Annotated in this window: 46 protein-coding genes, 1 tRNA gene and 1 pseudogene (1 of these 48 running past the window's edge); 30 read left to right on the top strand and 18 right to left on the bottom strand. The window is 71.9% G+C overall.

The window, feature by feature from the left end; translation table 11 throughout:
• The 4 genes from pstC to ACH0A8_RS13550 form a co-directional block, all read right to left on the bottom strand.
• Positions 1-764 carry the 5' portion of a phosphate ABC transporter permease subunit PstC gene (gene pstC / locus ACH0A8_RS13565; protein WP_066656736.1) on the bottom strand. The gene continues 187 nt to the left of window position 1, outside the view, so 764 of the gene's 951 nt are visible here — the first part of the coding sequence; it begins with the start codon at positions 762-764; its stop codon lies off the left edge, out of view.
• Positions 765-941: 177 nt separating this feature from the next.
• Positions 942-2,048: a phosphate ABC transporter substrate-binding protein PstS gene (locus tag ACH0A8_RS13560; RefSeq protein WP_066656735.1), complete on the bottom strand. Its 1,107-nt coding sequence runs from the start codon at positions 2,046-2,048 to the stop codon at positions 942-944.
• A 409-nt stretch (positions 2,049-2,457) separates the two neighbouring features.
• The gene (locus ACH0A8_RS13555) at positions 2,458-3,405 is read right to left on the bottom strand and encodes an NUDIX domain-containing protein (RefSeq protein WP_066656734.1); all 948 of its coding nucleotides are present in this window, start codon (positions 3,403-3,405) and stop codon (positions 2,458-2,460) included.
• A complete protein-coding gene (locus ACH0A8_RS13550) occupies positions 3,402-5,567 on the bottom strand; it encodes an RNA degradosome polyphosphate kinase (RefSeq protein WP_406907365.1) in 2,166 nt (721 codons plus the stop codon). Before ACH0A8_RS13550 ends, ACH0A8_RS13555 begins: the two co-directional genes overlap by 4 nt.
• A gap of 252 nt (positions 5,568-5,819) precedes the next feature.
• Between ACH0A8_RS13550 and ACH0A8_RS13545 the strand changes: the two genes are divergently transcribed.
• From ACH0A8_RS13545 to ACH0A8_RS13525, 5 genes are all read left to right on the top strand, one after another.
• Positions 5,820-6,101 carry a hypothetical protein gene (locus ACH0A8_RS13545; RefSeq protein ID WP_058740961.1) on the top strand — a complete coding sequence of 94 codons (282 nt, stop codon included), beginning with the start codon at positions 5,820-5,822 and terminating at the stop codon, positions 6,099-6,101.
• Between the two features lie 179 nt (positions 6,102-6,280).
• Positions 6,281-11,701, top strand: a complete 5,421-nt coding sequence (locus tag ACH0A8_RS13540; RefSeq protein WP_406907364.1) for a DUF6531 domain-containing protein — start codon at positions 6,281-6,283, stop codon at positions 11,699-11,701.
• A 428-nt stretch (positions 11,702-12,129) separates the two neighbouring features.
• Positions 12,130-12,600 (top strand): hypothetical protein, encoded by a 471-nt coding sequence (locus tag ACH0A8_RS13535; protein ID WP_311206369.1) that lies wholly within the window; start codon positions 12,130-12,132, stop codon positions 12,598-12,600.
• A 160-nt stretch (positions 12,601-12,760) separates the two neighbouring features.
• Positions 12,761-13,435: a hypothetical protein gene (locus tag ACH0A8_RS13530; RefSeq protein ID WP_406907363.1), complete on the top strand. Its 675-nt coding sequence runs from the start codon at positions 12,761-12,763 to the stop codon at positions 13,433-13,435.
• Positions 13,436-13,461: 26 nt separating this feature from the next.
• On the top strand, positions 13,462-14,490 hold the full coding sequence (locus ACH0A8_RS13525) for a DUF3592 domain-containing protein (RefSeq protein ID WP_406907362.1): 1,029 nt from the start codon (positions 13,462-13,464) through the stop codon (positions 14,488-14,490).
• A 152-nt stretch (positions 14,491-14,642) separates the two neighbouring features.
• On the opposite strand, the gene ACH0A8_RS13520 is transcribed toward ACH0A8_RS13525, so the two are convergent.
• Positions 14,643-15,608 (bottom strand): hypothetical protein, encoded by a 966-nt coding sequence (locus ACH0A8_RS13520; RefSeq protein ID WP_406907361.1) that lies wholly within the window; start codon positions 15,606-15,608, stop codon positions 14,643-14,645.
• 276 nt (positions 15,609-15,884) lie between these two features.
• On the opposite strand from ACH0A8_RS13520, the gene ACH0A8_RS13515 reads away from it, so the two are divergent.
• Genes ACH0A8_RS13515 through ACH0A8_RS13505 form a run of 3 tightly spaced genes read left to right on the top strand, consistent with a single transcriptional unit; the run spans position 15,885 to position 24,497 of the window.
• Positions 15,885-18,692, top strand: a complete 2,808-nt coding sequence (locus ACH0A8_RS13515; RefSeq protein ID WP_406907360.1) for a hypothetical protein — start codon at positions 15,885-15,887, stop codon at positions 18,690-18,692.
• Positions 18,689-20,131, top strand: coding sequence for a hypothetical protein (locus ACH0A8_RS13510; protein WP_251160953.1), 1,443 nt, complete (start codon positions 18,689-18,691; stop codon positions 20,129-20,131). Before ACH0A8_RS13515 ends, ACH0A8_RS13510 begins: the two co-directional genes overlap by 4 nt.
• A 55-nt stretch (positions 20,132-20,186) precedes the next feature.
• Positions 20,187-24,497: an FtsK/SpoIIIE domain-containing protein gene (locus ACH0A8_RS13505; RefSeq protein WP_406907359.1), complete on the top strand. Its 4,311-nt coding sequence runs from the start codon at positions 20,187-20,189 to the stop codon at positions 24,495-24,497.
• 197 nt (positions 24,498-24,694) lie between these two features.
• Here the strand turns inward: ACH0A8_RS13505 and ACH0A8_RS13500 are convergent, their stop codons facing one another.
• Genes ACH0A8_RS13500 through ACH0A8_RS13490 form a run of 3 tightly spaced genes read right to left on the bottom strand, consistent with a single transcriptional unit; the run spans position 24,695 to position 28,305 of the window.
• Positions 24,695-26,731, bottom strand: coding sequence for a serine/threonine-protein kinase (locus ACH0A8_RS13500; RefSeq protein WP_406907358.1), 2,037 nt, complete (start codon positions 26,729-26,731; stop codon positions 24,695-24,697).
• 48 nt (positions 26,732-26,779) lie between these two features.
• Positions 26,780-27,622: a mycothiol synthase gene (mshD, locus tag ACH0A8_RS13495; protein WP_326497015.1), complete on the bottom strand. Its 843-nt coding sequence runs from the start codon at positions 27,620-27,622 to the stop codon at positions 26,780-26,782.
• The gene (locus tag ACH0A8_RS13490; protein ID WP_066656694.1) at positions 27,622-28,305 is read right to left on the bottom strand and encodes a response regulator transcription factor; all 684 of its coding nucleotides are present in this window, start codon (positions 28,303-28,305) and stop codon (positions 27,622-27,624) included. The genes mshD and ACH0A8_RS13490 overlap by 1 nt, the downstream gene beginning before the upstream one ends.
• 118 nt (positions 28,306-28,423) lie before the next feature.
• Between ACH0A8_RS13490 and ACH0A8_RS13485 the strand changes: the two genes are divergently transcribed.
• The 3 genes from ACH0A8_RS13485 to ACH0A8_RS13475 all read left to right on the top strand — a co-directional run bounded on the left by ACH0A8_RS13485 (position 28,424) and on the right by ACH0A8_RS13475 (position 30,555).
• A complete protein-coding gene (locus ACH0A8_RS13485) occupies positions 28,424-28,705 on the top strand; it encodes a hypothetical protein (protein ID WP_137768304.1) in 282 nt (93 codons plus the stop codon).
• Between the two features lie 180 nt (positions 28,706-28,885).
• Positions 28,886-29,488, top strand: a complete 603-nt coding sequence (locus ACH0A8_RS13480) for an FABP family protein (RefSeq protein ID WP_066656691.1) — start codon at positions 28,886-28,888, stop codon at positions 29,486-29,488.
• Positions 29,488-30,555 carry a folate-binding protein YgfZ gene (locus ACH0A8_RS13475; protein ID WP_066656689.1) on the top strand — a complete coding sequence of 356 codons (1,068 nt, stop codon included), beginning with the start codon at positions 29,488-29,490 and terminating at the stop codon, positions 30,553-30,555. Before ACH0A8_RS13480 ends, ACH0A8_RS13475 begins: the two co-directional genes overlap by 1 nt.
• Before the next feature lie 104 nt (positions 30,556-30,659).
• Here ACH0A8_RS13475 and ACH0A8_RS13470 read toward each other — a convergent pair whose 3' ends face one another.
• Entirely contained in the window at positions 30,660-31,433 is a 774-nt protein-coding gene (locus ACH0A8_RS13470; protein ID WP_209685415.1) for a class I SAM-dependent methyltransferase, read from the bottom strand.
• Between the two features lie 45 nt (positions 31,434-31,478).
• Here ACH0A8_RS13470 and ACH0A8_RS13465 point away from each other — a divergent pair, with 45 nt between their 5' ends.
• Positions 31,479-32,225 (top strand): phosphoglyceromutase, encoded by a 747-nt coding sequence (locus ACH0A8_RS13465; protein ID WP_406907357.1) that lies wholly within the window; start codon positions 31,479-31,481, stop codon positions 32,223-32,225.
• A gap of 61 nt (positions 32,226-32,286) precedes the next feature.
• Here ACH0A8_RS13465 and ACH0A8_RS13460 read toward each other — a convergent pair whose 3' ends face one another.
• Together ACH0A8_RS13460 and phoU are read right to left on the bottom strand one after the other, a co-directional pair.
• Positions 32,287-32,835, bottom strand: coding sequence for an AAA family ATPase (locus ACH0A8_RS13460; protein ID WP_251160948.1), 549 nt, complete (start codon positions 32,833-32,835; stop codon positions 32,287-32,289).
• 22 nt (positions 32,836-32,857) lie between these two features.
• On the bottom strand, positions 32,858-33,529 hold the full coding sequence (gene phoU / locus ACH0A8_RS13455) for a phosphate signaling complex protein PhoU (RefSeq protein ID WP_066656682.1): 672 nt from the start codon (positions 33,527-33,529) through the stop codon (positions 32,858-32,860).
• 158 nt (positions 33,530-33,687) lie between these two features.
• Between phoU and ACH0A8_RS13450 the strand changes: the two genes are divergently transcribed.
• Positions 33,688-34,854, top strand: coding sequence for a cell wall metabolism sensor histidine kinase WalK (locus ACH0A8_RS13450; RefSeq protein ID WP_066656668.1), 1,167 nt, complete (start codon positions 33,688-33,690; stop codon positions 34,852-34,854).
• The gene (locus ACH0A8_RS13445) at positions 34,851-35,531 is read left to right on the top strand and encodes a response regulator transcription factor (RefSeq protein ID WP_066656662.1); all 681 of its coding nucleotides are present in this window, start codon (positions 34,851-34,853) and stop codon (positions 35,529-35,531) included. Before ACH0A8_RS13450 ends, ACH0A8_RS13445 begins: the two co-directional genes overlap by 4 nt.
• Before the next feature lie 97 nt (positions 35,532-35,628).
• On the opposite strand, the gene ACH0A8_RS13440 is transcribed toward ACH0A8_RS13445, so the two are convergent.
• A complete protein-coding gene (locus tag ACH0A8_RS13440; RefSeq protein WP_209685419.1) occupies positions 35,629-36,345 on the bottom strand; it encodes a hypothetical protein in 717 nt (238 codons plus the stop codon).
• A gap of 91 nt (positions 36,346-36,436) precedes the next feature.
• Here ACH0A8_RS13440 and ACH0A8_RS13435 point away from each other — a divergent pair, with 91 nt between their 5' ends.
• From ACH0A8_RS13435 to rlmB, 4 genes are read left to right on the top strand one after another with little or no spacing between them, the layout of a single operon-like run.
• Positions 36,437-36,919: a CarD family transcriptional regulator gene (locus ACH0A8_RS13435; RefSeq protein WP_017888066.1), complete on the top strand. Its 483-nt coding sequence runs from the start codon at positions 36,437-36,439 to the stop codon at positions 36,917-36,919.
• Positions 36,920-36,970: 51 nt separating this feature from the next.
• Positions 36,971-38,140: a 2-C-methyl-D-erythritol 4-phosphate cytidylyltransferase gene (gene ispD / locus ACH0A8_RS13430; RefSeq protein ID WP_209685420.1), complete on the top strand. Its 1,170-nt coding sequence runs from the start codon at positions 36,971-36,973 to the stop codon at positions 38,138-38,140.
• A gap of 53 nt (positions 38,141-38,193) precedes the next feature.
• Positions 38,194-39,603, top strand: coding sequence for a cysteine--tRNA ligase (gene cysS, locus ACH0A8_RS13425; protein ID WP_209685422.1), 1,410 nt, complete (start codon positions 38,194-38,196; stop codon positions 39,601-39,603).
• A 28-nt stretch (positions 39,604-39,631) separates the two neighbouring features.
• The gene (gene rlmB, locus ACH0A8_RS13420; protein WP_066656632.1) at positions 39,632-40,642 is read left to right on the top strand and encodes a 23S rRNA (guanosine(2251)-2'-O)-methyltransferase RlmB; all 1,011 of its coding nucleotides are present in this window, start codon (positions 39,632-39,634) and stop codon (positions 40,640-40,642) included.
• A 96-nt stretch (positions 40,643-40,738) separates the two neighbouring features.
• Here the strand turns inward: rlmB and ACH0A8_RS13415 are convergent, their stop codons facing one another.
• Together ACH0A8_RS13415 and ACH0A8_RS13410 are read right to left on the bottom strand one after the other, a co-directional pair.
• Positions 40,739-42,043 carry a DUF4032 domain-containing protein gene (locus tag ACH0A8_RS13415; RefSeq protein WP_209685424.1) on the bottom strand — a complete coding sequence of 435 codons (1,305 nt, stop codon included), beginning with the start codon at positions 42,041-42,043 and terminating at the stop codon, positions 40,739-40,741.
• 140 nt (positions 42,044-42,183) lie between these two features.
• A complete protein-coding gene (locus tag ACH0A8_RS13410; RefSeq protein WP_066656626.1) occupies positions 42,184-43,284 on the bottom strand; it encodes an ABC transporter ATP-binding protein in 1,101 nt (366 codons plus the stop codon).
• Between the two features lie 254 nt (positions 43,285-43,538).
• Between ACH0A8_RS13410 and ACH0A8_RS13405 the strand changes: the two genes are divergently transcribed.
• Positions 43,539-44,456, top strand: coding sequence for a thioredoxin domain-containing protein (locus ACH0A8_RS13405; protein ID WP_311206354.1), 918 nt, complete (start codon positions 43,539-43,541; stop codon positions 44,454-44,456).
• A 114-nt stretch (positions 44,457-44,570) separates the two neighbouring features.
• Here the strand turns inward: ACH0A8_RS13405 and ACH0A8_RS13400 are convergent, their stop codons facing one another.
• A complete protein-coding gene (locus ACH0A8_RS13400; protein ID WP_406907356.1) occupies positions 44,571-45,464 on the bottom strand; it encodes a neutral zinc metallopeptidase in 894 nt (297 codons plus the stop codon).
• A 102-nt stretch (positions 45,465-45,566) separates the two neighbouring features.
• On the opposite strand from ACH0A8_RS13400, the gene ACH0A8_RS13395 reads away from it, so the two are divergent.
• Positions 45,567-46,709, top strand: a complete 1,143-nt coding sequence (locus tag ACH0A8_RS13395; protein WP_066656610.1) for a glycerol dehydrogenase — start codon at positions 45,567-45,569, stop codon at positions 46,707-46,709.
• A pseudogene (locus ACH0A8_RS13390) lies at positions 46,624-47,595 on the top strand (2-deoxy-5-keto-D-gluconate 6-phosphate aldolase domain-containing protein); the annotation flags it as partial. The gene ACH0A8_RS13395 and the pseudogene ACH0A8_RS13390, both read left to right, overlap by 86 nt.
• 134 nt (positions 47,596-47,729) lie before the next feature.
• On the opposite strand, the gene ACH0A8_RS13385 reads toward ACH0A8_RS13390, so the two are convergent.
• Positions 47,730-48,584 (bottom strand): NAD(P)H-hydrate epimerase, encoded by an 855-nt coding sequence (locus tag ACH0A8_RS13385; RefSeq protein ID WP_209685431.1) that lies wholly within the window; start codon positions 48,582-48,584, stop codon positions 47,730-47,732.
• Here ACH0A8_RS13385 and ACH0A8_RS13380 point away from each other — a divergent pair.
• From ACH0A8_RS13380 to ACH0A8_RS13370, 3 genes are all read left to right on the top strand, one after another.
• Positions 48,583-49,368 carry an alpha/beta fold hydrolase gene (locus ACH0A8_RS13380; RefSeq protein ID WP_209685433.1) on the top strand — a complete coding sequence of 262 codons (786 nt, stop codon included), beginning with the start codon at positions 48,583-48,585 and terminating at the stop codon, positions 49,366-49,368. The genes ACH0A8_RS13385 and ACH0A8_RS13380 overlap by 2 nt on opposite strands.
• Before the next feature lie 74 nt (positions 49,369-49,442).
• Complete coding sequence (locus tag ACH0A8_RS13375; protein WP_066656578.1) at positions 49,443-50,474, top strand: aldo/keto reductase; 1,032 nt, start codon at positions 49,443-49,445, stop codon at positions 50,472-50,474.
• Positions 50,475-50,793: 319 nt separating this feature from the next.
• A complete protein-coding gene (locus tag ACH0A8_RS13370) occupies positions 50,794-52,236 on the top strand; it encodes a glycosyltransferase family 39 protein (protein WP_251160906.1) in 1,443 nt (480 codons plus the stop codon).
• Positions 52,237-52,271: 35 nt separating this feature from the next.
• Here ACH0A8_RS13370 and ACH0A8_RS13365 read toward each other — a convergent pair.
• A tRNA-Thr gene (locus tag ACH0A8_RS13365) sits at positions 52,272-52,347 on the bottom strand.
• Between the two features lie 36 nt (positions 52,348-52,383).
• Positions 52,384-52,788, bottom strand: coding sequence for a peptide-methionine (R)-S-oxide reductase MsrB (msrB, locus tag ACH0A8_RS13360; RefSeq protein WP_066656573.1), 405 nt, complete (start codon positions 52,786-52,788; stop codon positions 52,384-52,386).
• 65 nt (positions 52,789-52,853) lie between these two features.
• On the opposite strand from msrB, the gene ACH0A8_RS13355 reads away from it, so the two are divergent.
• The 6 genes from ACH0A8_RS13355 (at position 52,854) to groL (ending at position 57,535) form a co-directional block, all read left to right on the top strand.
• Positions 52,854-53,321, top strand: a complete 468-nt coding sequence (locus tag ACH0A8_RS13355; RefSeq protein WP_251160905.1) for a GNAT family N-acetyltransferase — start codon at positions 52,854-52,856, stop codon at positions 53,319-53,321.
• Positions 53,318-54,316: a DUF2332 family protein gene (locus ACH0A8_RS13350; protein ID WP_251160904.1), complete on the top strand. Its 999-nt coding sequence runs from the start codon at positions 53,318-53,320 to the stop codon at positions 54,314-54,316. The genes ACH0A8_RS13355 and ACH0A8_RS13350 overlap by 4 nt, the downstream gene beginning before the upstream one ends.
• A 97-nt stretch (positions 54,317-54,413) precedes the next feature.
• On the top strand, positions 54,414-54,707 hold the full coding sequence (locus tag ACH0A8_RS13345) for a DUF3263 domain-containing protein (protein WP_235426381.1): 294 nt from the start codon (positions 54,414-54,416) through the stop codon (positions 54,705-54,707).
• Positions 54,704-55,294: a LytR C-terminal domain-containing protein gene (locus ACH0A8_RS13340; protein WP_066656550.1), complete on the top strand. Its 591-nt coding sequence runs from the start codon at positions 54,704-54,706 to the stop codon at positions 55,292-55,294. Before ACH0A8_RS13345 ends, ACH0A8_RS13340 begins: the two co-directional genes overlap by 4 nt.
• Positions 55,295-55,453: 159 nt before the next feature.
• Positions 55,454-55,657: a cold-shock protein gene (locus ACH0A8_RS13335; RefSeq protein WP_066656547.1), complete on the top strand. Its 204-nt coding sequence runs from the start codon at positions 55,454-55,456 to the stop codon at positions 55,655-55,657.
• 258 nt (positions 55,658-55,915) lie between these two features.
• Positions 55,916-57,535: a chaperonin GroEL gene (gene groL / locus ACH0A8_RS13330; protein ID WP_066656544.1), complete on the top strand. Its 1,620-nt coding sequence runs from the start codon at positions 55,916-55,918 to the stop codon at positions 57,533-57,535.
• The last annotated feature ends 136 nt before the right edge of the window (positions 57,536-57,671 follow it).

Below are 57,671 nucleotides of genomic sequence, written 5' to 3'. Positions count from 1 at the left end.
GTCGAGACCGACAGCACGAGGGCGATCGCCATCGTCTCGCCGAGCGCACGACCGAGGCCGAGCATGATCGCCGACACGATGCCGGACTTCGCGAACGGCAGGACGGACAGGCGGATCATCTCCCAGCGCGTGGCGCCGAGGGCGAGCGCGGCCTCCTCGTTGAGGGTCGGCGCCTGCAGGAAGATCTCGCGCATGACCGCGGTCATGATCGGGATCGCCATCACCGCGAGGACGATCGACGCGGTCAGGATCGTGCGGCCGGTACCGGACACCTGGCCGGAGAACAGCGGGAACCAGCCGAGGTACTCGTTGAGGAAGCCGTAGAACGGCTTGAGGAGCGGCGCGAGGACCACGATGCCCCAGAGGCCGTAGACGACCGACGGCACCGCGGCCAGCAGGTCGATGACGTACCCGAGCACCGGCGCGATGCGGCGCGGTGCGTAGTGCGAGATGAAGAGCGCGATGCCGAGGGAGAGCGGGACGGCGATCACGAGCGCGATGAGTGCCGAGTAGACGGTGCCGAAGACGAGCGGACCGACGTAGACCCAGAAGTTCGAGGCGTTGTTCGGCAGCTCACCGACCTTCGCCGAGAAGGCCGGGAGGCTCTGCCACACCAGGAAGGCGGCGACGAGCACGAGCACGAAGAGGATCAGGCTGCCGGCGACCACCGAGGCGGTCGAGAACACCCGGTCGCCGACGCGGACGACGGCCTTCGGCTTGGCGGGGGAGACGGTGGCCCCTGGCTGGGCCGGTGCGGTCGTCATGGGACTCCTGTCGGAGGGGAGGCCGGGCTCGTGGAGGAGCGGCCGGGGGAGGCGACGGGGTGGTGCTGGTGAGGCCGGGCGTACCCGGTGGTGCTGGTGCTGCGTCCGGGCCGGACGGGCGAGAACCCGGACGCCGGTCAGGGTGGGTGGGACCGGCGTCCGGGTGCTCAGCGGGCCTTACTTGATGGAGGCGACGGCCTTCGCGGCCTTCTCCGACAGGTCGGAGGAGAGGGCGGCCGACTTGGCCTCCTTCGCGGCGGCCTCCTGCGCGTCCTGCGTGACGACGTAGTCGAGGTAGCCCTTCACGAGCGCACCCTTGTCGGCGTCCTTGTACTCCTGGCAGGCGATCGCGTAGGAGACGAGGACCAGCGGCCACGCACCCTCGGCGGTGTCCTTGCGGTTGATGTCGATCGCGAGGTCGTTCTCCTCACGGCCCGAGACCGTCTCGGAGTCCGCGACGACCTTGGCAGCACCCTCGGCCGAGATCTCGGTGGCCTTGTCGCCGACCATGAGCTTCGCCTTGTCGAGGTCACCGGCGCCCGAGTCGTCGATGTAGGTGATGGCGTTCGAGGCGCTGGCCATCGCCGAGGCGACGCCCGAGGTGCCCTTGGCCGAGTCGCCGACCTGGTAGGGGAAGGTCTGGCTGGGCTCTTCGGTCCAGACGTCCGACGCGTTCGCCGAGACGTACTCGGAGAAGTTCTGCGTGGTGCCCGAGTCGTCCGAGCGGTGGATCACGGTGATGTTCGAGTCCGGCAGGTCGACGCCCTTGTTCAGGTCGGCGATCTCCGAGGCGTTCCACTTGGTGATCTTGCCCGAGAAGATGCCCGCGATGGTCTTCGCGTCGAGCGTCAGGTCGGAGACGCCGTCCACCTTGTAGGCGATGGCGATCGGGGAGATGTAGACCGGGATGTCGATGGCCTTGTCCGTGCACAGGTCGAACGAGCCCGAGAGCTCCTCGTCCTTCAGTGCAGCGTCGGAGCCGGCGAAGTCCGCGGCACCCGAGATGAAGTTCTTGCGACCGGCGCCGGAGCCGTCCGGCGAGTAGTTGACCGTCACGCCGGAGGCGACGTTCTGGAAGTTCGCAGCCCAGGTGGCCTCAGCGGTCTGCTGCGCCGACGAGCCGGAGCCGGTCAGCGTGCCCGAGAGCTTCGAGTAGTCGGTGCCCGAGCTCGAGGTCGGCGCTGCGGTGTCGCCGCTGCCGCTCTCGTTCGCCGCGCAGGAGGACAGCACGACGGCGCCGGCGATCGCGATCGCTGCGATCGAACCGATTCGCTTGATGTTCAACAGGGGTCCCTTCGGGAATGTCAGTGCAGGCGGGACCGCTGCTGGTCCCTCGGGCCGGTGCTGACCCGGGAGCGACTGTAGGGACGCGAGGTGACGGGGATGACGCTCCTCGGTGAACGGGAGGTGAACGAGGGGTTGTCCCGGCTCGGGTGCCGGACGACCGAGCCGTGGTGGGTGCAGGATCGGGTCACCGTGCGTGGGTGAGACCCATGCAGGTGCATCGGTTCACGCGGCGGCGGCGCGGGTCGGATCGCCGCGCCGAGCGCTGGTCCGAAGGGTCTTCGTCGTGGACTGTCCGGAGGCGCGGCTCACGACCGTCGCGGAGCCCGGCCTGGAGGCGCGGCTCACCACCGCCTCGGTTCTCGGCCTGGTGTTCACCGAGCGGACGGTCGTCTCCGCCCCGGTCGACTCAGGCCGGGACGGTGTTGCGGTGCGTCTCGACGGCGACGAGCTTCTCGCCCGCGATGTGGAGCACGGCGAAGTCCCCCACCGAGAGCATCGCGGCGCGGCGCAGGTCGAAGCGACGACGGTCGTCCGCGGTCGCGGAGGCGATGCGGGCGATGATGTCCGGCAGCACCGGACCGTGGGAGCAGAGCACCGCGGACTTGGCCTTCGCGATCCGCTTCTGCACGACGCCCTTGACGTCTGCGGCTCCGCGGTCGTGGGCGTCCTGGCTGATGTCCGTCGTGCTGGAGACACCGACCTTCGTGCGCGCGGAGAGCGGCTCGACGGTCGCGAGGCACCGCGCCGCCGTACTGCTGACGATCTTCTTCGGACCGAACGCCGCGACGGGTGCTGCGACGGCCTTGGCCTGGGACCGTCCGACCGGCAGCAGCGGGCGGGTGGCGTCGGGGCCGTCCCAGTCCGAACCGGGCACGGTCTTCGCGTGCCGGAGGGCGATCAGCGCGAAGGTCCGGTGCTCACCGGCGGCGACGCGGTCGGCGAACCGGTCGAGGATCGCAACGTCGCGCTCGTACGTGAGCCGTGCCCGTGCCTGGTCGACGGTCACCCACTCGATCGCGGCGACCTCGTCGTTCGGACGGAACTTGCCCGCGCGGTCGTACTCCTTCGAGCCGACGCGGGCGGCCCAGTAGTGCACGACCTTGTCGCGACCGCTCGGGAGCACGTACTCCGCCGTGCCGAGCGGCGCCCCGAGGTGCACGCGGTAGCCGGTCTCCTCGTCGATCTCCCGGACGGCGGTCGTCGGGATGCTCTCGCCGGGGTCGACCTTGCCCTTGGGCAGGGAGACGTCCTGGTGGTGGTCCCGGTGGACGAGGAGCACCAGCGGTACTCCGTCCCGTTCACGCCAGACGACCGCGCCCGCCGCGACGACGGGCCCCGTGGGGCCGCCGCTCACCGAGCCGAACGCTTCCGGGCCGAGATCTTCCGCATGAGCACATTCTGCACGTCGTCGAGCGGGCGGCCGTCCGGGTCGGTGGAGCGGCGCGTCCACTCGCCGTCGGACTCGAGGTGCCACGAGCTCGTCGTCTCCGCCATCGCCAGGTCGAACATCTCCTCGACCTCGGCCACGTGTGCCGGGTCGGTGAGCCGGACCAGAGCCTCGACGCGACGGTCGAGGTTGCGGTGCATCATGTCCGCCGAGCCGATGAACACCAGCGGGTCGCCGTCGTTGTGGAACGTGAAGGCCCGCGAGTGCTCGAGGTACCGGCCGACGACGCTCCGGACGCGGATCGTCTCGCTGACGCCTTCGATGCCCGGCTTCAGCGAGCAGATGCCGCGCACCCACACGTCGACGGGCACACCGGCCTGGCTCGCCAGGTAGAGGGCGTCGATGATCTGCTCGTCGACCATCGAGTTGACCTTGATCCGGATGCCGGACGCCTTGCCGGCGCGGGCGTTCGCGGCTTCGGTCTGGATGCGCTTCACCAGCCCCTTGCGCAGGTGCAGCGGCGCGACGAGCAGGCGCTTGAACTTCTTCTCGATCGCGTAGCCCGACAGCTCGTTGAACAAGCGGGTGAGGTCCTTGCCCACCGTGTCGTCCGCGGTGAACAGCCCCATGTCCTCGTAGATGCGGGACGTCTTCGGGTTGTAGTTGCCGGTACCGATGTGGCTGTAGTGCTTGAGCGTGCCACCCTCCTGCCGGATGACGAGCACGAGCTTCGAGTGCGTCTTCAGTCCGACCAGGCCGTAGACGACGTGCACACCGGCCTTCTCGAGCTTGCGCGCCCAGGTGATGTTGTTCTGCTCGTCGAACCGCGCCTTGATCTCGACCAGGGCCAGGACCTGCTTGCCCGCGGCGGCGGCGTCGATCAGGGCCTCGACGATCGGGCTGTCGCCGGACGTGCGGTACAGCGTCTGCTTGATCGCCAGGACGTTCGGGTCGGCGGCGGCCTGCTCGAGGAACGCCTGAACGCTCGTCGCGAAGGACTCGTACGGGTGGTGCACGAGCACGTCGCGCGTGGCGATGGCGCGGAACAGGTCGGGCTTCGTGTTCGGCTCGCCGGGCTGGAACTGCACCGGCGTCGTGGGGACGTGGCGCGGGTAGTGGAGGTCCGGGCGCGCGATCTTCGCGATCTCGAACAGCCCGCCGAGGTCGAGCGGCGACGGCAGCCGGAAGACCTCCTGCTCGGTGATGTCGAGCTCGCGCACGAGCAGGTCGAGGGTCACCGGGTCCATGTCCTCGGTGATCTCGAGACGGATCGGCGGGCCGAAGCGGCGACGGAGCAGCTCGCGCTCGAGCGCCTGGATGAGGTTCTCGGCCTCGTCCTCCTCGATCTCGACGTCCTCGTTGCGGGTGACGCGGAAGACGTGGTGCTCGAGGACCTCCATCCCCGGGAACAGGTCGTCGAGGTGGTTCGCGATGAGGTCCTCGAGCGGGATGAAGCGCATGCGCCCGGATCCGTCGTCGGGCAGCGCGATGAAGCGGGAGAAGTTCTGCGGCACCTTGAGGCGCGCGAACTCCTGCCGCTGGGACTTGGGGTTGCGGACCCGGACGGCGAGGTTCAGCGACAGCCCGGAGATGTAGGGGAAGGGGTGCGCCGGGTCGACCGCGAGCGGCATGAGCACCGGGAAGATCCGCTCGTTGAAGTACTCACGCATGCGCAGCCGGTCGGCCTCGTCGAGGTCGGACCAGTGCTCGACGTGGATGCCCGCGGCGTCGAGGTCGGGCTTCAACGACTCGATGAAGGCGGCGGCGTGCCGGTCCTGGAGCTCGTGCGCCTTCGCCGCGATGTCGCGCAGCACGTCGCTCGGTGCTCGCCCGACGTTGGTCGGGACCGCGATCCCGGTGTCGATGCGACGCTTGAGGCCCGCGACGCGCACCATGAAGAACTCGTCGAGGTTGGACGCGAAGATCGCCAGGAAGTTGGCGCGCTCGAGGAGTGGCTGCGTGCGGTCCTCACCCAGCTCGAGCACGCGCTGGTTGAAGCGGAGCCAGCTCAGCTCGCGGTCGAAGTAGCGGTCCGAGGGCAGCGACTCGTGCTCGATCTCGACGACCTCGTCGAAGTCGTCGAGGTCGGGAGCGACGGATTCGCCGTCGAGCTGCGGTTCGGTGTCCATGCCGACATCCTGCCACCAGCCCCCGCTGCCCGGAGGAGCACAGGTGGCCGCTGTGGAAACCGAGCGTGAACGACCCGCCTGTGCAGGGGCGTCTGCCTGTCGCGCCGGTCGTACCCCTCGAAGTGGGGGAGGAAACGTCACGATATACGGACGGTGACATTGCCGGGCTTCGCGGGTATGGTGGGCGGCGTTCAGGCCTCCGGGGGGATTCCACTGCGCGGGGGTGCAGGTACGAAGAGAATGAGGTTGACCATGTCGCGTGTCCTTTCCACCGAGCAGGCGAAGTCCGCCATCCGACAGATCCAGTCCATCGTGAACGGCGGCTTCACGGACCAGATCTCGCAGCTCGACGCCCAGGGGCGCATCCTGTCCGACTCGAACGTGTGGGACGGCCCGCTCGCCTCGACGTTCCGTGGGTCGACCTGGCCCGAGACCAAGGCTGCCCTCGACAAGGCGAAGACCGAGCTCGAGCAGCTCCGCACGCAGCTCGACAAGATCTCGCAGGACATCTTCACCGCGGGTGGCGGCGCGTAAGCACCCACCCCACGCCCGGTCCGCCGTCTCGGTGGGCCGGGCGTTCGCGGTCGGGGGGGGGCGACCGCACCACGGCACGTCGAGCACGACGGGCACGACCAGAAGGCCCAGCAGAGCCGGCGCGACCGGTTCGACCAGCACGACCAGTACGTCCAGCACCAGCTCCGGGGGGAACGACCATGGCCCAGATCCACGCCAACATGGATCCGATCGAGTTCGACGATGCGACGGCCGATGCGCTGCAGAGCGCGATGAAGTCGGCGGCGGGGGCGATCAACGGCCAGCGCGGCTCACGTCGCTCCTACGTCTCCACCGCGTCGCAGGAGTTCCGTGGCCGCTTCGCCCAGCTGTTCTCGTCGAACGCCGACGTGGCCGACTCGGACGCCGACCGGATCGCGACGGCGCTGGAGAAGGTCGCCGGTTGGGTCGGCCAGATGAAGGAAGCCGCGGCGAAGGAGCGGGACAACCGCAGGCGCGCTCGCGAGTGGCAGGAGCGCGAGGACGAGCGGAACGGCTTCCAGGACCTCTGGAACGACACCTTCCACTACGACCCGATGCCGGACATCAAGAACGACGCGCCGCCGACCTTCGAGCAACCGGACGTGCGCGCGCGGCCTCGTGAGACGCCGAACCCGGGTTCCGGTGGGGGCGGAGGCGGCGGGACGTCGTCGGCGCGACCGAGCGACCTCCGCTCCTTCGCGACCGGTTCGGTGTCGCTGGACAGTGCCCTCGAGGGACGACCCGCCGCACTGCGGGGGAAGCTCACCGAATTCGCCGCCAAGTGCTCGTGGGGCCACATCGACGCTGACAGCGTCGTCACCGCCTTCGAGCAGTGGCTCGGCGCAAACGCCCAGGACGCGAAGTGGGCCACCACCATCGCGGATGCCTTCACCGCGGCCGGCGGCGAGGGCAACGTCTCGACGGTCGCGGACTCCGCGCTCGCCGCGGCGCTCGCAGCCGCCGGGGTCTCCGAGACCCGCCAGGACCTGCAGTTCGAACCGCCGTCGGCGTACGGTGCGCAGCCCACGACGGGGTTCTCGATGGACCCGGTCAACACCTCGACCGGCAACTTCCTCGAACCGGAGCTCGACCTCGGGTTCACCGGCGCCTCGGCCTCGCTCGAGGTCACCCGCATGTACAACTCGCTCGACGAGCACGTCGGGATCTTCGGCCCGGGCTGGTCCTCGATCCTCGAGACGCGCCTGCTCCTCGACGACGAGGGTGCGACGTTCGTCGGCGCCGACGGCCGTCAGATCCGCTTCCCGCGTTCCGGCGAGGGCTGGGACCGCGGGGTCGGCGAGAACCGCTGGCTCGCCGCCGAGGGCGACCTGCTCGTCGTGCGCGACAACGCCGGGGTCCGGATCGACTTCACCCCGTCCGGTCTCTGGACCGGGCAGCGCGGCGGAGTCGGGACGGCGGTCCGGGTCGTCCGCGACGCCGACGACCTCGTCGTCCGTCTCGAGCACGAACGCGGTTGCTGGGTCGAGATCGAGCACGTCGACGGACGCGTCGCGGTCCTCCGGGCCTCCGACGGTCGGCGGGTTGAGTACGGGTACGACGACCGCGGGCGACTCGTCAGTGTGACCGACCCCGTCGGTACCCGCCGCTACGGGTGGAACGACGACGACCTCGTCGTCACCGTGACATCGGCTGCCGGGGTCGTCGAGGTCGACAACACCTACGACGACCAGCGCCGTGTGGTCGAACAGGTCAGTCCGCACGGCCGAGCGGTGCGCTTCGCCTACCTGCCCGGCCGCGTCACGGTCGTGTCCGACCACGACGGCTCGCGCGCGAACTCCTACATCGCCGATGCCAAGGGCCGGCTCGTCGGGGTCATCGACTCCGACGACCGGCGACAGTCGATGAGCTACGACCGACACGGCAACCTGGTGTCGGCGACCGAACGCGACGGCTCCGTCACCGTGCACGCCTACGACGACCGCGGTCGGAAGACCCGGACGGTGACCCCCTCCGGCGGTGACGTCACCTACGGCTACGACGACCAGGACCGGGTGACCACCGTCGTCACCGAGGCCGGTGCGGTCGTGTCCTACGAGTACCGCGGCGACGACCGCGACCCGTCCGTCATCGTCGATCCGGTCGGCGGCCGCACCGAGCTCACGTGGACGGACGGGGTCCTCACCCACGTGGTCGACCCGACCGGGGTCGTCCTCGACCTCGCGCACGACGAGTTCGGCGAGCTGGTGGCGACCACGAACGCGGTCGGGGACACCGCCCGGATCGAGCGTGACGCGGCCGGTCGTCCGGTCGCCGCGGTCAGCCCGTCCGGCGCCCGGACCGAGTACCGCTGGGACGCCGCGGGGCTCCTCGTCGAGCGCCGCGACGCCGACGGAGCGGTCTGGCGGTACGAGCACACGGCCGGTGGGCGCGTCGCATCGATCACCGATCCACTCGGTGCCCGCACCACCTCCGAGTACGCGGCGAGCGGCGAGCTGGCCACCACCGTCGACCCCCTGGGTCGGCGGGTCACGCGGACGTTCGACGACCAGGGGAACGTCGCCGCGCTCGCCCTGCCGGGTGACGCGGTCTGGACGTTCGCGCACGACGGGTTGTCGCGCCTCCAGGCCGTCACCGACCCGACGGGCGCGACGTGGCGGCGCGAGTACGACGTCAACGGCGGCCTCGCCGCGACCGTCGACCCGACCGGCGTCCGGCAGGAGGTCGCACGGGACGTCGCAACCGGCGTCGCGACCCTGCGTGATGCGTTCTCCGCGACCACTGTCCGCTTCGATGAGTTCGGGCGGCCCGTCGAGCAGACGAGTGACGAGACCGGTTCCGAGCTGGTGACGTACGACGCAGCTGGTCGGCCCGTCGAACTCGTCGACGGCGAAGGCGGCCTGACGCGCATCGAGCGCGACCTGGGCGGGCGGGTGACGGCGATCGTCAGTCCGTCCGGCGCCCGCTCGACCTACGAGTACGACGCCTGCGGGCGCCCGTCCGCAGCGGTGGACGCCACAGGAGCGCGGACGACGCTCACGTACGACGCGGACTCCCGCGTCGTCGCCCGCACGTTGCCCACCGGCGAGGTCGAGGAGACCACCTACGACGCTGTCGGCCGCGTGGTTGCGCAGACGACGGCGGGGTCCGGTACGAGCCGGTACCGCTACGACCGGGCCGGGAGGCTCGTCTCCAGCCACGACGCACGCTTCGGGCAGCGACGATTCCGCTACGACGCTGCAGGGCAGCTGGTCGAGGCCGTCGACGGGCTCGGGGGCACCACCCGCTTCGGCTACGACGAGCGGGGCCGGCTGATCGAGGTCACGGACCCCGCCGGCGGTGTCACGCGGCGCCGGTACGACGGAGCGGACCGCGTGGTCGCGGTCGTCGACCCGCTCGGTCGCAAGACGACGGCTCGGTACGACGCCGCCGGTCGCCAGGTGGAGCAGATCGACCCAGAGGGGCGGACCACCAGCTGGACCTTCGACGCCGCCGGCCGCTCGACGAAGGTCCTGGTCGACGGTCAGCTGGTGAGCGAGACCAGACGCGACGCCGTCGACCGCACTGTCGTCGTCACCGACCACACCCGTGGAGCGGGTCGGACGGTCGACCACGAGCTCGAGTACGACCGCCGCGGGCTCCTCGTCCGACGGAGCCGCGGCGGGCGATCCGTGCGGTGGGAGTACGACGCCGACGGCAACCGGACGGCGCGGATCGACCCGACGGGCGCACGGGTCGAGTGGCGCCGTGATCCAGTGGGCCGCGCCGTCGCCGTCGAACGACAAGGGCTCGCCGCGGCGACCTTCGCCTACGACGCAGCCGGGCGGATCGTCCAGGCGTCGACCGGCGACATCGTCCAGTCGTGGTCGTACGAGCGGGGTGCGCTGGTCGCCCACACGACGACGACGCCCGATGGCGCGATGGTCACGCGCGTCGAGCGCGACGACCAGGGCCGGATCACGGCGATCGACGGTCCGGACGGTCGTGTCGAGTACGCGTACGACGAGGCCGGGCAGCTCGTCCGCGCGGGCGACTCCGCGTGGGAGTACGGCGACGGTGGGCGGCTGCTGCGCGAGGTCGTCGACGGTGCCGCGACGACGTTCGAGTACGACGCCGCCGGGCAGCTCACGGCCTGCGTCCGAGGCGAGGAGCGGACGGAGTACCTGTACGACGGGCTCGGTCGACGGATCCGTCGCACCCACCCCGACGGGTCGACCGATGAGTACGCCTGGTCCGACCTCGGGTCGCTGACCGCCGTCGTGTCGCGGGACCGTTCGTACGGCGAGACCGGTCGAGCCGAGGTGTGGACCGACGTGCTCGGAGAGCTCGCCGACGTCGGCGGCGCCGAGGTGTGGTGGGACTCCGCCGTGCCGCTGCCCGCCATGGTGTCGATCGGCGGGGAGAGCGTGCTCGACCTGCCGGGCGGCGCGGTCGCGCTGGGGGACGCCTGGGCCACCGCCGGCTGGCGGAGCGCCCGTTCGACGGATGCTTCGGACCCATGGGCGGTGCTCGCATCGGTCGAGGGAACGGCGCTGCCCACTGGCGTCTCGCTCACCGCTGACGGCGGGCTGTCGATCGCGGGGCTGGAGTGGCTCGGGGCGCGCGTCTACGACCCGGCGGCGCGGGGCTTCCTGTCGACGGACCCGTTGGCGCCCGTACTCGGCGCAGCGTGGTCGGGGAACCCGTACTCGTACGCCGGGAACGACCCGATGCACGCGATCGACCCCCTGGGGCTTCGACCGGCGACGGATGAGGACCTGGCGGCGTACCGGGATGCGAACCAGAGCTTCCTGTCGCGGGCTGCGAACTGGGTCGGGGACAACTGGGAGTACATCGCCGCCGGAGTCGCCATCGTGGGCGGGATTGCGCTCATGGCAACGGGGATCGGAGGCCCTGCCGGGATTGCGGCGATGGCACTGGCAGGCGGACTGATGAGCGGCGGGATCTCGGTGGCTTCGCAGAAAGCCACAACTGGGCAAGTCGATTGGGGCACCGTCGGGAAGGACGCTCTCATCGGGACCGCAACGGGGGCGCTCGGAGCGGGAACGGGTGCCGCACTCGCCGCGAAGATGGGAACGGGACTCGCGGCCCGTGCCGCGACTGGGGCGGCAAGCGGCATGGTGGAAGGCGGTGGTACGGGAGCGCTCAACTACGCGACCTCGCCCGGGCCCCACACCGTCAACGGCTTTGTTCAGGCCACCGCGACGCAGGCCACAATCGGAGCCTTGAGTGGCGGTTCCACTGCGTACCGACCGAAGTGGCTCTCGCGCGCGGATGCGTCGACCTTCGCCGGGGGACTGTACCGGTCGACTTACGTGAAGGAAGGAACGACGATGTTCCGTTCAGGAGATGTGAACGGGTTCCATTCGGGAAATTTCTGGTCCACGGACATGCCCAAAAGCGTCAGCCAGGTGCGCGAAGACAAGGCGCTTCCATACAGGTGGGCGAGTAGCGGTCAGGATTCGATTCAGAACGCTGGTTTCGCTGCAGAGTTCACGAAGAAGATGCCTGCTTACAAGGGTTTGACTGCTCCACAGACTGGCGCTGATGGCGACTACTGGCGGGGTGGCACGAATCAGACGTACGTGCCCGGCGGCTACGCTGCCACGGACGTGAAGGGATACTGGTCGCTGGTGCCGTGATCGGAGGACCGATGAGTACGAACTACGAGGAAGCGTCCCGGCTTTGCGCAGAGGTCAGCGGTTACCTACGCGGGGCGCACCATGAACAGGCCGCTCGCTGGTACGAGCAACAGGCGGCGGCGCTCAGGAGCGACGAAGGGGTTGAACGGGTCGCGCTGATCCGGGCAATACACGAGTCCGTTTCGGCTGGGGCTGGAGGCCCACTCGGCGTTGTGTTGACCGATGCCACAGGAAAACCGGATGTCGAGGCGACAACCAGGTACAAGGAATCTCTTGACCGTCTGTATCGATTGACTTCGCAGTCGCGATGGCGTGATTGGCTGCGAACCTTCACGGGATGACGCCGAGTGACTACCGAGGAGAACCGGTGCATCTGCGGCGCGGGCGATGGCTGCCCCTGAGCCGCCGCTCGAGGAAGGCTGAGAACAATGGACAGGCGCGTGTTGCGCGGGCGCGTCGTCGCCGCGCTGCTGCTCGTGGTGTTCCTGGTCGTCCCGGCCCTGTTCCTTTACGTCGGACCGATCACGCTGAAGAGCTACGACGCTGGGCATCAGATCAAGATTGTCTGCTCGGTCTCGTCGGCGGAGTCGAGCACCGACTCCTCGTATTCGTCGCGAGGCGTCGGAGCCTCGACGCTGGGGATCGCCATCAAGACGGAGGACTGCGGGCCGCTCGCGCTCCGCTGGGGCGTGACGGGCGCCAACATCGAGCAGACGACCCGACGTCCCGACGCTGGTGGAAGGTGGTGCTTCACGGTCGGTCGCGGTTCCTACGAGCTGAGGGATCTGCTCCACCGCGTGCGACAGGCCGTCTTCGTACGCGAAGCGACCCGATGCGGCGATGCTGCCGCGGTTGACCGTGTCGGGGGCGGGAGCCGGATCGGAGCCATCCCCACCTGATACGTTGGATGCAGGTGCTGGCCCTGCCGGCGCCCGAGATCGAGTACCGCGCACAGGGGGCGCCGGCGCTCGAGGGGGCGTGTACTACCGGCCGCGGGGCGGCCGGAGCACGGAACTTCGGGGACGTCCGGCGCGCGAGTGCTGACCGCGAAGGACCATCATGACGACGCCGAACAACGGGCAGCCCGGCGACTGGCAGCCGAACAACGTGCAGCCGGACCAGCAAACGCCCGGGTTCCAGCAGCCGAGCCAGCAGCCGAACCAGCAGGCGCCCGGCGACTGGCAGCCGAACCAGCAGCAGGCACCCGGCTTCGGGCAGCCGGACCAGCAGACGCCCGGGTACCAGCAGCAGCCCTACGCCGGTACCGGCGCGGGTGTCCCCGCTTGGCAGCCGCCGACCCCGGAGAAGAAGGGGAAGAGCGTCGCGCTCCGCATCCTCATCCCGGTCGTGTCCGTCCTCGCCGCTGTCGGTGCCTCCGTGGGCGTCCGCGCGCTCTTCAACGCCAACGCCGAGCCGTCGCCGTCGGCGCTCGCGACCGAAGCGGCGAAGCAGGTCAACGAGAACTACACGTTCCCGCTCGAACTCGACGAGGTCACGCGGTGGGACGGCGTGACGGCGGACGGCGCGGAGCTCGACTACGCCTACACGATCGACTCCTCGGTCGATCCGGCGAGCCTGACCGCGGCGGACCTCAAGTCGTCGGTCGTGTCGAACGTCTGCCAGAAGAAGGAGTCGCGCGACCTGCTGTCGAAGGCGATCGTGATGCGCTACTCGTACGTCTTCGAGGGCACCGACCGCACGATCGACTTCGCGGTCACCGCCGCCGATTGCTGACACCCGAGCGGCAGGACTGACGCGCGGTGACCCCAGCACGCCGGGTCTTCCACGCGCTGCTCGTGGCGGTGGCCCTGACCAGCAGTGCGTGGATCGAGGTCGCGCACTTCGACGTCCCGGTCTGGGCGTTCGCGATCGTCTCCGTCTTCGGGCTCGCCTACGGCGCGGCGCTCGTCCGCGTCGGGGCGGCGGGCTGCCTCGTGCCGACGGTGCTGTTCCTCGGGAGCTTCGTGGTGCTCGGCGTCCTCGTCGAGCATGCGTCGGACTGGGGGCCGCTGCAGTACGGGTGGCTGCCCGCGGTGCTCGCCGGCGCGTTCCTCGCCAGGGTGCTGTTCCCGGACGTCGGGCCTCGGCGGCGCAAGGAGACGGCGGGCCGCGGGCTGCGCACGGCCGGCGGGGAGTGGCTGCGCGAGCTCGGCCCGATCATGCTGTGCATGGGGGCGTTCTGCGTCGCCGCGATGGGGGCGCTCCTGCACAGCGAGGGCGATGAAGCGCTGCGCTACGACGATGCACTCCGGCGGTCCGGTGTGGTCGTCACCGGCGAGGTCGTCCACGTCGAGCGTGCACACTTCACGGGCTACAAGGGTCGCGGTCGGACTGAGTACACGCCGGTCACGCGGCAGTCGTTCGAGGGTGTCGAGTACGAGACGGCGCTCGACGAGTACACGGTGACGAACGACCAGGACTACTACCGCGTCGGGCAGCGCCTGCGGATCATGGTGGATCCGAACGACCCGACGACCGCAGGCATCCGATCCGCGGAACTCCGCGAGATGTTCGTCGGCAGGGTCGACCGCGGCCGCGGCTTCGCGTTCACGGCCCTGCCGCTGCTGGCCGCGGGGGCGCCGCTCCTCGCGGTGCAGACGGTCGAGGGCGTCACGCGGAGGATCCGGACCAGGCGCACCCGGCGGTGGGGGAAGGCCCGACGACAGGTGCTCGCCGCTCGGCGGCGGGCTCGACGGCGGGCCGACGGTGTCGCAGCAGCCCACCGCGCCGGAGCTCACCCGCCGAGCGTCGCGCGGTCGCCCCGGGAGCCGCGCACGCCGGCCGAGTGATCACGTAACCCCGACAGGAGCAGTCGGCGACAGAGCGAGACGATCACCCGTCGGAGCCGGTCGTCCGTCGGAGCCGGTCGTCCGTCGGAGCCGGTCGTCCGTCGGAGCCGCACCGCGCCTCCAGGCCGGATCGTGGGACCAGCCGCCGGCGGTCAGCGCGGGAGCCCGCTCACCCACGCGCGGAACGTGACGGCATCGCTGTCACGGAGGACGACTGCTGGTGCGTCCTGCGCCTCGTACAGGAGCGCGAGGCTCTCCGGCGGCAGACCGGCCAACTGCCGACCCCCGAGCGACGTCGGGGCGACGAGCGCAGGGCTGCCGAGGAACGCGAGGGGCTGCGAGTCGGATTCGACGACCCCTGTCCTGCCGTCGATGAGAGCGCGGACCTCTCCGGGGTGCAGCGCGACGACGTCGCCACCGACGAACAGTCGGATCACCGGACGCAGGCGACCGCCGGGACCGAGCGGGGCGGTGGTCCAGTCGGCGCTGCACGCGATACCGCGCCAGGGTGGGATGGGGACGCCGTTCGGTCGGAGCGCTGCTTGGGCCGTCGCGCGGGGACGGACGACGCGCTCCTGCAGGTACGCCTCGAGCTCTGCGTAGCCGCGGGCCAGGCCCATGACGGAGAAGAGGCGCTTCCCGGTCGCGTCACGTGCCTGCAGGCCGCCGTACTGGTTCGCGATCGGTAGCACCGCCGCAATCTCGGCCAGGTCGACGCGACGCTCCTGGTGGAGGCCCTGGCGGACCAGCAGGTGGTCCTCCATCGCGAGCACCCGAGTCCGGCGCATCGAGCGGGAGAGCACGATGCCTCCGATGCCTGCCAGCAGGAGGACGATCGCCATGACGACGAGGCTGGGTTCGACACCGGTCGAGATCGTCGTGGCGGCGCCGAGCGCCAGCAGGGCTCCGCCCAGGAGGAAGATGATGGCGACCACGCGGATGAGCACCCACTGGAAGGTCCGCAGGCGCACGGTGACGAGCGCGCCGCCCTCGTTCGGCAGCGGCTCCCCACGCTCGCGCCGGCGTCGGTCGCTGTGCTTGGTCGCCGCCGTCACGGATCTCGTGATGACGAACGCCGCCACCATCGCGATCCCCGCGGACGTGATCGTGATCCACATGTGTCGTCCCCCTCGTGCTGCGGCCCCTGGACCGAGTGGTCGACCGCCACGTTCGGGACGGTCGACCACTCGATCATGCATCCCCGACCACCGGATGGTGTTCGGTGATCCCCCCAGGGTGCGTTGTGCAGAGTATCAATTCCAGCAGGCCCCGCAAGTTCGCATGTCGCCGTGCTGTGGCTCGAACGGGGGTGGTCTCCTCCTGTGGAGGACGGAACCTCACGGTATTTCAGCGGCTAGGATCGACCACGCAGTCGATTCTTGAGGGGGACGATCGTGATGTTGACGCGCGCCGGGGGAACCGGGAACCGGCAGGGGAGCCGCATCGCGGGAGTGGTGGCCGTCACGGGCGCACTCGCGCTGGTGCTCGCCGGGTGCACCGCCGACCAGGACCAGGTGACGGATCCGTCACGCGTGCTGCAGACGGTGGACACGACGCTCACGACGAACGGCGCCGTGAACGCGATCTCGGACACGACGATCTCGGTCGCCGGAGAGCGCTCGTCCTCGAAGGCCGTCGACCACGACGTGCAGGACGCGGCGGGGGACCTGCCGCTCCGGATCACCACGCAGTACACGACCGACAAGCGCTCCGGGACCGACCTCGCCGACCTCGACGGGTACTCGGGTCGCGTCGAGATCGACGTCACCGTCGAGAACCTCACGGTCCGGTCGCAGAACCTGTCGTACGACGTCGCAGGGGCCTCCCGTTCCACGCCGGCGCTGGTCGGCGCACCGTTCAGCGTCGCCGCGTCGACCGTCCTCGACGGGGTCGCACCGGACCGCATCGTGACCGAGTCCGTCGACGGCGGCGCGTCCACCGACGGCGTCGTGAGCACCAACGCCTCCGGTGACGCAGTCGTGCAGTGGGGCCGGCTGCTGGCGCCGCCGACGTCGGGAGCGAGCAGCACGCTGCACCTCGTCGCCGACGTCCGTGACTTCTCGACGCCCGCCATCGACGTCGCGGCGCAGCCCGGGCTGACGACCGACCTGTCGACCAGCGGCGTGATGAACGGGGCGTTCGGGTCCGAGACGGACTCCGAGCTCGCCCTGCAGCGTCGGACGATCGACCTCATCGCGCAGGTCAACGAGGTCCTCGCCCGTGCCGGCGGGACCATCACCGAGGTCCGCACGAACCTCGAGTCGACGTCCGAGACCCTCGGTGTGCGGACGGCGGAGCGGCTGCAGGAGAGCAGCGCGTCGCTCGCGAGCACGATGCAGTCGCTGTCGGGTGAGCTCGGTTCGCTGAACGGTGACCTCGGCTCGACCGTGCAGGCGACGCAGTCGACGGTGCTGCAGCAGCTGCAGCAGACGACGGGCAGCCTCGACGCGCTGCTCGGGGACACGTCGGCGACGGCACCGAAGGCGGTGCTCGACGGTGAGGGATGCAACGCGGTCCCGCAGACCGGTGCAGCGGGCTCGAGCGTCTACGGGAACCTGCTGCGCGTGTCCGCGCAGCTCGAGGGCTACGCCGACGCGAGCGAGGCGTGCAAGCAGCAGGCGACGAGCGACCTGGCAGCATCGATCGGTCCGGCTGAACCGACGGACGCTACGTGCCCTGCAGAGTCGACTTCGTTCACGTGCGTACTCTTCCTGTCCTCGAAGGACATCACCGCCAGCGCCGTCCGACTCGCGGACACCGGAAAGGCGCTCGCAGATTCGCTCCAGACAGACAAGGCAGATGCTGCCGTCGCCAAGGTCGCAGCGCTGCAGAAAGCGCTCGCGGGCCTCGCTTCCCAGGCTGGTTCCGCATCGGGGTCGCTGAACGGTTCTCTTGGCGAACTCGACAAGAGCATCGGGGCCGTCGAGCAGAGCATCGGTGTCCTCGGCGACGACGTCGATGCGGTGCACGTGAAGGCTGCCGCAGCTCGGGACGTCATCGGAGTTACGGAGGACTCGTTCCCCTCGAGGTCGATGCAGGCGCAGAACGCGGCACTCGCTGATGCCATCTGTGCGCTGGTCACGAAGCGAGAGGACGAGGACGGCCCCGACCTCGACCTCGACCTCGACCTCCCGATCATCGACGGCCCGACTTCTGGTCTCACCGAGGAGCAGGCGGACGATCTTCGGGCGTACTTGACGGCAACCCCCTGTGATGAGTCCGAGGACGGCCCGGGGCCGCAGAAGCCACCGGCCCCCTTCTCCGCGCCCATGGACCAGCGCCTCGCCGAGCAGGCGGCAGCATGGGGCGAGATCGAGCAGTCCACCGACGTGTCCAACCCCGACAGTGCATTCGGTCGAGCCTTCGTCGAACTGCGGAACCGCATCGCCGCAGTGCGCTCGGCTGTGGAGGCCGTTCGACGGGCTGGATCCGACGACGCCGGCGCCGCGGCTCAGCTCGACCAGTTGAAGACCAACATTGAAGCCGCAGTCGCACAGTCGGACGCTGTCGGCGCCGACCTCGGCGCGCTCAAGGAACAGCAGGACAAGGTCAAGGACGAGCTCCGCAAGACGGCGGACGACCAACAGAAGGGCGTCGAATCGAGTGTCCGGGCGCTGCTCGACGAGCGTGTGACGGATGTGTCGAAGTCGGCGTCGTCGAACGCGTCAGAAGTCCGCGACGCGTTCGACAAGTCCATCGCCGGGCTCCGGTCCACGGCTGACGACGTGACGAAGCAGTCGAAGGGCACCATCGACGAGCAGAAGGGCTCGCTGCAGGAGCAGAGCAGCAGCCTCGCCTCGTCCGTGGACGAGCAGACCGCGGCGAGCCTCCAGCGCATCGACGCGAGCACCAGCGCCTCGGTCCGCGACGTCGAGGGCGCCAGCACGCTGCTCACCGGCGACCTCAACCGCGTGATGCTCGACCTCGGCGACCGCGAGGTCAACGGCTCCGGCATCCTCGGCGCGATGGCCACGAGCGCGGCGAAGTCCGACTCCGCCGACTACCAGCTCGCCCTCGCGTCGCAGAACGCCTCCGGCTACGCCAACGTCCGTGCCGAGGACGTCGCGGGCATCCTCCTGCAGCAGCAGCAGTTCCGCGCCTCGCTCGACCGGGCGGCGAAGCTCCCCGCCTTCCGTCTCGACGTTCCGTCCAGCGCGACGTCGACGACGCTCTACGCCTTCCGGATCGGAGCCGAGCGATGAGCCACGTGCAGGACCACTCGACCGAGGCGGCCGCAGCGGAGCCCGCGGAGACCGCAGCGCCCGACGCCGCCCGGACCCGGAAACGCCGCCGCACTGCGATCATCGTCGCGGTGGCCGTCCTCGTCGTCGCCGCCGTCGTCACCGCGCTGCTCGCGGTACGTGTCTCGGCATCGACCACGGCCGAGGCGGTCTCCGCGACGGCCCCGGTGCCGATCAGCGTCGCCCACGTCCCCGACGGCACGAAGATCGGCGTCGTGGTCACGCTCGGTGACGGCGAGGGTGCGCAGTGGGACGACGCCGCGCAGGGTGCCCTGGTGGCGCAGCGCCGCCTGGAGCTCGGCGGCACGGACGTGCAACTCGTGACGAAGAACGACGGCGGGTCGATCGACGGTGCCCGGAAGGCCGTCGAAGCGCTCGCTGCCGACGGTGTCTCGGGCATCGTGGTGGCGACGTCCGGCGACCACGTCCGTGGTGCCTTCGCTGCAGCGGCCGACGCCGGCATCCCGGTCGTCGCACCGTACGCGGCCGGCGCGGACGACGCCTGGTCGACCGCGCCGTCGACGGAGTCCGTCGCGACGGCGCTGCAGGACGCGCTCGGCGACGCCGCGTCGCCGCTGCTCGTCGACCTGGGCGGCGGAGCGCCGTCCGGAGTGCGGTTCGCCCACGTCGTCGACGCGACGAGCGCACCCGACCTCGGCGCTCTCGCCACCACCGTCGCGCAGCGCACCGGCGCGGCGGCGGGCTCCACCGACGCCACGACGGCCGACGACCAGGCTGCAGCCGAGCAGGCCGGAGCCGAGCAGGACGGGGACGAGCAGGCGGCACCCGACTCCGACGCCGTGGTCGTCAGCGGTCCGGCCGGACGACAGGGAGCGCTCGTCGCCGCCCTCCAGGAGGCCAACGTCACCGCTCCGGTCGTCCTGACCCCCGAGGCCACCAGCCCCGCCTTCGCGGCTGCGCTCGCCCAGGCGGGCGGCAGCCTCAGCGGCGCCTTCCGCACCGTCGGGGTCGAGACCGACGACGCCCGTGCCCTGTCCTCGGACGCCGAGGGCCGCGCCATGTCGGCGTTCCTCGGCGGCGTGCGGGTCCTCGCCGACGACGCGGACGCGAAGAACCTCACGGGCGACCGGTCGTTCGCCTCGGTGGCGACCGTGGCCGACGCCCGCAGCCACGACGCCGTCGTGGCGCTCGTGACGGCCGTCGGGACGGCCCGGAGCACGGACGCCGCCGCGGTGTCGGACGCGTTGGCCCGGCTCGACCTCGGGGCCGGAGACGGCCTCGCAGGCCCGGCACTCGACTTCGGCTCGCGACAGGCCCTCGGCGATCCCGCCGGCGTGCTCGCCGCCTCCGCGCAGGACCTCGGGCTCCGCCCCGCCGCTGCGACCGAGGACGACGGGGCCACGCCCGCGCTCGTCTGGTTCTCCGACTCGACCGACTGACCCCGTCCCACCTGCACCACCCGCACCGCCGCACCACGCCCAGGGAGGACCGCCCATGCGCCTGCTGATCGAGCTCGACGACCGCCGCGAGACGATCGAGGCCGACGGGTGGGCGGATTCCTCCACGCTGGGGGACCTCGTCGCGGCGTCGCTCGGCACCCCGCTCGACCCCGGCACACCCCTGGCGGTCGACGGTCACCGGACGAGCTCCGACACCCCGTTGCGCGACCTGGTGCTCCTCGAAGGGTCCCGGGTCGCCCGCACCACCGAGGAGCCACCGCGCGCCGTCGACGGGTGGAGCGTGACCCTGGCGGGCGGCCTCGGGGCGGGCGTCGTCGTCTCGGTGCCGCGCAGCCGTCGGCTCGTCGTCGGACGCGCTCCGCAGGCGGACGTCGTGCTCCCCACCGAGAGCGCGTCCTGGGAACACTGCACCGTGGAGCGCGAGGACGACGGTGTCCGGGTGCGCGACTCCGGGTCGACGAACGGCACGGTCATCGCGGGGGAGCGCATCGACGACGAGGGCGTCCTGCTGACCGGGACCACGAGCGTCATCGTGGGCGGCGCGGTCCTGCTGCTCCGTCCGGAGCTGCCGGAGACGACCGTGCCGGCAGCGGGCACGTTGCCCAACCTCACGCCGGCCGCCACGGCGCCGTTCAATCGACCGCCCCGGCCGGGACGGCTCACCGACACCGAGCCGGTGTCCCCGCCGACGCGCAGGGACGTCGCCCCGGCGTCGAAGTTCAGCTGGATCACGGTGGCGGCTCCGCTCGTGCTCGCCGGGGCGATGGTGCTCCTGCTCGGGGACGCCCGCTTCGCACTGTTCGCGCTGCTCAGCCCCGTGACCGCGATCGGCATGTGGTTCGAGCAGAAGCACCGCCGGGCGAAGAACCTGAAGGAGGAGGAGACGCGCTTCACCGAGGCGGTCGAGACCTTCCGCGGCGAGATCGCCGCGGCCGCGGCCGTCGAGGCGGCCCGCCGGCAGGACCTCGTGCCCGACCCGGCGACCGTCGTTCGTCGAGCGCTCGTCCCCACCACCGACCTGTGGCAGCGTCGGTCGGACGACGACGACTTCCTCAGCCTGCACGCCGGCACCGGTGACGCGCCGTGGCGTCCCGAGGTCGACCAGCGGGCGGCGTCGTCGAAGCTCGAGGACGAGGCGAAGGCCGCGATCGCGGACAGCCGGCTCACGGCGGCGCCGGTCGTCGCCGACCTGTCGGACGCCGGCGTCGTCGGCATCGTCGGTGACCGCGACGGTGCGCTCGCCCTGGCCCGCAGCCTGCTGGCGCAGGCGACCGTGCACTGCGGACCCGCGGACCTGACGGTCGGGGTGTTCTGCGACGCGGGCCGCGAGGACGACTGGTCCTGGGCCTCCTGGCTGCCGCACACGCGCGTCGCGGGCAGCAGCACCGGCGCCCGGTGGATGTCGGCGCAGCGCGACCAGAGCGCCGCCGTCCTGCGTGGGCTGCAGGAGTCGCTCGACGAGCTGCCCACGCCGAACCTGCTCGTCGTCGTGGACTCCGACGTCCTCACCGAGGGCCGCGACGCCCCGGCACGCAGCCTGCTCGGCCAGGGCCGCGCGGTCCCCGGTGTGTCGCTGCGCCCGGGGGAGCGGCGCCAGCGGGTGAGCGGCATCGTCATCGCGACGAACGAGCAGCAGCTGCCCGCTGCCTGCACGTCCATCGTCACGGTCGGTGCGGACGCGGCCGCGACGGTCTACCGCCCCGAGGACCGCACGCGGGTCGAGGACGTCGTGCTCGCCGGCCTCACCCCGGACACGGCGGAGCGCGCCGCCCGCGCCGTCGCCCACTTCGACGACCCCGAACTCACGGTGCCCGGTGCATCGCTGCCGTCGCTCGTCCGCCTGCCCGAACTCCTCGCGCGGAGCGCCGCGGCCCCTGGCGGCACCGCCCGCGCCACCGCCCCGGGCGCGGGCCACGGCGCCGCCGCCGTCGACACGACCACCGCCGAGGGCATCCGGACCCTCTGGCAGACCAGCACCGGTACCTCGACCCCGGTCGGTTCCTCGGAGTCCGGCGTCCTCGAGATCGACCTGGTGCGCGACGGCCCCCACGGCCTGGTCGGTGGGACCACGGGTTCCGGCAAGAGCGAGTTCCTCCGCTCGTTCGTCGCCGGCCTCGCGGCCCGGAACGACCCCACCCGGCTCAACTTCCTCCTCGTCGACTTCAAGGGCGGCGCCGCCTTCGCCGCCTGCGAGCGGCTGCCGCACACCATCGGCACGATCAGCAACCTCGACGAGCAGCTGGCAGACCGAGCCATCCGCGCGCTCGAGGCCGAGCTCGAGCGTCGTCAGCGGGTCTTCGCGACGGCCGGCGCCGACATCGACAACCTCGACGCCTACCTGGCGACACGGCCGACCGAGCCGATGCCGCGCCTGCTCTTCGTCGTCGACGAGTTCGCCATGCTCGCGAAGGAGTTCCCGGACGTCCTGACCTCGCTCGTCGCGATCGCTGCGGTCGGCCGGACGCTCGGCGTGCACATGGTGCTGGCCACCCAGCGGCCGGCCGGCGTCGTGAGCGAGGACATCCTCGCGAACACGAACCTCCGGGTGGCGCTCCGCGTGCAGAGCCGCGAGGACTCGACGAACGTCATCGGCGTGCCCGCCGCGGCGGGCATCGGCCGCCAGCAGACCGGCCGCGCCTACGTGAAGCTCGGGCAGGACGACATCACCCCGGTGCAGACCGCCCTGGTCACCGGCCGCGCGCGCGACGAACGGGTCGAGCAGCCGGTCTCCGTCCGCCCGACCGACGTGTTCGGCGTCCCGGCACCGGCGCCCGCACCCGGGCCGAGTGCGTCGGACGACACCGACCTCGACGTCCTCATCGAGGCGATCCGCGCCGCGAACGACGCCGCCGGGTACGCGGCACCCCGCCCCATCTGGCCCGAGGCGCTGGGAGCCCGGGTCGACCTGGCAGACGTCCCGGAACCGTCCGACGGTGCCCGCCGCTTCGTGCCCGTCGCGCTCGCCGACGACCCCGACCACCAGCGCCAGGTCGCCGGCGGCTGGGACCTCGACGAGGGCAACCTCGTCCTGATGGGCATCCCGGGCAGCGGCACGAGCACCGCCCTGTCCGCCCTCGCCCTGCGTCTCGCGCGGACGACGAGCCCCGACGACCTCGACCTCCTCGTCCTGGACATGGGACCGGGGGACCTGGCACCGCTCGCGCAGCTGCCGCACACGACGGCCTACGTCGGGTCCGGCGCCGGGGCGGGCGAGCTGCAGGCCCGCTTCCTCCGGCACCTGCGCGCAGACCTCGAGCGCCGTCGGGCGAGCCCCGGCGGACGTCGCGCCGTCGTCCTCATCGACGGCCTGGCGGCGCTCCGCGACGAGTACCAGGACTTCGAGGGCCAGCAGCTCCTCGACGCCCTGTACCGCGTCTACGCCGAGGGGCCGGCGCTGGGGATCTCCTTCGCCGTCTCCACGACGCGGGCGAAGGCCGTGCCGTCCGCCATGGACGAGGTCACGACCCAGAAGTGGATGTTCCGCCTGGCCGACCCGTACGACTACGCGTCCATCGGGGTCCGTCCGAAGGACGTCCCGCCGCCCGTGCCGGGTCGGTACATCGACTCGACGACGAAGCTGCAGAGCCACGTCGCGACGCCGTCGGTGCCCCTCGCCGGAGCCGTCGTCGAGGTCGCCGCGGCGTGGCCGGACGCCGCGGCGAAGACGAGCGCCGTGGGACGTCTGCCCGATGCGGTCCGGGTGCAGGACCTCCGGACCCCGGCCCGTTTCGACACCGAGCCGTGGCGCCTGCCGGTCGGCATCGCGGAGGACGACCTCGGCACCGCGGCGCTCGAGGTCTACGACGGCGAGCACGTGCTCGTCGCCGGCCCGGCGCGCTCCGGCAAGTCGACGGTGCTCCTCGCCCTCGCCGACCTGGCACGGTCCGCCGAGGGCGTCCGCCCCGCCGTGTGGGCGGTCTGCGACCGCCGGTCCCCGCTCGCCGACGGTGTGTTCGACCGCCTCGCGGTCGGTGCGGACGAGGTCCCCGCCCTGCTGGCCGGCCTCCGCCTGGAGCGGGGCCCGGTCCTGCTGCTCGTCGACGACGCCGAACGCTTCGACGACGCCGACCAGTCGATCGCCTCGCTGCTGTCCTCCGAACGGCCGGGCCTGTGCGTGGTCGCGGCCGGCCGGTCCGCCGACCTCCGATCGCTCTACAGCCACTGGACGCGATCGATCCGGAAGTCCCGCTGCGGCGTGCTGCTGCAGCCCGACGTCGACTACGACGGCGAACTGCTCGGTGTCACGCTGCCGAGACGGGCCCCCGTCGCGCTGACCGTCGGCCGCGGCTACGCCGCATCGGGCGGTGCGGTCCGGCTCGTCCAGACGGCCGCTGCCGGCGCCTGACCGGCGCGACCACCACCGGACGGGAGGCGCATCGCACCGCCACGTGCCTCCCGTCCGGCGGGTCCGCGACCGGGAGGCACGGCACACCGCCGCCACACACCTCCCGTCCGGCGGATCCGCGACCGGGAGTCGCGGTGCACGCCCGCCGCGCGCCTCCCGGCGTGACCCACGTCACGTCCCGCGAGGGCGGACGCCGGTCAGTCGCGGGTGGTGATGCCGAAGGGCGAGCTCTCGAGGTCCGTGAAGTTGCCCACCGTCGCGCGGACGGTGCAGGACGGCGCGACGGACAGTGCGGTCACGACGAGGCCGTCCGAGGACACGGCCAGCGCACCCGAGCACCCGTCGGCGAAGCGCACCCCGGCCTCCCCGCCGGCGACGTCGGTGAGCATCTCCGACGGCTTCCCGGTCGAGGGGCTGCGGTAGAGGGGGTTCAGTTCGTCGGCACCGCTCGGCCACACCGGTACGAGCGTCACGGGCAGCGTGGTCTGGCTGACCGTGCGGTCGGGCGTGCGGACCTCGACGCCCTGCAGTCGCTGAACGGGGTACGAGGTCCCGGTGACGGCCTGGTCGGTGACGGCCGTCGTGGTCGCGCTGCCCGCCGCGTCGAGCCACTCCTGGAGCCCGGCCTGGTCGGGCACGTCGGACAGCCGCACGGTCGCCTGCACGGTCAGGTCCTCGCCCGCCGGGACCACCACGTCGGAGAGCGTCCAGCCGCAGCGGACGTCGACGCCGGTCAGCGACGGTTGGTTCCGGGCACCGCTCACCTCGTCGCCGGTCCACGTCACCGCGGGACACTCGGACCGCGCTCCGACCCCGGGCACCACCTCGAGCAGCGGGCCGCGGAGCGTCGCGGACTGGGCGGCGTACGTGATCGACAGGTCCACCGTGCCGGCCTGCGGGTCGACGGTCGCCTTGCGGGTCGTCGAGAGTCCGGTCGGCAGCGGACGGTCCTGCTGGTAGGCGCTCGCGGCCTGCGCCGTGCGGGCCGCACTCGGGGTGTCCTTGCCGCCCAGGGCGCCGGGGAGCCAGACGACCCCGCCGACGACGAGTGCGGCGACGAGCACCACGCCGAGGGCACCGAGCCCGAGCATGCGGTTCGTGAGCCAGTCCGGGCGCTGCCACCGGCCGCGCGCCGGGGCCTCGGGTTCGCGAGCGGCGGCGACCGGAGGGCGTGCGAGCGGCCGGAAGACCGTCTGCGAGCCCGCCTGCCCGAGTTCGGGCACCGGTCCGGCGTCCTCCGCAGCGGGTGACGGGCCGGAGCCGTCCGCCGGGGGACCGTCGGACGCGGTACCGCCGCCTGGACGGAGTCCGCGCACCACGGTGGCGGGCCGCTCGACCTCGGCGAAGGACTCCGGATCGGCAGTCGGGGCCAGCGCCGGGGCGTCGGCCAGCTGCCGGGAGAGGCGGCGCAGGGTGGCCGCGGCGTCGGCGGCCGCGGGTCGTGCGGCCGGGTCCTTCGCGAGCATCGTCGACATCGCCGACCACAGCGACGCGGGGACGTCGAGCTGCGGCGGGTCCGAGGTGACGTGGCGGTAGGCGACGGCGAAGTCGGTGCCCGGTCCAGCGAAGGGGGTGCGTCCGGCGAGCAGCTCGTAGAGCATCACCCCGGTGCCGTACACGTCGGCCGCGGGGCCCGAGCGCCCCTGGCTGATCGACTCGGGGGCCATGTACTGTGGCGTGCCGAGCAGCCCGGTCGTGGTGCGCTGCCGGTCGGCCATGACGGACGCGATCCCGAAGTCCGACACCCGGACGTCGCCCGTGGCGCCGGGTGCCCACGGGGACGCGAGCAGCACGTTGTCGGGCTTGACGTCGCGGTGGGTGACGTCCTGCCCGTGCGCGGCGGCGAGGGCGTCGAGCGTCTCGGCGGTGATCGTCAGGGCGTCCCGGGGCGGCAGCGTCCCGGCGTCGGCGAGCAGGTCGCGGGCGGAGCCCCCGCCGACCAGGTCCATGACGATCGCGAGTCGGTCGCCCTCGACGACGAGGTCGCGCACCCGGACGATCGACGGGTGCTGCAGGCCGAGCAGCACGGTGCGTTCGCGGACGAACCGCTCGACCACGGCCGGGTCGGCGGCGAGCTCGGCGCGCAGCAGCTTGGCGGCGACGTGCTCCCCGGTCGCGGTGTGCTCGGTGCGCCAGACCTCGCCGGTCGCGCCGGTGCCGAGCAGGTCGACCAGCCGGTACGACGCACCGAGCGGTTCGCCGCGGCCGTACTGCGCCCGACCCTGCTCCGTCACGTTGCCCCCGACTGCCCCCGGTCGACCCCTCGTCGACCTCGCGTCATGTTACCGGCCGGACCCTGCGGCGTACTGCACGTCGATCGCGTGCTGCGTGAAGCCGGACCGGCGGTAGAGCGCGAGCGCGGGCTCGTTGTCGCCCTCGACGTAGAGCGCAGACGCGGTCAGTCCGCGACCGGCCAGCCGGGCCGAGCCCGCGCGCATCAGGACCCCGCCGAGCCGACGCCCCTGCAGGTCCGGCCGGACCGCGACCGCGTAGAACTCGCCGACGCCGTCCTCGACCTTGAGCCAGCACGATCCCGCGAGCGCGCCGGAGTCGTCGCGCAGGAGCAGCAGGTCGTCGCCGGAGAACCACGGCTCGGCCTCACGGGCGCGCAGGTCCTCGAGCGTCATCCGGCCCTGCTCGGGGTGGTGCGCGAAGGCCGCGGCGTTGAGGGTCAGCCAGGCGTCCTCGTCCTCGGGGTCGCCGGGGCGGAAGGCGTCGATGCGGTACCCGTCGGGGACATCGGCCCCGGTGGGTTCGTCCGACACCGTCGCCCGGAGCTGCAGCAGGGTCCGTACCGGCGTCCAGCCGTACCGGTCGGCGAGGGCACGGGCGGCCGGGTGGTCCCCGTGCGCCCACGCGAGGCGCGGAACGCCCGAGGCCGCCGTCGCGCCCCCGGCGCCCGGGGTGAGCACCTGCGCGACGAGTGCCGACCCGACGCCCTGGCCACGGGCCTCCGGGGCGACGACGAGTTCCAGCTCGCCGTCCCGGACCACGGCGACCCCGCGTTCGTCCCCGACCACCGCGGCACGGCCGGCGCGCACGTCGACCAGGGTCTGGTCGGAGAACGGCGGGGCCTCGCCCGCGGCGGTCGCGGCGGCCGCGAGCATCTCGACGACGGCGAGCACTACTGGGCCGCCAGCCGGTCGGCCTCGTCGTCGTGCACGTTGAAGCGGTAGCCGACGTTGCGGACCGTGCCGATGAGCGACTCGAGGTCGCCGAGCTTGGCGCGGAGCCGTCGCACGTGCACGTCGACCGTGCGGGTGCCGCCGAAGTAGTCGTAGCCCCAGACCTCGCTGAGGAGCTGCTCGCGGGTGAAGACGCGCGAGGGGTGGGAGGCGAAGAAGCGCAGGAGCTCGAACTCCTTGAAGGTGAGGTCCAGCGGCCGCCCCCGCACCTTCGCCGAGTAGCTCGCCTCGTCGATGACGACCCCGGAGGCCTGGATCTTCGACCCCGACGGGTTCTTGGCGGCGCGTCCCGTGGTGAGGCGGATGCGCGCGTCGACCTCGGCGGGCCCGGCGCTCTCGAGCACGACGTCGTCGACGTTCCACTCGCTGTTCACCGCGGTCAGCCCGCCCTCGGTCACGACGAGGATGACCGGCGTCGTCGAGCCGCTCGTCGCGAGGATCTTGCACAACGCCTTGGCGCTCACGAGGTCGAGGCGGGCGTCCACGAACATCAGGTCGCTCTGCGGGGCGTTGACCAGCTGGGCGGCCTCGGCCGGGACGTGGCGGATCCGGTGGCTCAGCAGACCGAGACTCGGCAGGACGTCGCCGGGCGCGGCTGAGGTGAGTACCAGGAGCTGGGCCACAGGACCTCCAGAACGAGGGGACGTCGTGGAGCCATCCTAGTGATGTGTCGGAAGGGGCCCGCCGACCGGCCGGTCGGTCGGGCGTCCCGGTCGGCGAGGCCCTGTCATGATGGAGCGCGTGACCGAGCCCGTCCCGCCCCTCGACCAGCGCCGCCTGCGGCTCACCTCCGTGCTGCCGGTCTGGGTCCTCGCCGTGGTCGGTGCGGTGCTCGTGCTGACCCTGACGCAGAAGGACTCGTTCGCCTGGCTCCTGCTCGTCTTCGTGCTCTGCGTGCTCGTGAGCTTCGTGCTGCAGCTCATCACCGCGACCAAGGACGGGCTGGTCGAGCGGATCAGCATCGCGTCCTCCGGCGCCTTCGTCGTCGTGCTCGTCACGGCCGTGGTGCTGCTGGCGCGCTGAGCCGCGCGACCTGCGACCGCGCGGCACGCCCCCTGGCGCCGTCAGGCGTCCCGCGTAGACTCGCGGCATGGATTCGCTGCTTGCGCTCGAGCTGTTCTACGTGGGCCTCCTCGGCCTGGCGTCGCTCGCGATCGCGTTCATCTCGGTCGTCGTCGTCGTGAAGCTGTTCAAGGGTCAGCGTTGATCGAACTGCCCGAGGGTCTGGCACCCGAACTCGTCCCGCTGTCCTGGCTCGTCGGTGTCTGGGAGGGCACGGGCGTCGTCGAGTACCCGGTGGGTGACGAGGACGAGCCCCGCAAGTACGAGTTCGGCCAGCGCGTGAGCTTCAGCCACGACGGCCTGCCGTACCTCAACTACTCCTCGACGACGTGGCTGCTCGACGACGACCACACGCCCCTCGCCGCCGAGATGGGCTACTGGCGCATCGACCGGCCGAACGAGCCCGGTGACCGCGGTCCCGCGATGCTCATGGGCGACGGTCCCGCGCCGTTCAGCACGGTGGAGAGCGTCGAGGCGCTCCGGAACACGACCGACGGCTTCGACGTCGAGGCCGCGATCATCCACCCGACGGGCGTCAACGAGCTCTACGTCGGACGCGTCAGGAAGGGCCGGATCGACCTGGCCACCGACGCCGTGATGCGCTCGCCGAACGCGAAGGACTACTCGGCCGCGACCCGCCTGTACGGCCTGGTCGAGGGCAAGCTCTTCTGGGCGTGGGACATCGCCGCGCTCGGGCAGCAGCTCACCTCGCACGCCTCGGGGCAGCTCGCGAAGGTCGACTGATGTCCGCCTTCAGCGGGCGCGACGGCTTCGTCGCGACCGAGGCCGGTCCCGCCGCCCACTTCGGCAGCCCCGTCGGTGAGCAGCGGGCGCTCGCCTCCGGTCGCGCGGTCGTCGAGCTCGGCCTCGGGGTCGTCACGGTCAGCGGACCGGACCGCCTGTCCTGGCTCAACTCGATCACCTCGCAGCTGCTCACCGGCCTCGAGCCCGGCGTCAGCACCGAGACGCTCGTCCTCGACCAGTCCGGCCGCGTCGAGCACGCCGCACGGGTGGTCGACGACGGCGAGATCACCTGGCTCCTCACCGAGGCCGCCGACGCCGCACCGCTCGCGGCCTGGCTCGACTCGATGCGCTTCATGCTCCGCGTCGAGGTCACCGACCGGTCGGCCGACCTCGTCACGCTCGGCCGCTTCGCGGGTTCGGCAGCGCCCGACGGCGTGGTCGTCGAGTGGGTCGACCCGTGGTCGTCGGTCACGCCCGGTGGATGGGGCTACGCCGCCCCGGAGGCCCATCCCGCCTCCGACTGGACCCTCCGCATCGACGTGGTCACCCCGGACGCCGTGGCTGCGCTGGCAGCGTCGGACACGCCGGTCGCGGGGCTGCTCGCGTTCGAGGCCCTGCGCATCGCCGCGTGGCGGCCCTCGCTCGCGGACGTCGACGAGCGGACGATCCCGCACGAGCTCGACTGGCTCCGCTCCGCCGTGCACCTGTCGAAGGGTTGCTACCGCGGACAGGAGACCGTCGCCAAGGTGCACAACCTCGGGCACCCGCCGCGCCGCGTGGTGATGCTGCACCTGGACGGCTCGGACGGCGTGCTGCCCGCGCCGGGCACCGCGGTCGAGCTCGACGGCAAGGACGTCGGGCGGCTCACCGCGTCGGCGCTCCACCACGAGCTCGGGCCGGTCGGGCTCGCGGTCGTGAAGCGCTCGCTCGACCCCGCCGTGACGCTGACCCTGACCGTCGACGACGTCGTGGTCACGGCCGCGCAGGAGACGATCGTCCCGCCGGAGGCCGGAGCGACCGCGAACGTCCCGCGCCTGCCCCGGCTCGGAGCCGTGCGCCGCTCGTAGTCGTCGTCGGACGCGGTCCGGCGAGACTCGGCCCCGCGGACGTGTTCGCGCCCGCACGACCGTGGACGTGTCCGCCTGGGCGAGTCTCGTGGCGCGGCGGCCGCTCAGGCGGGAGCGACGGCGGACCACGGGACGCTGAGCTCGCCGAGACGCCAGCGCGTCACCCCGTGCAGCACCGGCCAGCCCCGGTCGCGCATGCCGTGCACCGTCGCGATCCACCGCTGGCGGGGGCCGTACGTGCCGAGCGGGGCGGCGACCGCCCACGCACGGTCGAGGTCGAGCAGGAACGCGTGCACCCGCTCCCCGGGGACGTTGCGGTGGATCAGGGCCTTCGGCAGTCGCTCCGCCACGATGCTCGGCAGCTCGAGGTCGGCGACGCGCAGGGACACCGTGAACGTGTGCGGCTCGTGCTCGTCGAGCGTGACCCAGGACGCCACGCGGCCGACCTCGTTGCAGGTGCCCTCGACGAGTGTCCCGCCGGGCTGCAGGCGGTCCTGCATGATCCGCCACGAGTCGACGACGGCGGACTCGTCGTACTGCCGCAGGACGTTGAACGCCCGGATCACGGCGGGACGGCGGCCACCGGGCGTCGGCGTCTCGAAGCCGCCGAGCCGGAACGTCACCCCGTCACGGGTGCCCGCGTTCGCCAGCGCCACGCGTGACGGCTCGATCTCGATGCCGGTGACCTCGACGTCGGGTCGGACCCGGGCCAGCCGGTCGCGGAGCTCCAGGGTCGTCGTCGGTCGGGCGCCGTACCCGACGTCGGCCACGAGCGGGTCGTCCGTCCGGCGCAGGACGGGGAGCGCGGCGATCCAGCGGTCGACACGACGGAGCCGGTTGTACCCGGTGGTCCCGCGCGTGACGTTCCCGATGGGCATGGACCCCAGGGTACCGAGGCGCACCCGCTCGGTAGACTCGGACGCATGACCTCCACGCTCGTCCTGCTGCGTCACGGCAACAGTGACTGGAACCAGAAGAACCTGTTCACCGGTTGGGTCGACGTCCGGCTCTCCGAGCTCGGCGAGAAGGAGGCGAAGCGTGCCGGCACCCTCATCGCCGAGTCGGGCATCGTCCCCGACGTCCTCTACACGTCGCTGCTGACCCGCGCGATCCAGACCGCCGACATCGCCCTGCTCGAGGCCGACCTGGCCTGGCTGCCGGTGAAGCGCGACTGGCGCCTCAACGAGCGCCACTACGGAGACCTGCAGGGCAAGGACAAGGCCCAGACGCTCGAGCAGTACGGCGAGCAGCAGTTCACGGAGTGGCGTCGCTCGTTCGACGTGCCGCCGCCCCCCATCGCGGACGACGCCGAGTGGTCGCAGGCCGGGGACCGCCGCTACGCCGACCTCGGCGACCAGCTGCCCCGCACCGAGTCGCTGAAACTCGTCATCGACCGGCTGTTGCCGTACTGGGAGTCCGACATCACGAAGGACCTGGGCGAGGGGAAGACCGTCCTGGTCACCGCGCACGGCAACTCGCTCCGCGCCCTCGTGAAGCACCTCGACGGCATCTCCGACGACGACATCGCGGGCCTCAACATCCCGACGGGCATCCCCCTCGTGTACGAGCTCGACGACGACTTCCGTCCGACGAAGCCCTCGTACTACCTCGACCCGGAGGCCGCCGCTGCCGGTGCAGCCGCGGTCGCCGCGCAGGGCGCCAAGAAGTAGCACCAGCACGACGAACGCCCCGCCGGACACCGGCGGGGCGTTCGTGCACCTCGGGCGGGCCTCAGACGAAGTGGTCGGCGATCTCCTGCACGAGCGCCCCGACGTCGTAGGGGCGACCGGTGTCGACCCGCACGACGGGGACGCCCGGCAGCCCGATCGGTGCGGCCGCGTCGCCGTGCTCGTCCCAGAAGGCCAGGATCTCCGCCAGGTCCCCGTGCACCTCGTGCCGGACGGGCAGTGTGCCGGGCTCGTACCGGTCGCGCAGCCGGTCCGCGGCGGTGACCCGGTCGACCTGGCAGAACACCTCGACGGCGCGCGGTGAGCCGGCGGAGGCGAGTCCGGCCTCCAGACGGTCGCGGTCACGGGACGGCAGCCAGACGGCGTCGAGGACGACCCCGTTCTCGACGGCCCGCGCCATCGACCACATCGTGTCCATCGCGATGCCGCCGAGCTCGCGCGAGCCGATCATCGGGCCGACCACGTCGGCCAGCGGTTCCTTGATGCGGTCCTTCGACAGGAAGGGACAGCCGAGCACCTCGGCCAGGGCGGCGCCCACCGTGCTCTTGCCCGAACCGGGCATCCCGTTGACGACGATCGCGACCTGAGCCATGCCACGATCCTGGCAGAACCCGTCAGGCGGGGGAGGCCGTCACCGACGCGGCGCCGGTCCAGTCGCCGGTCGCCAGGTACTCGACCTTCTTGGCGATCGACACCGCGTGGTCCGCGAAGCGCTCGTGGTAGCGCGAGGCCAGGGTCGCGTCGACCGTGTCGATCGGGTTCCCCTTCCAGGTCTCGCCGAGCACGAAGTCGAACACGCTCGCGTGCAGCTCGTCGACGGCGTCGTCCTCGTCGCGGATCTCCGCGGCCAGGGCGATGTCCTCGGTCGCGAGCAGGCGCGTGAGCTTCTGGGCCATCTGCACGTCGTGCGCGCCCATCTGCTTGAAGGTGCCGCGCAGGCCCTTCGGCACGACCTTCTCGGGGAAGCGCTGGCGGGCGAGCTGCGCGATGTGCTCGGCCATGTCGCCCATGCGCTCGAGCGACGAGCTGACGCGCAGCGCGGTCACGACGACGCGGAGGTCACGGGCGACCGGCGCCTGCCGCGCGAGGATGTCGATCGCGATCTCGTCGAGGCTGTTCGCCGCGTGGTCGATCATGGCGTCGTCGGCGATCACCTCCTCGGCGAGGGCGACGTCGGACTCGCTGAACGCCTGCGTCGCACGGGTGATGGCGGACTCGACGAGTCCGGCGATCTCGGTCAGACGCTCCTGGACGTCCTGGAGCTCCTGCTGGAAGACTTCGCGCATGGGGGATGTGCCTCTCTGATGCGTACCGGACGAGTGTCGTCAGCCCAGGTGAACGAACGGTGACCTGCGGCTGAACACCTCACGATCCGGGGCCTCGACTGAGCGGAAGCGGGGTGAACGGCGTCGGAACCCCGCGTGACGATCCCTACACTGGCGGCATGGACAACGCGTGGCTCGTGCCACTGTCGATGCTCCTCGGCGGGGTCTTCGGCGCAGGGGTCGTGGTGCTGGTCATCACGGCGGAGCGCACGGCCCGGGCAGCCGACGTCGCGGAACGGACGCTGCCCGACGGCGTCGCCGCGGTCATCGCCACGATGCACAACCCGGCCGTGGTCGTCGACCCCTCGAACACGGTCGTCGCCGCGTCGCCGCAGGCACTGACCGTCGGGCTCGTCGTGCGGCGGAAGCTCGTGCACGCCGAGCTCGTCGCCCTGGTGGACCAGGTGCGCAGGAGCGGGGAGATGGGGTCGGAGGACCTCGAGCTGCCCCGCGGGCGCAGCGGGGAACTGGTCGGCTACCTGAGCTTCCGGGCGGCGCAGCTCGGCAACCGCTACGTGCTCGTCACGGCCGACGACCTGACCGAGAGCCGCCGCATCGACGAGGTCCGACGCGACTTCGTGGCGAACATCTCGCACGAGCTGAAGACCCCCATCGGGGCGATCGGCCTGCTCGCCGAGACCCTCGTCGTCGCCGCCGACGACCCGGACCACGTGAAGCGGTTCGCCGGGCAGCTCATCACCGAGTCCGAGCGGCTCGGGGCCCTGACGAAGGACATCATCGAGCTGTCGCGGCTGCAGTCGGTCGACACCCTCGAGAACAGCGAGGAGACGTCGGTCGACAAGATCGTGCAGGCGGCGGTCGACGCGAACGAGGTCGTCGCCCGCGCCCGGGAGATCGAGATCGTGCGGGCCAAGCGTTCGAAGCTGCGGGTCATGGGCGACCCGGGGCTGCTGCAGGTCGCGGTGTCGAACCTCATCGCCAACGCGGTCAAGTACTCCCCGGACCACACCCGTGTGGGCGTCGGCGTCCGGTCCACCAAGGGGTTCGTCGAGATCGCGGTGACCGACCAGGGCGTCGGCATCCCGGAGGCCGACCTCGACCGCGTGTTCGAGCGCTTCTACCGCGTCGACCCCGCACGGTCGCGGGCGACCGGCGGCACCGGTCTCGGGCTCGCCATCGTCAAGCACGTCGTCGGCAACCACGGCGGCGACGTCCGCGTCTGGTCGCAGCCCGGCAAGGGCTCGACCTTCACGATCCGCCTGCCCGAGGCGGATCCCGAACTCACCACCGCACTCGAAGAGCAACTGGAAGAGCAGTCATCGTGACCAAGATCCTCATCGTCGACGACGAGCCGGCCCTGAGCGAGCCCCTGGAGTTCCTCCTGCAGCGCGAGGGGTACGAGACCGCCGTCGCCGCGGACGGCGTGACCGCGCTGTCGAAGTTCGACACCGAGAACCCCGACCTGATCCTGCTCGACCTCATGCTGCCCGGACTGAGCGGCACCGAGGTCTGCCGGCAGGTCCGGACTCGCTCGAACGTGCCGATCATCATGCTCACCGCGAAGGACTCCGAGGTGGACATCGTCGTCGGGCTCGAGCTCGGCGCCGACGACTACGTGACGAAGCCCTACTCGACCCGGGAGCTCCTGGCCCGGCTCCGGGCGGTGCTGCGTCGGCGCACCGAGGACGACCCGGGCGACAGCGGCATCCTGCAGGTCGGCGGGATCCGGATGGACGTCGAGCGGCACACCGTGACGGTCGACGGGGCGGAGACGCCGATGCCCCTCAAGGAGTTCGAGCTGCTCGAACTCCTGCTCCGGAACGCCGGACGCGTGCTCACCCGCGGGCAGCTCATCGACCGCGTGTGGGGGTCGGACTACTTCGGGGACACGAAGACGCTCGACGTGCACATCAAGCGCATCCGGTCGAAGATCGAGCGCGTGCCGAGCGCCCCGGAGGTCCTGGTGACGGTGCGCGGTCTGGGGTACCGGATCGAGGGCTGACCGGCGACGCACGGGAGGCCCGGTGCCGGTTCTCGGAACCGGCACCGGGCCTCCGGTGCGTTGCGTCAGGTCGTCGCGCCCGTCCGGCGCGCGGCGGTCAGTTCGTGCCGCTGTCGCCCTCGGACGAGTCGGTCTGCGAGTCGCCCGACTGGGTGCCCGGAGCCGTGGCGTCGCCGGTGGGCTCGGAGCCGCTCTCCGACGGCGAGGTCTCCGTGCTCGACGGGGTGGCCGACGGGGACGTCGTCGGGGCGAGGGTCTGGTACTCCTCGAGGGCGCTGGTGAGCACCGGGACGTTGGCCGAGACACCCTCGGCGCCCGAGTACGAGAAGTACGTCTTGACGAGCGAGCCGGGGACGGCGTCGGCACCCGAGAAGACGAGCTCCGGCTGGCCGGCGGAGCGCGTGCCCTGCGTCTCGGCGCCGGACTGGACGCTGGACTCGGCCTCGCTCGAGGGGCCGGCCGGGACGGCGGGATCGACGTGCGAGTTCGCCGGGATCTCGACCGTCTGGGTCACGCCGCCGACCTCGACGCTCATGGTGACGTCCTTCGACCCCGTGTTGATGAAGCTCCCGACGAAGCGCGCGTCCTCGCCGCCGTCGGAGATGAGCAGCGCGTTCCGGATGTCGATCGAGCCGGTGCTGACGTTCACGCCGTCGGTGATCTGCTTGATCTCCTTGGTGTGCGCGGGCGACATGAACTCGCAGCCGGTGGCGCCGAGCGCGATGGATGCCGCAACGGCGACGGACACGAGTACCCGAGCTCGCAAGAGATTCCTCCGGAAGATCACGATGTGGACCAGGCGGTCCGCGTCCATCCTACCGATCGTCGGGGGTGCGGGCCGCCCAGGCCCCTTACCCGAAAGGTGCTTGTGGTAAACTGGGGGTCCTGGGAACGGAGCCTGATACATGCAATTCGAGGTCGGCGAGACCGTCGTCTACCCCCACCACGGGGCGGCAACCATCTCTGAAGTCAAGACGCGCGTCATCAAGGGCGAGGAAAAGGTCTACCTGAAGCTGCGTGTCACGCAGGGTGACCTGACGATCGAGGTGCCGGCGGACAACGTCGACCTGGTCGGCGTCCGTGACGTCATCGGCAAGGAAGGCCTCGACAAGGTCTTCGAGGTCCTGCGGGCGCCCTTCACGGAAGAGCCCACGAACTGGTCGCGCCGGTACAAGGCGAACCTGGAGAAGCTGGCGTCCGGTGACGTCATCAAGGTCTCCGAGGTCGTGCGCGACCTCTGGCGCCGCGACCAGGACCGCGGGCTCTCCGCGGGTGAGAAGCGGATGCTGGCCAAGGCCCGGCAGATCCTGATCTCCGAGCTCGCCCTGGCCGAGAAGACCGACGAGGACAAGGCATCGACCGTCCTCGACGAGGTCCTCGCCTCGTAGCGCGGACCGCCGCTGGACGACACGACGACGACCGCCCTGCTCCCCGATCGGGTGAGCAGGGCGGTCGTCGTCGTCGCAGCCGGTTCCGGCACGCGGTTGGGCATCGGGGACGCGAAGGCGTTCGTCCCGGTCGCGGGCGAGCCGATGCTCACCCGCGCCCTGCGCACCGTGCTCACCCTGGCCGAGCCGACCGTCCTCGTGGTCGTGGCACCCGCAGCCCGGCTCGACGAGTGCCGCGCCCTGGTCGCGGCGACCGCCGGACACGCGGTCGACCTCACCGTGGTCGTCGCGGGCGGTGCTGACCGCCACGCCTCGGTCCAGGCGGGCCTCGACGCCCTGCCGCACGGCATCGAGTGGGTCGGTGTCCACGACGCCGCCCGCTGCCTGACGCCGGCGGCGCAGTTCGACGCCGTGTTCGACCGTGCAGGCGCGACCGGTGACGGCGTCGTCCCGGCCCTGCCCGTCACGGACACGGTCAAGCGTGTCGACGCGGACGTCGTGGTCGAGACCGTCGACCGGTCGGCGCTCGTCGGGGTGCAGACGCCGCAGGTCTTCCCGCTCGCCGCACTCCGGGCCGCCTACGCGGGCGCCGAGCGCTCCGAGACCGACGACGCGGGTGTGTTCCGGGCGGCCGGGGGAACGGTCCGCACGGTGCCGGGAGACGCCGACGCGTTCAAGATCACCACGCGGTGGGACCTCGCGCGGGCCGAGGCGCTCGTGGCCTCCCGCACCGGTGCGGCAGCCGCGGCGCCCGACGTCCGAGTGGGCCTCGGGGTCGACGTGCACGCCTTCGACGCCGCGTCGCCGTGCCGGGTCGGGCTGCTCGACTTCCCCGGCGAACCGGGGCTCTCCGGGCACAGCGACGGCGACGCGGTCGCCCACGCGGTCTGCGACGCACTGCTGTCGGCGGGCGGCCTCGGTGACATCGGCGGGCGCTTCGGCACCTCCGACCCGCGCTACGCCGGGGCCACCGGTGACGTCTTCGTCCGCGGGGCCGTCGAGCTCCTGCGCTCGGCCGGTCTCGCGCCGACCTCGGTCACGGTCCAGGTGATCGGGAACCGTCCCCGCATCGGTGCCCGACGCGACGAGATGCAGGCCGCCCTGGCCGCGGTCGTCGGTGCTCCCGTCGCGGTCTCCGGCACGACGACGGACGGCCTCGGCCTGACCGGGCGCGGGGAGGGGCTCGCGGCGATCGCGACCGCCGTCGTCCGGCCGCGCTGACCGCTGCCGACCCCCTCCGTCACCCGGCGCGTCCGACGTCCTAGGCTTGGGGCGTGACCGTTCGCCTGTACGACTCCCGCGCCGCAGCCGTCGTCGACCTCGTCCCGCTGGTCGACGGACAGGTGAGCATGTACGTGTGCGGGCCGACGGTGCAGTCGTCGCCGCACATCGGGCACCTGCGCTCGGCACTGGTCTACGACGTGTGGCGCCGGTGGCTGACGTACCGCGGGTACCGGGTGACCCTCGTGCGGAACGTCACCGACATCGACGACAAGGTGCTCGACCTGGCCGCGGGCACCGACGAGCAGTGGTTCGCCCGGGCGTACCGCGTCGAGCGGGAGTTCACCGCCGCGTACGACGCCCTCGGGATCCTCGCCCCGACGTACGAGCCGCGGGCGACCGCGAGCGTGCCGCAGATGCACGAGATCATCGAGCGGCTGATCGAGCGCGGGTACGCGTACGCCGCCGCCGACGGCACGGGCGACGTGTACTTCGACACCGGCAGCTGGGAGTCCTACGGCGCCCTGACGCGCCAGCGACGCGAGGACATGGTCGAGGCCACCGACGCCGACCCCCGCGGCAAGCGCGATCCGCGGGACTTCGCGCTCTGGAAGGGTGCCAAGCCGGGCGAGCCGACGACGGCGACCTGGGACTCCCCGTGGGGGCCGGGCCGCCCGGGCTGGCACATCGAGTGCTCGGCGATGTCGCGGCGCTACCTCGGCCCGGCGTTCGACATCCACGGCGGCGGCCTCGACCTGCGCTTCCCGCACCACGAGAACGAGCTCGCGCAGTCGACCGCGGCCGGCGACCCGTTCGCGTCGTACTGGCTGCACAACGGCCTGGTGACGGTCGAGGGGCAGAAGATGTCGAAGTCCCTCGGGAACTCGATCTTCGCCGCCGACTTCCTCGCGTCCGCCCGTCCGGTCGTGGTCCGGTACTTCCTCGGCGCGGCGCACTACCGGTCCTCGATCGACCACCACGACGGCTCGCTGGCCGAGGCCGAGGCCGCCTACGACCGGATCGAGGGGTTCCTGGCCCGCGCGGAACCCCGGCTCGAGGGGGTCCCGCTCCGCGACGCCCCGGCCGTGCCCGACGCGTTCGCGGCCGCGATGGACGACGACCTCGCGGTGCCGCAGGCACTGGCCGTGCTGCACGAGACGGTCCGCGCCGGGAACGCCGCGCTCGACGCCGACGATGCGGAAGCGCTCGGGGTCGCGTACCATCAGGTGGCCGCCATGGTCGAGGTCCTCGGCATCGACCCGCGAGCGGCCCACTGGTCCGGTGGTGCGCAGGACGTCTCGGCCGCACCGCTCGCCGCGCTCGTCGACCGCCTCGTGCAGGAGCGCGCCGATGCCCGTGCGGCACGCGACTTCGCCACGGCGGACCGGGTGCGGGACGACCTCGCAGCCGCGGGGATCACCATCGAGGACACCGCAGCAGGAACACGCTGGAGCATCGCCTGACAACGGCCGTGCCGGACAGGAGAGAGCAATGAAGAACGTCTCGGGGAGCAAGAAGGGCCGGCCCGGCGCCGTCCGCTCCGGCCGCAAGGGCAACAAGCAGGTCGGCTCCGGCGGCCAGGGCGCGCAGGCGCTCGAGGGGCGCAAGCCCACGCCGAAGGCCGAGGACCGGCCGTACCACCCCGCCGGCAAGCGCAAGGCGGCGAAGGACCGGCTCGACGCTGCCCGCGGCCGTCACGGTGCGTCGAGCTCGCCGCAGCAGCGCACCGGTCGGCCGCCGCAGCGCAAGAGCGACGACTCCGAGCTCGTGACCGGGCGCAACTCCGTGCTCGAGGCCCTGCGCACGAAGACCCCGTCGACGACGCTGTACATCGCCGCCCGCATCGAGGTCGACGACCGCGTCAAGGAGATCCTGGCGCTCGCCAACCACCGCGGCGTCCCGATCATGGAGATCATGCGGCCGGAGCTCGACCGCATCACGGGCCACGACAGCGTGCACCAGGGTGTCGCGCTGAAGGTCCCGGCGTACGAGTACGCCGTCGCCGAGGACCTCGCCGAGCGCGCGTTCTCCCGCGACCAGGTCCCGCTCATGGTCGCCCTCGACGGCATCACCGACCCGCGGAACCTCGGCGCGATCATCCGCTCGACCGCGGCCTTCGGTGGCCACGGCGTCATCGTGCCGCAGCGCCGCTCGGTCGGCGTCACGGCGTCGGCGTGGAAGACGAGTGCCGGTGCCGCTGCGCGCACGCCCGTCGCGATGGCGCCGAACCTGACGCAGACGCTCAAGTCGCTGAAGTCGATGGGGCTCTTCGTGCTCGGTCTCGACGGCGACGGGGACGTGGAGCTCGACGCTCTCGAGCTCGCCGACCGGCCGATCGTGATCGTCGTCGGGTCCGAGGGCAAGGGTCTGTCCCGCCTGGTCACCGAGACCTGCGACGCGATCGTCTCGATCCCGATCTCCAGCGCCACCGAGTCGCTCAACGCGGGCATCGCCGCGAGCGTCACCCTGTGGGAGGTCGCTCGGCGCCGTCGCGCCGAGTAGGCGCGCGCTGCGCGGTGGCGCAGCACGCAGCCACCCGACCACCTGGAGGCCCGGTGCCGGTCCACGAGACCGGCACCGGGCCTCCAGTCCGTCCGGCTACACCGTCGCGCGCCAGTCCTCGACGTCGTCCTCGTCTGCCGTGTCGTCCTCGACGACGGGGATCGGCAGCGTCATGGACGACGTCGGCGGGTTGATGAGCAGCCGCTCGTCGCGGCGGTGTCGCAGCACGTCGTTGATGTACGCCGTCGTGGCCTCGGGCAGGGAGACCGAACGCTCTTCCTCCTGGGACATGAACCAGCGGTGCTCGAGCAGCTCGTGGAAGACCTCGGCGGGCTCCAGACGTCCGCGCAGGTCACGCGGGATCGAGCGGATCACCGGCTCGAACACCCGGGACACCCACTCGTGCGCCACCATCTCCTCGTCGAGCTGGTCCCGCCCGTTCCGCGCCCGGTAGGCGTCGAGGTCGTTGAGCAGCCGCCGCGCCTGGTTCTCGCCGGCGTCGAGCCCGGTCAGCCGGAGCAGACGCCTCTGGTGGTGTCCGGCGTCGACGACCTTCGGCTGGATCCGCACCTGCGAGCCGCCCTCGGTGGTGTGGATCGAGAGCTCCTCGATGTCGAACCCGAGGGCGTTCAGACGCTCGACCCGGTCGTTGATGCGCCAGCGCTCCTTGACGTCGAACTGCTCGGTGCCGGTCAGCTCCTTCCAGAGCGTCCGGTACTGCGCGACGATCCGGTTCGACACGTCCACGGGGTCGGCGTTCTCGTCGAGGCGCCCGCCGGCCTCGAGGTCGAGGAGCTCGCCGGCGATGTTGACCCGGGCCACCTCGAGGTCGTTCTCGCGCTGGCCGTTGGAGAGGCCGCCCGGGTAGAGCTTCCCGGTCTCGGCGTCCACGAGGTACGCGGCGAAGGCACCCGCGTCGCGGCGGAACAGGGTGTTCGACAGCGAGACGTCGCCCCAGTAGAAGCCGATGACGTGCAGGCGCACGAGCAGCAGCGCGAGGGCGTCGACCAGGCGCGTGGCGGTCTCGGGTCGCAGGGTCTGCGAGTACAACGCGCGGTACGGCAGCGAGAAGCGCAGATGCCGGGTCACGAGCACCGGGTGCAGGGGCTCGCCGTCGGCGTCGGCCCGGTTCGTGATCACCGCGACCGGGTCGACGCACGGCACGTCCATGCGCTGCAGGGTCCGGAGCATCTCGTACTCGGCCCGCGCGACCTCCTCCCCGGTCTCCTTGACTGCCGCGACGTACCCGCTCAGGTGCACGAAGCGCACGAGGTGCCGCGAGATGCCCTTCGGCAGGGCGACGATGACGTCGTCGGGCCAGTCCTCGAGCGGCAGGTCCCACGGCAGGTCGAGCAGGCCGGGGTCGACGGTGGCGGCGGTGATGGCGAGGGAGTCGGGCACGGTTGGCTCCTGGAGGGCGCGGCACCGGACGTCGGGCTCGTGGCGGCGGCACCACGCGCACGGCGTCCGGTGGGTGGAACAGCGGGAGCCCGCGCCCGCCCTGGTGAGGCGGGCGCGGGCTCCTGGGGGAACTGCGCAGACTACGCGCTGACGACTGCCTTGTCGTCGAGGCGCTCGCCCGACTCGGTGTCGAAGGCGTGCACGTGGCCCTGCTTCGGCGTGATGACGATCGTGTCGCCGATCGACGGGTGCGAACGCCCGTCGACACGGGCGACGATGTCGGTGCGCTGGCCGTTCACGTCGGCGTGGCCGTAGAGGTAGCCGTCGGCGCCGAGCTCCTCGACGACGTCGACCGTCACCGGCAGGCCCTCGCCCGAGGTCGACACGACGACGTCCTCGGGGCGGATGCCGACGGTGATGTTGCCGGAGCGCGCGTTCGACAGGGTGTCGCGGTCGAGCGGGTGGTTCAGCGTGCCGAACTTGATGCCGCCCTCGATGACGTCGGCCGGCAGCAGGTTCATGGCCGGCGAACCGATGAAGCCGGCGACGAAGACGTTGTTCGGCTTCTCGTACAGGTCGCGCGGGGAGCCGACCTGCTGCAGGATGCCGTCCTTGAGCACCGCGATGCGGTCACCCATGGTCAGGGCCTCGGTCTGGTCGTGCGTGACGTAGACCGTGGTGACGCCGAGACGACGCTGCAGCGACGCGATCTGGGTGCGGGTCTGCACGCGGAGCTTGGCGTCGAGGTTCGACAGCGGCTCGTCCATGAGGAACACCTGCGGCTGACGGACGATCGCGCGGCCCATCGCGACGCGCTGACGCTGACCACCCGAGAGCGCCTTCGGCTTGCGGCCGAGGTACTGCTCGAGGTCGAGGAGCTTCGCGGCCTCCTGCACGCGGGTGGCGCGCTCCTCCTTCCCGACACCGGCGATCTTGAGCGCGAAGCCCATGTTCTCGGCGACGGTCATGTGCGGGTACAGCGCGTAGTTCTGGAACACCATCGCGATGTCGCGGTCCTTCGGCGGGACGTCGGTGACGTCGCGCTCGCCGATGCGGATGGCGCCGGAGTTGACCTCTTCGAGGCCGGCGAGCATGCGCAGGGAGGTGGACTTGCCGCAGCCCGAGGGGCCGACGAGGACGAGGAACTCGCCGTCGGCGACGTCCAGGTCGAGGGAGTCGACCGCGGGGCGGGTGCCTCCGGGGTAGAGACGGGTTGCCTTGTCGTAGGTGACGGACGCCATGAGCGTTCGATCCTTCCTTCACCGGCAGGTACGTGCCGGACGATCCGTTGTGAAGCGGTTGCCCGTGGGGGCCCCGGATGGTCGTCGTCGACCATCGGTGCTCATACAACACGAGTTCCCCCGCCAGCGCCAGTGTCCGGTCCGACCTGGTTGGCTGGTCCCAGGAAGGACCACTACGATCGGCGGGTCCGTCCGGCGTACGGGGGAAGGCGAGGCCGTGCGGACGTCAGGAGCAACGTGAGGACCAACGACGCATGACCAACCGCCCCGAGGGTGACGCACGCGCCGCGCGCAACGAACGACGAGAGGCCGCACGGCAGCGGGCCCAGCGAGCACGGACCCAGCAGAAGCGCCGGCAGCGCGGCACACGCCTGGGACTGCAGATCGGGCTCGGGGTCGTGCTCCTCGCCGCGGTGGCGGTCGTCACGCTGGTGCTGGTCGACTCGGTGAAGCCCGCCGGCCCCGGACCGTCCACGATGTCGCAGGGCGGCATCACGATCGGCGAGGGTCTGCGCCCGGTCGGGGCGTCCTCGTCGTCCCCGACGCCCGACGCGACCGACGCGTCCGACCCGGTGCGGATCACCATGTACGTCGACTACCTCTGCGACACCTGCGCGCAGTTCGAGGACGCCAACAGCGAGTACATCGCGAGCCTGGTCGACTCCGGCGCCGCGACGGTCGACATCCACCCGGTCGCCGTGCTGACGAACCGGTCGCAGGGCACGAAGTACTCGCTGCGCGCCGCGAACGCCGCGGCCTGCGTCGCGGACCGGTCGCCCGACCAGTTCTACGCCGTGAACCAGGCGCTCTTCGCGCGGCAGCCCGACCAGGGCACCTCCGGCCTCACCGACGCGCAGCTCGAGCGGCTCGTCACCGGGGTCGACGGCGTGCAGGACGCGGCTGCGATCCGCGACTGCATCCGGGACCAGACCTACGCCAAGTGGGTCGACGAGCGCACGGCCGACGTGACCGGCGGCGACATCCCCGGTTCGTCGCTCGACGAGTTCCCCGGGCCGCCCCTGGTGCTCGTGAACGGCAAGCAGTACGAGCTCACCGCGCCGATCACCAACGACGACTTCCGCACCTTCGTGGTGTCGGCGGCCGGGGCGTCGGACGCGACGCCGTCGCCCACCGCGACCCCGACCCCCTCCGCGAGCGCGTCCGCCGGCTGACGTCGCGACCGGTCGGCAGACCGACGGACGGGAGGCTCCCCACCGGACCGGTGGGGAGCCTCCCGTGCGTCCGGGGGCGGCTCGTGACCCGAGCGTGCGGCCGCGGCCCGCGGATCAGAGCTGGGAGCCCGGCACGCTGAACGTGTCGCAGGCGGTGGCCCCGCGCTCGTAGCCCCGCGTGAACCACGCCTGGCGCTGGGCGCTGGACCCGTGCGTGAACGAGTCGGGGTCGACGCGACCCGTGGCCCGTTCCTGGATGCTGTCGTCGCCGACGGCGCTCGCGGCGGACAGCGCGTCGGCGATCTGCGCCCGGGTGACGGGTTCGAAGAACGTCTCGCCGTTCGCGTCGCGGGTGGTCGCGGCCGAGCCCACCCAGGAGCCCGCGTAGCAGTCCGCCTGCAGTTCGACGCGGACACTGCCCGAGGACGCGCCGGTGCCGGAGCGGTCGGTGTCGGCGAAGGTGCCCTGGAGCTGCTGCACGTGGTGGCCCCACTCGTGCGCGACGACGTACATCTGGGCGAGCGGACCGCCGGACGAGCCGTACCGGGACTGCAGGTCGTCGTAGAACGCCGTGTCGAGGAAGATCGAGCGGTCCGGCGGGCAGTAGAACGGGCCGGTGGCCGCCGAGGCCTGGCCGCAACCGGTGTCCGTCGACCCGTCGAAGAGCACGAAGCCCGGCGTCGTGTACGAGATCCCGAGGTCGGCGGCCTCGGTCGTCCAGTAGGCGTCGAGTGACTCGGCCGCGCCCTCCATGCGGCACTCGACCCGCTGGTTCGCGTCGCGGCCGGTGCGGCACTCCTCGGCGGGCTGCACCGTCTCGTCCTGCTGCTGGATCTGGGTGGTGCCGCTGCCGTCGCCGACGATGCCGCTCAGGTCGACCCCGGTGAACTGCGCGATGAGGAACACCACGATCGCCGCGACACCGACGCCGCCACCACCGATCGCCGCCGTCCGCCCGCGGCGCTTCACCTTCCCGCCGCTGAGCTGCGAGTCCTCGTTGAACGTCATGCCGCCGACCGTACCCGCAGCCGACCCGCGTAGCGTCCGGTGCGTCGGCACCGCCGACACCTGTCGTACAACAGCACGATCCACCCGGAAGGAAGCAGCACCATGGCCACTCCGATCAGCACCGTCATGAGCCCCGCCCGCTACGTGCAGGGCAAGGACGCGATCACCCGCGTCGGGGAGTTCGTCGCGCCGATCGGGAAGCGTCCGCTGCTCGTCGCCGACGACGTGGTGTGGGGCATCGTCGAGGACGCCGTCCGCACGAGCTTCGACGCCGCCGGCCTGCCGGTCGAGCGGGTCGGCTTCGGACGCTTCGCCACCCCGCAGGCGATCGACGACCTCACCGCGAAGATCCGCGAGACGGACTCCGACGTGGTCGTCGGCCTCGGCGGCGGGTCCGCGATCGACGCCGCGAAGGCCTCCGGGCACCTCGCCGGGATCCGCTGGGCGAGCGTGCCGACCGCCGCGAGCACCGACGCCCCGACCTCCGCGCTCGCGGTCGTCTACTCGGAGGAGGGGGAGTTCATCGAGTACCGCTTCTTCCCGCACAACCCGGACCTCGTGCTCATCGACACGAAGCTCGTCGCGAACGCCCCCGTGCAGTTCCTCGTCGCGGGCATCGGCGACGCCCTCGCGACCTGGGTCGAGGCCCGTGCCGCGAAGCGCGCGAACGCCGACACCATGGCCGGCGGGTTGCAGACCGAGACCGGTGTCGCGCTCGCGGAACTGTCGTGGGAGCTCCTGCACGACAACGCGCTCCAGGCGATCGAGTCCGTGAAGGCGAAGGTCGTCACGCCCGCGCTCGAGAAGGTCGTCGAGGCGAACACCCTGCTGTCCGGGCTCGGCTTCGAGTCCGGTGGTCTCGCCGCGGCGCACGCGATCCACAACGGCCTGACCGCGGCCCCGCAAGCGCACGGCCTCGCGCACGGGCAGAAGGTCAACGTCGGGACGATCGCGCAGCTCGTGCTCGAGGGGGCGCCCGCCGACGAGATCGAGGACTTCGTCGTCTTCACGACGAGGGTCGGACTGCCGAACACCCTGACCGAGATCGGGCTGACCGTCGACGACCGGGACGTGCTCCGGGCCGTCGCAGAGGCCGCCACCGTGGAGAGCGAGACGATCCACAACATGCCGTTCCCCGTGACCGCCGAGGCCGTGGTCGATGCGCTCGTGGCGATCGAGGGCATCTCGCGCAGCATCCGTGCCGCCCACGGGCTGCCGGAGCCGGAACTGTACCGCGCCCACTGAGCGCGGACGGAGGGGGTGCGAGCAGCATGGCGGCATGGCCGACCTCGATGAACAGCACCCCCTCTTCCTCCTCGCGATGGACCAGCGGTCCTCGCTCCTGGAGCACACCTACGGCGACGAGTCCGGCGAGCCCGCGGACGAGGCCGACGCCCAGCGTGTCCGTGCCGGCAAGCAGCTCGTGTACCGCGGTGTGCTCACCGCGCTCGCCGCAGGGGCCTCCCGCGCACGCACCGGCGTGCTCGTCGACGAGCGCTACGGCGACGACGTCGCCCGGCTCGTCCGCGAGGCCGGGCTGCAGCTCGCGATGCCGATTGAGCGATCCGGCCGCGACTGGTTCGAGCTCGAGTACGGCGACGACTGGCTCGCGCACGTGGACTCGTTCGACCCCGACTTCGTGAAGGTCCTGGTCCGCGACAACCCCGCGTTCGACGCCGGTGACCGGCAGGCCCAGGCCGAGCGGCTCGCCGAGGTCTCCCGCGCCCTGCACGACGCCGACCGCGCGTTCCTGGTCGAGCTCCTCGTCCCGGGCACCGACGACCAGCAGGCGCAGGCGGACGACTACGACCGCGACGTCCGCCCGGGACTCGTCGTCGAGACCATCGGGTACCTGCAGGAGCACGGGGTCGAGCCGGACGTGTGGAAGCTCGAGGGTCTCGACCGCACCGAGGACGCCGAGCGCGTCGTCGCCGCCGTGCGCGCCGGAGGTCGGGACCACGTGCAGTGCATCGTGCTCGGCCGCGACGCCCCCGAGGACCAGCTCGACCGGTGGCTGCGCGTCGCAGCACCCGTCGACGGCTTCGTCGGCTTCGCCATCGGGCGGAGCAACTGGGAGGACGCGCTCGACGACGTCGTGCAGCAGGGGCTCGACCACGAGGCGGCCGAGCAGGTGATCGCCGCCACTACCGGCACTTCGTCGACACGTGGCTCGAGGCGCGTCCCGACGTCGTCGACGGGGTGGACGCCGGCGCGGCCTGATCCCGTTCCCGCCGACGCCGGGTCGGTGTCGGGCGCGGACCGGCGTCAGGTGCGGACGAGCGGCTCCATCGTCGCCAGGTCCGCTCCGATGCCGACGTCGACGAGCTCGATCCGCCCGGCGAGCGTCGCCCCGGGGCCGGTGAGCAGGCCCGCCTTGACCCCGCCGAAGGTCACGGTGACGTCGGCGTGGAGCACGTGGTCGTCGGCCACCGCGCCGGTGTCGACGTCGATGCCGCTCGGCACGTCGACGGCGACGACGAACGGGGCGCGCTGGTCGCGGGCGAGCTCGCGGATCGCGTCGACGACCTGCCGAGCGGGGGAGCGCAAGGGGGTGCCGCCGCCGGCACCGATGCCGAGGATGCCGTCGAGCACGAGGTCGGCTCCCGCGGCGGCCTCGGCGGCGACCGCCGCCAGGCGCTCGGCGTCCGGGGTCGCGGCGGCCCGCAGGACGTCGGCCGCACCGGCGTCGTCAGGGTCCGTCGGGCCGTCCGGGGCCCACGCCGCCGGTTCCGGAGCGACGCGCCAGCGGCGGTCCGGCCGTGCCGGTGGGGCGAGGCGCGACCCGGCGTCCAGCGCCGCTGCCAGGCCCGCCTCGTGGACACGTGCGCCGACGCGCAGCACCGTCACGTGCCTCCCGTCCGACGCCAGGTGCGCACCCGCGAACAGGGCGTCACCGCCGTTGTCGCCGCTGCCCACCAGCAGCAGGACCGACCCCGGGCCGTCCTGCGGGCGGACCGCCGGGTCGTCGAGCAGCTCGCCGACGATGCGGGCCAGCCCCGCCGCCGCGCGCTGCATGAGGGGTTCGCCCGCCTCGAGGTGCGGCCGCTCCGCCGCCCGGACCTGATCGCCGCCGTAGCCGTCCATGGCCACCACCATGCCCCGGTAGCCTGGTCGCGCCATGTCACTCGTCCCCGAAGCGCCCCGTCCCCGTGCCGTGATGTCCCCGGACGGCCTGAAGCTCGCGACGTACGACTTCGGCGAGCCGGACGCCCCCGTCGTGGTGGCCGTGCACGGCTTCGCCTCGGGCGCCGTCCTGAACTGGCACGCCTCGGGGTGGACCCGTGACCTCGTCCGAGCGGGGTACCGCGTCGTCGCGCTCGACCAGCGCGGGCACGGTGCCTCGTCGAAGCCGCACGACCCGTCCGCGTACTCGATGGACCTGCTCGTCGCCGACGTCACCACGGTCGTCGACACCTACCTGCTCGACGACGTCGCGTTCCTCGGGTACTCGCTCGGCGCCCGTGTCGGCTGGCACACCGCCGAGCAGATCCCGGACCGGATCTCGCGGGCCGTCCTCGGCGGGATCCCGGACGCCGACCCGATGCGCCGCGTGGCGGTCGACCAGGCGAAGGCGTACATCGCCGACGGCACCCCGGTCGAGGACCGGGTGACGAACGGGTACCTGCAGATGGCGGCGAACGTCGAGGGGAACGACCTCCGCGCGCTCGTCGCGATGGTCGAGGGGATGCGGAACAGCGTCGAGCCGACGCCGGAGAACGCCCCCGCGCAGCCGATCCTGATGGCGGCGGGCAGCGAGGACGGGATCCGGGACAGCGCCGTACGGTTGGCCGAGGCGGCGCCGGACGCGTCGTTCTTCGAGATCCCGCGTCGGAACCACTTCAACGCCCCCACGTCGCGCGACTTCCGTGAGCGTGCGATCGCCTTCCTGTCCGAGGGACGCTGAGGGGGCGGTGCGCACCCCTGACGGGTACTGGCAGGTCCCCGCTGGCGGAGGAGACCGGGCGTAGCGTCCCGGCCATGGACTACAGACTCCTCGGCAACAGCGGGACATCGGTGTCGACGCTGACCCTCGGCACCATGACGTTCGGCAGTGAGGCCGACGAACCCACCTCCCACCAGATCCTCGACACGTTCGTCGCAGCGGGCGGCACGCTCGTCGACACCGCGGACGTGTACTCCGGCAACGAGTCCGAGCGCATCATCGGCCGGTGGCTCGCCGCCCACCCGACCGAGGCGCAGCAGGTCGTCCTCGCGACGAAGGGCCGGTTCCCCCAGGGTGACGGCCCGAACGACCTCGGCCTGTCCCGCCGTCACCTGCGCGTCGCGCTCGACGCCTCGCTCGAGCGGCTCGGTGTGGAGCACATCGACCTCTACCAGATGCACGCGTGGGACGCCCTGACGCCGATCGAGGAGACCCTGCGCTTCCTCGACGACGCCGTGTCCGCCGGCAAGATCGGCACCTACGGGTTCTCGAACTACCTCGGCTACCAGGTGACGAAGGCCGTCTACGAGGCGAAGGCCCACGGCTGGGCACCGCCGGTGACGCTGCAGCCGCAGTACAACCTGCTCGTGCGGGACATCGAGCACGAGGTCGTGCCCGCGTGCCTGGACGCCGGCATCGGTCTGCTCCCGTGGTCGCCCCTGGCCGGCGGCTGGCTCTCCGGGAAGTACCAGCGCGACGAGGCTCCGACGGGCTCGACACGTCTCGGCGAGAACCCGCAGCGCGGCATGGAGGCGTGGGAGGCCCGCAACGGCGACGAGCGCACGTGGAAGGTGCTCGACGCGGTCTCCGCGGTCGCCGACGCGCACGGTGCCTCGAAGTCGCAGGTCGCCCTCGCCTGGCTGCTCGCGCGGCCCGCGGTGACGAGCGTCATCCTCGGCGCCCGGACGGTCTCGCAGCTCGAGGACAACCTCGGCGCTGCCGACCTCGTGCTCACCGACGACGAGCTGCAGGCGCTGACGGACGCGAGTGCCCCGCGGGTCGACGACTACCCCTACGGCACCGCCGGCGTCGCCCAGCGCGAGCGCCGCATCACGGGCGGACGCTGATCGCGGTCGGACACTGATCGCGGTCGGACGCTGAGCTCGGCCGTGCGCGCCGGGCATCCGCCCGGCGCACACACAGCGGGGACGCAGTCCGACCGGCCGGTTCCTGCACATCCGTGCGGGTTCGCGTGGATCGGACCGCAACCGTGGACACGTCACCGGGTGCGGTGACACCATCGAGGGACGACCGGCTGGTTACCGCGTCGAGCGCTCGGAACGCCTCCTGATCCGCGTTCCGCGCGCCGGAGGGCCCGTGACGTCCATCGTCCGGGCCCTCCGTGCTCCCGCCGGAGGGCGGCGGCTCCCGCCGTAGGATCGTCCGGTGCCCAGTCGACGCCACGCCCTCGTGCTCCAGGACCGCCGAGCGGTGCGGATCGTCGCCCTCGTCCTGCTCGCCCTGGCGGCCGCCTACCAGTGCTTCTGGCGGATCGCCGACGAGAACATCGGCGGCGACGAGTCCACCTACGTCCGCGCCGGCTTCGCGTACGTGCACGGCGCGTTCGACCAGAACCGCGAGCACCCGCCGACGGCGAAGTACCTGTTCGGGCTCGCGCAGCTCGTCGGCGGCGAGGGGGCCACCGCGCCCCGGGTCCTCGTCGCCGCCCTCGTCGTCCTCGGCGCCGCCGTCATGTTCGTGTGGCTCCGCGCCGAGGTCGGCTTCTGGGCGGGGTGGACCGCCGCGGCGCTCTGGACGCTGACGCCCCGGGGTGGATCCGGTGCGCGGCTCGACCGTGTCGCGCTCCTCGACCCGGTGATGGTGTTCTTCGCCCTGGCCGCGCTCTTCGCCGTGTGGACCTGGACACGGACCGGCCGGTGGTGGTGGCTCCCGCTGTCCGCGGTGCTCATGGCCGCCTCGGTGACGTCGAAGGCGTCGACGCTCGTGCTGGTGCCCGTGTTCCTGCTCGCCCCGCTGCTGTTCCGGCAGTGGCGTCGGCTCGTCGTCGGCGGCCTCGTCTGGGCCGTGGTCTTCGCGGTGACGGTCGTCGCGCTGTACGCCCCCATGGGCATGCGGTCGGCGGTGCTCTACATGCTGGCCTTCCAGGAGGGGCAGAACGAGAACGGCCACCTCGCCGTGATCGCCGGGCAGACCCACCAGTTCGCACCGTGGTGGGGGAACTGGTGGTTCCTGGCGCAGGGCGTCGGCCTGCCGGTGCTCGTCGTCCTGGCCGCCGGGGTGCTGCTCGCGGTCGTCGTCCGTCCGGACCGGCTGGTGGTGTTCCTCGCCGCACCGCTCCTGCTGCTCGTCGCGTTCTACACGGTGGCGGCGAAGATCGCGCTGCCGACCTACTACAGCGCGTGGACGCCCTGGATCGTCCTGCTCGCCGCGGTCGGACTCGGTCGGCTCGCGGTGCTCCGCCCCCGGCCGCTGACCGGCGCGCTCGCCGCACTCCTCGTCGTCGTCGCACTCGTCGGCAGCATCCCGACCGCGCGGGCGGTCTGGCAGACACGCCCCGAGGGGGTCGCGCGCCTCCTGCCGCTGCTGCGGAGCGAGGGCATCCGGGACGGCCGCATCTTCTTCGGCGCGATCACCCCCAGCGACTACGACCAGTACGTCGGTGCGCGCGGCGTGCGCGACGTCGACGATGCACCGTTCGAGGCGATCGTGGTGGGCCGCGACCAGCGCTTCCCGCTGCCGCAGGAGGTCACGGACCTGCTGCGCGACGAGCGGTCGTCGTTCGAGCGGGTGCGCCTGGACCGCATCGTCGTCTGGATCCCGGACGGCGAGATCGAACGGGACGCGGACGGCGAGCTCGACGTGCGGTGACGGCTCCGCCTCGGGCCGCACGAGGAGCCGTGATCTGGGGCCGGCAGCGGGACTCGAACCCGCAACCCCCGTATTACAAGTACGGTGCGCTACCAATTGCGCCATGCCGGCTGACGCGCCCATCCTACCGGCGGACGCGTCGGGGTCTCATTCGCCCTGCTCGGAGAAGTTCAGCGACAGCGAGTTCATGCAGTAGCGGTCACCCGTCGGGGTGCCGAAGCCGTCGGGGAACACGTGCCCGAGGTGCGAGCCGCAGTTCGCGCAGCGGACCTCGGTGCGGACCATGCCGAGGGACTTGTCCTCGATGAGCTGGACCGCCTCGGGGCGGACCGACTCGTAGAACGACGGCCAGCCGCAACCGGAGTCGAACTTCGTGCCGCTCTGGAACAGCTCCGCGCCGCACGCCGCACACGTGTACGTGCCGGCGCGCTCCTCGTCGAGCAGCTCACCCGTCCACGGGCGCTCGGTCCCGGCCTGCCGGAGCACGGCGTACTGGTCCGGGGAGAGCTCCTCGCGCCACTGGGCGTCCGACTTGTCGACGTTGTACGCCATTGCTTCCTCCTGCTTCCGGTCGGGGCTCGATGGTGATGCCCGACCCCTTCAGTAAACTCGCGACGATGTCCGAGCATTCCGTCCGCCACGCCCGCTGGACCCGCCTGACGACGGACGAACTGTACGGCATCGTGCGGCTGCGGAACCGCGTCTTCGCCCTCGAGCAGCGGGTCACCGCCGACGACTTCGACGGCCGTGACCGCGAGCCCGACACCGAGCACTGGTGGTTCGGAGCCGACGACGATCCGGTCGGGTACCTCCGCCTCGTCCGGCCCGCCCCGGACGAGGACCACCCCGCGGCCAGCGAGCCGCCGGCCTGGGTGATCGGCCGGGTCGCCACCCACCCCGACCACCGGGGGCAGGGGATCGCCGGACGGCTGGTCGCGGGGGTGCTCGAGGCGCACGGTCACGAGCCGTTCGTCCTGCACGCCCAGGAGTACGTCGCGGGCCTCTACGAACGCCACGGCTTCGTCCGGTTCGGTGCGCCCTACGACGAGGCCGGCATCCGTCACGTCGGCATGCACCGCCCGTGACCGGCACGCGCGAGCGGTACGCCACCTACGCGGCGCGCATCGCTCCGGCCTCGCCGTCGTACGCGGCCTGGGCACGCTCGGTCGACGACGACCTGGTCGCGCTCCTCGACGCGGTCCCCGAGCAGCAGCGGCAACCGGAGCTGGTCTTCGCCGTCGCACGTCGGCTGGGTGCCGACCCGTCGGACCCCGGAGCGCTCCGTGCGCTCGGCCGGGAGGCCCGTGCCGCGTTCGTCACGGCGCTCGCCGCCGCCACGGTGCAGGCCAACGACCCGCGGCGGCTCGGTCCCGTCGTCCCGCTGTTCGCGGCGCTCGCCGCGGCGGACCCGCGGCCGCTCGGCCTCGTCGACGCCGGGGCCGCCGCCGGGCTCTGCTCGATCCCGGACCGGGTGACGCTCGACCACCGGACCGGGGACGGCACGGTCCGGGTGCACACCGCCGTCGCCGAGCCGTCGGTGCACCTGACGGTCGACGCCAGCGGCGCGGTCCCCGAGCCGGCCGGCACCCCGATCCGGATCGGCGCGCGGGTCGCCCTCGACCCGAACCCGATCGACCTCGCCGAGCCCGGTGCGTTCGACCGGCTGGTCGAGGCCGTCCCGCCCGAGGCGACGGACCGCACCGCCCTGATGCGCGAGGCGGCGCGCGCGACGCTCGTCGTGCCTCCCGTCCGGATCCGTGGCACGCTGCCCGGCGACCTCGACCGTGCACTGGACGCGTTGCCGGACGGCGTCCGTCCCGTGGTGCTCACCACCGGGACCCTCGTCTACGTGCCGGGCGCCGACCGCCAGCGCGTGGTCGACCGGCTGGCGGAGCGTGGCGTGCACTGGGTCGCGGTCGAACGGACGGGCATCCTGCGCGGGGTGGCCGCGACGCTGCCCGACGACGTCGACCCGGCGGACCCGGACGCCTTCGCCACGGTGTCGCTCGACGGTGTGGCGACGGCGGTCTGCGACCCGTTCGGCGTCCGGGTGCGGTGGTTCCGGCGGCCCGCAGCCTGAACCGGGCTTCGCGACAGTCCAGCCGCGTGCCAGGGTCGGACCGCCGGGCACCCCTACGATGTGCGAGACCCGTGACCGAACCGTGACCGGAAGTGCCGTGACCGCCCTCCCCACCGACGAGCTCAGCGAGCTCGACCAGCGCGTGCTCGCGTTCGAGCACGACCGGGCGCGGCACGACCGCACGAAGGAGGCGGAGATCCGGGTCGAGTTCGACATGTCGCCGGCGCGCTACTACCAGGTGCTCAACCGCGTGATCGACCTGCCCGCCGCACTCGCGCTCGACCCCCAGCTGGTCGGTCGGCTGCAGCGGCTCCGGCACGCACGCACCCGAGCACGAGCGGCGCGCGCGTTCGTCGCCCCCGCGCCCGATCCCCGTGAAGAGGAACGATGACCGAGAGATTCCCGCGAGACCGGTTCGACGACGTCACCGACGGCCCCCGGGTCGGAGCGCACCGCGGTGCCCGTCGTCGTGGACGCGGGTGGATCGCGTTCGCCTGGGGCGCCCTCGCGACCGGTGTGCTCGTGCTCGTCGGTGTCCTCGTGCTCGCGCTGCTGAACGGCAGCTACTCGTTCCCGGGGTCGACCTCGTCGCCGCGCCCCTCGTCGAGCTCCTCGGCGTCGGCCGCGCCGTCGGAGACGCCCTCGGAGTCGCCGTCGGCGCCCGCGTCCGAGGAGCCGAGCGCTGCGGAGCCCTCGGCGCAGGGCGCGACGAGCGTCGTCGTGCTGAACGGCACGACGACGACCGGTCTGGCCGCCCGCGCCAGCAGCGCACTGACCACCGCGGGCTGGCAGGTCGCCTCGACGGGTGACGCCGGGACGACGGGGACGACGACCTCGGTCGTGTACTACCAGCAGCCCGAGCAGCAGGCCGTGGCACAGGGTGTGGCGAAGGCGCTCGGCATCGCGACGGTGGAGCAGTCGGCGGCGTTCCCGAACGCCGACGTCAGCGTCGTGCTCGGCGCCGACTACGGCGGCTGACGCGCGCTGTGTGACGGAGGTGTTTCGGGCACGTTGATTTCTGACGCGATCGGCGTGCAAGAACGTCACACCTCTTGCCTTGCCGCCGTTGTTGCACGAGAGTCATCGCCAGACGGCGATGGCGTCGTCCGCAACTGCAGCACCAGGGAGCAAGAGATCATGGCCAACGGAACCGTGAAGTGGTTCAACGCCGAGAAGGGCTTCGGCTTCATCACCGTGGATGGAGGGGGCCAGGACGTGTTCGTGCACTACTCGGCGATCGACATGTCGGGGTACAAGGTCCTCGAGGAGGGCCAGGCGGTGACGTTCGACGTCGGCACCGGGTCGAAGGGCCCACAGGCGGAGGCGGTCCGTCCCGCCTGAGCCCAGGACCACTCGACGAACGCGCCGTCCCCTCGGGGGCGGCGCGTTCGTCGTGCACGGCGCTCCGCCCGCCGAGCAGCCACCGCCCGGGCCGACCGTGCCGGGTCCCGGCCGCAACGTGTCCTGGGAAGTCGAGCCGCGCCTCCCGACTGTGTTGCACTCACACCCGGCGAGTGCCAGAATCGGCGTTGGCACTCGCTTGCGCTGAGTGCCAGCACGACCCCCACGCACGACGTCCGGGAGGGACGAGAAACTCACATGGCTAAGATCATTGCTTTCGACGAGGAGGCCCGTCGTGGCCTCGAGCGCGGCCTGAACACCCTGGCCGACGCCGTGAAGGTGACGCTCGGCCCGCGCGGCCGCAACGTCGTCCTCGAGAAGAAGTGGGGCGCCCCCACGATCACGAACGACGGTGTCTCCATCGCCAAGGAGATCGAGCTCGACGACCCGTACGAGAAGATCGGCGCGGAGCTCGTCAAGGAGGTCGCCAAGAAGACCGACGACGTCGCCGGTGACGGTACGACCACCGCGACCGTGCTCGCCCAGGCGCTCGTCCGCGAGGGCCTCCGCAACGTCGCCGCCGGCGCCGACCCCGTGTCGCTCAAGCGCGGCATCGAGAAGGCCGTCGCCGCCGTCTCCGACCAGCTCCTCGCCAACGCGAAGGACATCGAGACCAAGGACCAGATCGCCGCGACCGCGTCGATCTCGGCCGCCGACCCCACCATCGGCGAGCTCATCGCCGAGGCGATCGACAAGGTCGGCAAGGAGGGTGTCGTCACCGTCGAGGAGTCGAACACCTTCGGCACCGAGCTCGAGCTGACCGAGGGCATGCGCTTCGACAAGGGCTACCTGTCGCAGTACTTCGTCACGGACCCGGAGCGCCAGGAGGCCGTCTTCGAGGACCCGTACATCCTCATCGTCAACTCGAAGATCTCCAACATCAAGGACCTGCTCCCGGTCGTCGACAAGGTGATCCAGGCGGGCAAGCAGCTCCTCATCATCGCCGAGGACGTCGACGGCGAAGCCCTCGCGACCCTCGTCGTGAACAAGATCCGTGGCATCTTCAAGTCCGTCGCCGTCAAGGCCCCGGGCTTCGGTGACCGCCGCAAGGCCATGCTGCAGGACATCGCGATCCTGACCGGTGGCCAGGTCATCTCGGAAGAGGTCGGCCTCAAGCTCGAGAACGCGACCCTCGACCTGCTGGGCAAGGCCCGCAAGGTGATCATCACCAAGGACGAGACCACGATCATCGAGGGTGCCGGCGACGACGAGCAGATCGCGGGCCGCGTCCGTCAGATCCGCTCCGAGATCGAGGCGACCGACTCCGACTACGACCGCGAGAAGCTCCAGGAGCGCCTCGCGAAGCTCGCCGGTGGCGTGGCCGTCATCAAGGCGGGTGCCGCGACCGAGGTCGAGCTCAAGGAGCGCAAGCACCGCATCGAGGACGCCGTCCGCAACGCGAAGGCCGCCGTCGAGGAGGGCATCGTCGCCGGTGGTGGCGTCGCGCTCATCCAGGCGTCCGTCGCGCTCGACACGCTCTCGCTCGAGGGTGACGAGGCGACCGGTGCGAACATCGTCCGCGTCGCCATCGACGCGCCGCTCAAGCAGATCGCGCTGAACGCCGGTCTCGAGCCGGGCGTCGTCGCCGCCAAGGTCCGCGAGCTCGAGTCGGGTCACGGCCTCAACGCCGCGACCGGCGAGTACGTCGACCTCGTCGCCGCGGGCATCATCGACCCGGCCAAGGTCACGCGCTCGGCGCTGCAGAACGCCGCGTCGATCGCCGGTCTGTTCCTCACGACCGAGGCCGTCGTCGCAGACAAGCCGGAGAAGAACCCGGCCATGCCGGCCGGCGACCCCACGGGTGGCATGGACTTCTAGTCCCGGTAGCCGGAAGGGCCCCCCCCCCCCCCCGGGGGGGGGCCGAACGCCGGGGAGTTTTAAAAAAAACCAACCCCCCAAAACCCCAAAACGAAGGGGTAAGGGGGGGGGGGGTGGTGGAGGGGGGGGGGGGGGG

This window comes from Curtobacterium sp. 179-B 9B NHS (genome assembly GCF_045370965.1).
In the GTDB taxonomy this organism is placed as follows: domain Bacteria; phylum Actinomycetota; class Actinomycetes; order Actinomycetales; family Microbacteriaceae; genus Curtobacterium.
This window is presented reverse-complemented; position numbering and strand designations above follow the sequence as displayed.

Bases quoted from the DNA above. Each gene is read 5' to 3' on its own strand.
- ACH0A8_RS13550 (WP_406907365.1), bottom strand. From the start codon at position 5,567: ATGGACACCGAACCGCAGCTCGACGGCGAATCCGTCGCTCCCGACCTC.
- ACH0A8_RS13545 (WP_058740961.1), top strand. From the start codon at position 5,820: ATGTCGCGTGTCCTTTCCACCGAGCAGGCGAAGTCCGCCATCCGACAG.
- ACH0A8_RS13540 (WP_406907364.1), top strand. From the start codon at position 6,281: ATGGCCCAGATCCACGCCAACATGGATCCGATCGAGTTCGACGATGCG.
- ACH0A8_RS13535 (WP_311206369.1), top strand. From the start codon at position 12,130: ATGGACAGGCGCGTGTTGCGCGGGCGCGTCGTCGCCGCGCTGCTGCTC.
- ACH0A8_RS13530 (WP_406907363.1), top strand. From the start codon at position 12,761: ATGACGACGCCGAACAACGGGCAGCCCGGCGACTGGCAGCCGAACAAC.
- ACH0A8_RS13520 (WP_406907361.1), bottom strand. From the start codon at position 15,608: ATGTGGATCACGATCACGTCCGCGGGGATCGCGATGGTGGCGGCGTTC.
- ACH0A8_RS13510 (WP_251160953.1), top strand. From the start codon at position 18,689: ATGAGCCACGTGCAGGACCACTCGACCGAGGCGGCCGCAGCGGAGCCC.
- ACH0A8_RS13505 (WP_406907359.1), top strand. From the start codon at position 20,187: ATGCGCCTGCTGATCGAGCTCGACGACCGCCGCGAGACGATCGAGGCC.
- ACH0A8_RS13475 (WP_066656689.1), top strand. From the start codon at position 29,488: ATGTCCGCCTTCAGCGGGCGCGACGGCTTCGTCGCGACCGAGGCCGGT.
- ACH0A8_RS13470 (WP_209685415.1), bottom strand. From the start codon at position 31,433: ATGCCCATCGGGAACGTCACGCGCGGGACCACCGGGTACAACCGGCTC.
- ACH0A8_RS13465 (WP_406907357.1), top strand. From the start codon at position 31,479: ATGACCTCCACGCTCGTCCTGCTGCGTCACGGCAACAGTGACTGGAAC.
- ACH0A8_RS13460 (WP_251160948.1), bottom strand. From the start codon at position 32,835: ATGGCTCAGGTCGCGATCGTCGTCAACGGGATGCCCGGTTCGGGCAAG.
- phoU (WP_066656682.1), bottom strand. From the start codon at position 33,529: ATGCGCGAAGTCTTCCAGCAGGAGCTCCAGGACGTCCAGGAGCGTCTG.
- ACH0A8_RS13450 (WP_066656668.1), top strand. From the start codon at position 33,688: ATGGACAACGCGTGGCTCGTGCCACTGTCGATGCTCCTCGGCGGGGTC.
- ACH0A8_RS13440 (WP_209685419.1), bottom strand. From the start codon at position 36,345: ATGGACGCGGACCGCCTGGTCCACATCGTGATCTTCCGGAGGAATCTC.
- ACH0A8_RS13435 (WP_017888066.1), top strand. From the start codon at position 36,437: ATGCAATTCGAGGTCGGCGAGACCGTCGTCTACCCCCACCACGGGGCG.
- rlmB (WP_066656632.1), top strand. From the start codon at position 39,632: ATGAAGAACGTCTCGGGGAGCAAGAAGGGCCGGCCCGGCGCCGTCCGC.
- ACH0A8_RS13410 (WP_066656626.1), bottom strand. From the start codon at position 43,284: ATGGCGTCCGTCACCTACGACAAGGCAACCCGTCTCTACCCCGGAGGC.
- ACH0A8_RS13405 (WP_311206354.1), top strand. From the start codon at position 43,539: ATGACCAACCGCCCCGAGGGTGACGCACGCGCCGCGCGCAACGAACGA.
- ACH0A8_RS13400 (WP_406907356.1), bottom strand. From the start codon at position 45,464: ATGACGTTCAACGAGGACTCGCAGCTCAGCGGCGGGAAGGTGAAGCGC.
- ACH0A8_RS13395 (WP_066656610.1), top strand. From the start codon at position 45,567: ATGGCCACTCCGATCAGCACCGTCATGAGCCCCGCCCGCTACGTGCAG.
- ACH0A8_RS13380 (WP_209685433.1), top strand. From the start codon at position 48,583: ATGTCACTCGTCCCCGAAGCGCCCCGTCCCCGTGCCGTGATGTCCCCG.
- ACH0A8_RS13385 (WP_209685431.1), bottom strand. From the start codon at position 48,584: ATGGCGCGACCAGGCTACCGGGGCATGGTGGTGGCCATGGACGGCTAC.
- ACH0A8_RS13375 (WP_066656578.1), top strand. From the start codon at position 49,443: ATGGACTACAGACTCCTCGGCAACAGCGGGACATCGGTGTCGACGCTG.
- msrB (WP_066656573.1), bottom strand. From the start codon at position 52,788: ATGGCGTACAACGTCGACAAGTCGGACGCCCAGTGGCGCGAGGAGCTC.
- ACH0A8_RS13355 (WP_251160905.1), top strand. From the start codon at position 52,854: ATGTCCGAGCATTCCGTCCGCCACGCCCGCTGGACCCGCCTGACGACG.
- ACH0A8_RS13340 (WP_066656550.1), top strand. From the start codon at position 54,704: ATGACCGAGAGATTCCCGCGAGACCGGTTCGACGACGTCACCGACGGC.
- ACH0A8_RS13335 (WP_066656547.1), top strand. From the start codon at position 55,454: ATGGCCAACGGAACCGTGAAGTGGTTCAACGCCGAGAAGGGCTTCGGC.
- groL (WP_066656544.1), top strand. From the start codon at position 55,916: ATGGCTAAGATCATTGCTTTCGACGAGGAGGCCCGTCGTGGCCTCGAG.